Consider the following 55,937-nt stretch of genomic DNA (forward strand, 5'->3'; position numbering starts at 1 on the left):
CGTCGGGAGCAAACCATGCATAAACCTTTGACCGCCGCCGAATACAAGGCGATTGCCGCGAACCTTCAATTTCCGACCAATGCCTTCATTGACGGTGCCTTCCGCCCGGCGAACTCAGGCAAGACCTTCGAGACCACGAATCCGGCGACGGGCGAAACGCTTGCCGAGATCGCGGCCTGCGACGCCAGCGACGTCGATTTCGCCGTGGCCAAGGCCAGACAGGCCTTCGACGACGGCCGCTGGCATCTGCGGTCGCCCGGTGAGCGCAAGGCCGTCCTGCTCAAATTCGCCAAGCTGATGGAGCGCAACCGCCACGAACTCGCGGTCATGGAGAGCCTCGACAGCGGCAAGCCGGTTCGCGAATGCCAGACCGTCGATGTCCCGGATACGATCCATACGATCCGTTGGCATGCCGAACTTATCGACAAGCTCTATGACAACACCGCTCCCGTGGGCTCGAACGCGTTGACCATGGTCGTGCGCGAACCGGTCGGCGTTGTCGGCTGTGTCCTGCCATGGAACTTTCCGCTGCTGATGCTAGCCTGGAAAATCGGCCCGGCGCTTGCGGCCGGATGCTCGGTTATCGTGAAGCCCGCCCAGGAGACGACGCTGACCACGCTTCGTGTCGCCGAGTTGGCACATGAGGCGGGCATCCCGGCGGGCGTCTTCAATGTCGTCCCGGGCGGTGGCAAGGAAGTCGGCGAACCGATCGGCATGCATATGGACGTCGACATGGTGGCCTTCACCGGATCGACGCCGACTGGCCGCTGTTTCCTGCGCTACGCGGCCGACTCCAACCTCAAGCGCGTCGTGCTGGAATGCGGTGGCAAGAACCCGGCGGTGGTTCTCGAGGATGCCGAAGACCTCGACCTCGTCGCCGAACAGGTGGTCAACGGCGCCTTCTGGAACATGGGCGAGAACTGCTCGGCCACGTCGCGGCTCATCGTCGACGCCAAGATCAAGGACGAGTTGCTCAAGCGGATCGGCGCCTATATGCGCGAGTGGAAGACGGGCGACCCGCTCGACCCGGAAAACCGCATCGGCGCGCTGGTCAGCAAAAACCATTTCGAGAAGGTGAAATCCTTCCTCGGCGATGTGAAGACCGAAAAGCTGGCGGTCGCCCATGGCGGCGCCACGCACAGGGGCATCTACATCGAGCCGACCGTCGTCGACGGCGTCACACCTGCGAGCCGCCTCTTCCAGGAGGAGATCTTCGGGCCGATCCTTTCGGTCACAACGTTCAATTCACTGGCCGAAGCGGTCGCTCTCGCCAACGACACGAATTACGGCCTGACCGCCTCCGTCTACACCGGCAGCCTGCGCAAGGCGATCAAGCTCTCGCGCGAAATCCGCGCCGGCGTCGTCACCGTCAACTGCTTCGGCGAAGGCGACGCGACGACGCCGTTTGGCGGCTACAAGGAGTCCGGCTTCGGCGGACGCGACAAGTCGATCTACGCGCATGACAATTACTGCGAGCTGAAGACGATCTGGATCGACGTTTCGGATCGTTCGGTCGACGAAACCGTCAGATGAGCGACCTCGTCGTCAAGCGCCTTCCGGCGGAATCCGGAACCTCGGGCTGGGAGGCGATCAGCAAGCGCTGCTTCCCCGTCCGGACGCTCGACGGCGACGTATCGGCCGACTGGCTCATCATCGGTGCCGGCTTCGCCGGCCTCTCCGCCGCGCGGCGGCTGGCTCAGCTACGGCCCAGCGACAGGATCGTCCTGCTGGAGGCCGGCGAAATCGCCAAGGGCACATCGGGCCGGAACTCCGGCTACATGATCGACGTCCCGCACAATCTGTCGTCGGGCGAATACTCCGTCGCCAGCGAGGTCGCGACAAGGACGGAGATCGCACAGAACCGTTTTGCGATTTCTTTCGCCGCCGATGCGGCCGCCGAATACGGCATGTCCGCGCGCACCTTCGACCCGTCGGGCAAGATCAACGCAGCGGCGACGGAGCGCGGACTGAAGCTCAATGCGAACTACGGCCGCTCGCTGGGAGATATCGGTGAGGAACACCGGTTCCTGGATGCGGATGCGATGCGGGAGATCACCGGATCGTCCTATTATCTGGGAGGTCTCTACACGCCGGGCGCCGTGATGATCCAACCCGCCGACTATATCCGCGGGCTCGCCGCGGGGCTGGCATCGAAGGCCGACATATTCGAACACTCGCCAGTGCTCAAACTTGAGCACCTGGATGGGATGTGGAAGGCATTATCGCGCCGCGGGTCCGTCACCGCGCCGAAAGTCATTCTTGGCGTCAATGGCCACATCGAGGATTTCGGTCATTTCCGCAGTCGCCTGATGCACATCTTCACCTATGCCTCGATGACCGCGCCTTTCACGGCAAAGTCCACGGGCAAGGACAGGTGGGCGTTGCTTCCGGCCGATCCGATGGGGGCGACAGTCCGCAAGATGACCACCGACGGCGCCTCGCGCATCGTGATCCGGACCCGCTTCACCTACGACTGGACCATCCAGGTCAGCAAGAAACGGCTGGCCGGGATCGCCGCCGAACAGCGGACGTCGCTGGACGCCAGGTTTCCGGATCTCAAGGACGTGCCGTTCGAGCATGTCTGGGCCGGGCGGCTTTGTCTCAGCCGCAACCATGTGCCCGCCTTCGGCGAGATCGAAAAGGGCCTCTATTCGGCGTGCTGCGAGAACGGCCTCGGCACCGTCAAGAGCACACTCGCGGGCGTCATGGCCGCCGACCTGGCGACCGGCACCCGCTCGGACATGCTCGACAGATTCTCGGATCAGCCGGAGCCCGCGAGGCTCCCGCCAGAGCCGCTGGCGTGGCTCGGCGTCAACAGCGTGATCCGATGGCAGCAATTGCGTGCAGGCCGCGAGGGATGAGCCCTCGCCGCGCAATGTGAAGACCCGACCGCAAAGGTCTTCAAATGAGAATGGGAACGAAAAAGAAGGAGTGAGAAAATGAAGACGTTGTGGAAAGCGCTCTGCGCTGCCGCGATGGTCGGTATGACCATGCTGTCCGCTCAGGCGGAAGAAAAGACCATTACCGTGGGCACGATGTCCTGGGAGGACCTCACCCCCATCACCGGCATCACAAAAAAGGTGCTCGAAGATTCCGGCTACACCGTGAAAGTGGTGCCGTTCTCCGAGTGGGGCATCGCCTACGCCGCATTGACCAAGGGCGACATCCAGATTCTCGCCTCGCAGACGGATTACGTCGCCCAGGACTATTGGGATAAGAACAAGAAGAAGCTTGAGAAGATCTCCCCGGTTTCGCACGGCCTGTTCCAGGGCGTGGCAGTGCCGAAATACGTGACGATCGATTCCATGGACCAACTGAATGACAACGCTGACAAGTTCGGCGGAAAGATCGTCGGCATCGAGCCGGGATCGGGCCTGATGCGAGACACCGCCAACTCCGTAAAGGCGTACGATCTCAAGCTCCAGCTCGTGGAAGGCAGCACGGCGGCGATGACCGCCGCGCTCAAGTCGGCCACCGACCGCAAGGACTGGATTGCCGTCACCATCTGGGAACCGTCGTGGATGATGCAGAAGTATGACGTCAAGTTCCTGAAGGACCCGAAGGGCGTCTTCCCGCCGCCGCAGAGCTACTACTGGATCGGCAAGAAGGGCTTCTCCGCCGACAACCCGCATGCCCGCGAAGTGATCGCCAGCGTCTATGTGCCGCTTGCCGACATCACCGCGATCAACTCTGCCGTCAACGAAGGCAAGACCATGGACCAGGCCATCAAGGACTGGACCGACAGCCATGCCGACCTCTTGAAGCGTTGGGAAAACATCAAGAGCGAGTGATCGTCGACACGGCGGGCCGTCTAAGGCGGCGACCCGCCTAAAACTTCGAAAACATGAAGGCCAGCGTCAGGCGGCCCACGGGGAACGCGATGAACAGTGCAATGAACGGTCCCAACGAGGTATTGATCGACTGCCAGTCCGTATGGAAGATCTTCGGCGGTCGCGTTCCGGCCGCCGTCAAGGCCATTTCGGAACGCGGGCTGTCCAAGAAGCAGGTGCTGCAGGAATTCGATTGCGTGGTGGGTGTCTCCGACGCCAGCATGCAGGTCCGGCGCGGCGAAATCTTCTGCGTCATGGGGCTCTCGGGAAGCGGCAAGTCGACGCTGATCCGCCTGCTCAACCGCCTGATCGAACCGAGTCTCGGCAAGATCACGGTCAAGGGCAAGGAGATCTCCAAGCTGAACGCCGCCGAACTGCGCGACATGCGCGCCCGCAATATCGGCATGGTATTCCAGAGCGTAGCACTTCTCCCCAACCGCACGGTCCTGGAGAATGCCGCCTTCGGTCTCGAAGTTCGGGGCGTTGCGAAGGACCAGCGCAACGCCACCGCCCGTGCGGCACTTGAAAAGGTCGGGCTTGCCGACTGGACTGCCCGCTATCCCGCCCAATTGTCCGGCGGCATGCAGCAGCGCGTCGGGCTCGCCCGGGCGCTGGCCGCGGATCCCGAAATCATCCTCATGGATGAACCGTTCAGCGCACTGGATCCCCTGATCCGCCGCCAGCTGCAGGACGAATTCCGGCAGTTGACGAAGTCGCTCGGCAAGTCCGCCGTCTTCATCACCCACGATCTCGAAGAAGCCATCCGCATCGGCGACCGCATCGCCATCATGAAGGACGGAGTCATCGTCCAGGTCGGAACGGCGGAAGAGATCGTGACAAAACCCGCCGACGACTACGTCTCCGATTTCGTCGCCGGCATATCCAGGATCCACCTGGTCAAGGCGCACTCGGTGATGCGGCCGGTTGCCGAATTCAAAACCGCGCAGCCGCAATGCGACGTGAACGCGCTGCTTCGCACGTCACCCGAGGCCGACATCGGCCAACTCATCGACCTCACCATGCAGTCCGACCGCGATGCGGTCGCCGTCGTCGAGGACGGCACCGTCGTTGGCGTCGTCACCATCCGTGGCCTGCTGCGCGGTGTTGCCGGCAAGCCTGCAAAAGAGTTCGTCGCGGCATAGCTCGGGAGGAGCGAAATGGACATTTCGGTCATTGCGGACGCTTTCGACAGCTGGACGGACAATGCGCTGAGCTGGATCAGCGACAATGGCGAGTGGTTGTTCGACTCCATCAGGACCGTGCTTGAAGGGACCTTTAACGGTGTCCTCTGGCTCCTGCAGCTCGCACCGTTTTACGTGGTCGCAATCATCGCGGCACTGCTCGGATGGCGACTGATCAACGCTCTATCCGGCGTGCTTGTGGGGCTTGCCCTGATCTTTTGCGCCATTATGGGGCTTTGGACCGAAACCATGAGCACGCTGGCCCTGGTAATAACAGCCACGTTCCTCGCCCTGCTCGTCGGCATTCCCGTCGGGATCGTGGCGGGTTTCGTCAAGTCGTTCGATCGTTTCCTCGAACCGGTGCTCGACCTGATCCAGACCTTGCCGCCCTATATCTACCTTCTTCCCGCGATCGCGCTCTTGGGCTACGGACCCGCGACCGCGCTCGTTGCCACTTTCATCGTCGCCATGCCGCCCGCCATCCGGCTGACGTCGCTGGGCATCCGGATGACGCCGCATGAATTCATCGAGCTTGGGCAAGCAAGCGGCCTGACGCCGTGGCAGATGTTCACCAAGATCAGGCTTCCATTCGCCATCCCCAGTGTGATGGCCGGCATCAACCAGAGCCTGATGATGGCGTTCGGCATGGTCGTCATCGCCGGCATCGTCGGCTCGGGCGGTCTCGGCGAGACGATCTATTCGGCCGTGCGCACCCTCGACATCGCGACGTCGATCAACGCCGCCATCGCGATCGTCATCCTGACTATGGTGCTCGACAGGCTCACGCAGAGCGCGGCCCGCCGCGTCAAGGGAGACGCAAGATGAACCTTGATCCCATAAAGTTCTCGCCGGGGGCTTACCTCGCCCCCGCCGTCGATTGGCTGAATGTGAATTTCCATCCGTTCTTCAACGCCGTGACCAAGCTGATCGAGGCGGTGCTGAGCGGCATCGAAACCGCCCTGCTCTACCCGCCGCCCTATGTGACGATTGTCGCTGCGGTTCTTCTGGCCGCGTTCTTCGTCAGCGTCCGGGTCTCGATCGTGACGGGAGTAGCGCTCGCCTTCTGCCTGCTGGCAGGCTTCTGGACAGCCTCGATGCAGACGCTGGCCCTGGTGACAGTGGCGGTGATCATCTCGGTGTCGATTGCCTTCCCGCTCGGCATCCTGGCCTCGCGCTACCGAAAGTTCGAGGCCGCGATCCGCCCCGTGCTGGATATCATGCAAACCGTGCCGCCATGGGTCTATCTCATCCCCGCCGTCATGATCTTCAGCCTTGGCCGTGTGCCGGCGATCATCGCGACGATCGTCTACGGCATACCGCCGATGTTGCGCCTGACGACGCTCGCCTTCAACCAGGTGCCCAAAGATCTGCTGGAACTCGGCCAGGCCACCGGCGCCTCGCCGCGGTCCATACTGTTCAAAATCGAAATCCCCTCGGCCACCCCGACACTGCTGGTCGGTCTCAACCAGTGCATTCTGCTCTCGCTGGCGATGGTCGTCCTGGCCGGCCTCGTCGGCGCGGGAGGTCTCGGCGCCGAGGTGACGCGAGGATTGACGCGGATGGAAATGGGCCTGGGCCTGCGCGCCGGACTGTCGATCGTCGCCGTCGCCATCCTGCTCGACAGGCTCTCCAGGGGCGCCCTGCAGCGCAGCCAGGCGCCCAGACGCGCGGCCGCCTGAACCACAAAAGGAAACTTCATGCGCCGCAGCTTCTTCTGCATCGACTCCCACACATGCGGGAATCCGGTCCGCCTGGTCGCGGGCGGTGGTCCGCTACTGCCACACCTCCCGATCGCCGAGCGGCGTGACCTGTTTGTGCGCGATCATGACTGGATCCGGCAGGCGTTAATGTTCGAACCGCGCGGCCACGACATCATGTCGGGCGCGATCATCTACCCCGCCTACCGCCCGGACTGTGATTTCGCGGTGATCTTCATCGAGGTCAGCGGGTGCCTGCCGATGTGCGGCGCCGGCACGATCGGCCTGGTGACTGCGGCAATCGAGGAAGGCCTCGTGACGCCCCGGGTGCCGGGCCAGCTCTCAATCGAGACACCAGCCGGGAGGGTCGATATCCAGTACGAGAAGCCTGGGGAGTTCGTGGACTCGGTTCGCATGTTCAATGTCGCCAGCTACCTACATGCCGCGGACGTCGCCGTCGATGTCCCACCTCTTGGCCGGCTCGTCGTCGACATCGCCTATGGCGGCAATTACTACGCTGTCGTTGAGCCGCAGGGTTCGTGGCAAGGCCTCGACGGCATGTCGGCCAGTGACATCGTGGACCTCAGCCGTGGTCTGCGAGACGCGCTCGAACTCGTCTGCGATCCGGTTCATCCCGAAGACGAAAGGATACGCGGCGTGCACCACGCCATTTGGTGCGACCGGCCATCAAGCAGCAATGCCGACGGTCGCGGCGCGGTGTTCTACGGCGACAAGGCGATCGACCGTTCGCCTGGCGGCACGGGAACTTCGGCTCGCATGGCGCAGCTCCATGGGAAAGGCCGACTTAAGGTCGGCAACAATTTCCGCCAGGAAAGCCTGATCGGTACGGTGTTCGAGGGCCGCATCGAGGCGGAGACCGACATAGGTCCCTTCAAGGGCATCAGACCCAGTGTCGGTGGCTGGGCACGCGTCATCGGCCACAACACGATCTTCGTGGACGACCGCGATCCGCTGGCGCATGGGTTTCAGATCAGGTAGACGGCCGCACGCGCGAGACTCTGGCCCAGCGGATTTCACAACCCGCGCGGAATGTCCGCTTAGGGTCACGGGGCCGACTGATGCAAATGTCCGCAATTACTCCTCAAACGCCAGCAGCCGCTATTCTGCTTTCGGCCCAATACAAAACGCTGGAAATGGGCATGATAGTTGTTCGCTCTCGGCACTTTCCCGACTCGCAGTCAGCTGACCTACTGATTTTGGTCTTGTTAAAACCGAACGGACTATGCGTCTACAGATCATTGTTTTGGCTATTCTGCTAAGGTTGCGCCTAGTCGCTTGGAAATTGAAACGATCCAGGCTCGCAGCTCAGGACCAAACGGCTTCTCCAAAATGGCTCGATCCCAAGCCAAAAAATAAGGCTTCGGCAGCCTCAGCCGGTTGTCGAACGGGGCGACAAGTCTACCTGAAGCGATATCGTCGGCGGCCATCGAGAGTTGCGCCAACACAAAGCCCTTCCCGTTGGCAGCAGCATCAATCGCTGCGCTCGACAGGGAGAAGGCGACCTCGCCTGATGTCCGTCGGTGCAATGCGCCGATGCTTGCCGCCCATTCCGCCCATGTCGGCGGCGAGCGATGATCGCGGGACCATTCGATGCTGAGAAGGGGAAGATCGAGAATGTCGGTGGGCTCTTGGATCGGATGTTTCGCCAGCAGCGCGGGCGAGCACGCCGGCACTACCCAGTCGGTGAACAACTCTGTGTAGTGGTCGAAGTCGCGATACTTGTCACCGTAGGAAATTCGGAAGTCGACGTCTTCCGTATCCAGCCGAGGTTCTGTTTCAGCGCCAATCAGACGCACGGTAGCGCCTGTATGGGTAACCTGCCAATCCAGCAACTGAGGTCCGATCCATTTGCTGGCCAGCGACGGCAGGCAAGAGATAGTCAAAATGTCCGCAGATCTGGCCCGTTCGATGATATCCTGGGCGTCGCGAATCTGGTCGAATCCTGCGGAAACCGCTGCATGGTAAGCACGGCCAAGCGCTGTGAGGGCAACGCTTCTGCCGCGTCGTTCCAGCAACCTCGCCTCTAGGGTCTCTTCCGCTTTGCGTATCTGCTGGCTGACAGCGCCGACGGAGACGCCGAGTTCGTTTGCCGCGGCCGTGACGCTGCCGCGTCTGCCAAACGCTTCGAAGGCCTGTATCGCACGCAGCGGGGGCGTCTTGTTCACCTGGGCAACGATCTTAGGGTCATCTTGATTTAGTTTTTCTAAAATAGAACGCAGATGCAAGCCCTATGTCGTCCCCGGTCCGCAAGATATTCGTTTGGGCGTTCACAAGCTCGGGAGGACGCCATGTTTCTTCGAAACTGCTGGTACGTTGCCGCATGGGACCATGAGGTCGCCGACCGGCTCGTGCCAACGCGGGTCCTTGGCGAAGACATAGTCCTCTACCGCCGCACAGACGGCGTGGTGGCGGCGCTTGAAGACGCCTGTCCGCACCGCAAGCTGCCGCTGTCGATGGGCCGCATCAAGGGCGATACGGTCGAATGCGGCTACCACGGCCTGACCTTCGACAGCACCGGTACCTGCACACGGGTGCCGGGCGCTGAAAAGATACCGCATGTCGCCTGCGTCCGTTCCTATCCGATCGCCGAGCGCTACGGCTTGCTCTGGGTGTGGATGGGCGAAGCGGCAAAGGCCGACCCCGCGCTGATTTTCGCCGTCGACCACTGGGGCGATCCGGCATGGGGCGTCAATCGCGGCGAGTCCATGGCGCTCGATTGCAACTACCTCTACATGACCGACAACCTGCTTGACCCTTCGCATGTGTCGTGGGTCCACCAATCCTCGTTCGGTGGCGTTCAGGCGATGGAGGATGCGCCGCTCGAAACCACCGTGGGTACAGACGGCGTGACCGTGTGGCGCTGGGTGGTCGATGCCAAGCCTGCGCCCTTCTATGCGCCTTTCCTCAAATTCTCCGGCAATTGCGACCGCAAGCAGCACTACGAGGTGCGCTACCCCTCCAACGCCATCATCAAGGCGATCTTCGTGCCGGCCCGCACCGGCGGCGAGGGCAAGCCGCTGCACGAGGACGTGTTCCTCATGGACAGCTACAACTTCATGACGCCGGTCGATGAGAACCAGACGAAATACTACTGGTTCCAGATGCGCAATTTCGCCCCGGACGACCTGGAGGTTTCGCGCCAGTTCGCCAGCTCCGTGCGCGGCGCCTTCGATGAGGACCGCACCGTGCTCAATGCGGTGCACAAAGGCATGGCCAACAAACGCACACCCAATCTCGATCTCAAGATCGATGTCGGGCCACTGCGCTTCCGCCGCAACCTGGCCAAGCTGATCGCCAGCGAGAGCCAGCAATTGGCGGCCGCCGAATGAACGCATTCACCGCTCGCGACACCATCGCAAGAAGCGGATTTCGCGACCTGAAGGTGGTCGCGAAGGTGCGCGAAAGCGCCATCATTACGTCGTTCCATATCGAGCCGGTGAATCCAGAGGACTGGCGCGACTTCGAGCCAGGGCAGTTCCTGGTGTTCAAGATACCCATGCCGCAGAGAGCCGGCGAAAAGGTATATGTGCTGCGCAACTACAGCGTCTCCTGTTCCCCGGCCGCTAAGGGTCGTTACCGGATCAGCGTGAAGCGTGAAGCAGCACCCGCGCCGGGTTTGCCCGACGGAGCAAGCTCGTGCTTCCTGCATGACCGGATCGACGTTGGCGATATACTCAAGGCCGAAGGGCCACGCGGCGATTTCGTGCTCGACAAGGCCAGCCTCCGTCCGGTGGTGTTGCTCAGCGGCGGCGTTGGGCTGACGCCGATGGTATCGATGCTGCATGCGCTGGCTGCCATGCCGGATCGCCGTGCCGTCTTCGTTCACGCCTGCGAGAACGGCGACGTGCATGCCTTGCGCGATGAGGTCGCGGGCCTTCTCGCGGCACGGCCTGGCCTGAGCGCCCACTACTGTTACCGGTCCCCGTCGGAGCGCGACAGAGCCGACGGGCACTTCCACAGCGAAGGCATGATTTCAAAAGATGTGCTGCAGCGCCTGCTGCCGATCGACGACTATGATTTCTACCTTTGCGGCCCGCCGCCGTTCATGCAGGCGATCTACGCCATGCTGCGCGAGTTTGGCGTGCCGAAGCATCGCATCGCTTACGAATTTTTTGGCCCGGCAACTGTCCTTGAGCCTGATGGCGCGCGAGCCCCTGCTGCTCCGGCGCGGCCGACACGGATCGAGTCGGCGGGCGAGGCGACAACCGTGGAGTTCCGAAAGTCGGGCCTCACGGCTGTCTGGGATGGCAAGGCGGCATCGCTGCTCGACTTTGCCGAGGATCAGGGTCTGTTGCCAGAATTCAGCTGCCGGTCCGGCATCTGCGGCACATGCAAGTCGCGACTGGTTTCGGGTGAAGTCGCCTATTTCGAAGAACCGCTGGACGAGCTGGGAGCAGGCGAAGTGCTGCTGTGCTGCTCAAGGCCGAGCGGATCAGTCGTCCTGGATATTTGACAAGATCGCGATGCCGCGCGTGGGCGCGGGGAAACGGAAGTCGGGATTTGGAACAGTCGGTCAAACCAGTGTCGAGCCTGCCGCTCAATCCGCATATCGCCGCTTTGCCGCCTTACAATGCCGGTATGAACATCGCGATGGCGCGGACCCTCAGCGGACGCCACGACATTGCCCGGCTGGCCAGCAACGAGAACCCGGATGGGTGTTCTCCCGCTGTCATGGCCGCATTGGCCTCCTCATCCTTCGAACCATGGCGCTATGCCGATCCTGCCTGCGCAGCGTTGCGAGCGGCGCTTGGCGAAAAACTGGCGGTCGATCCCGACCTGATCGTTGCCGGCAATGGTTCCGAGGAGATGATCGCCGCCATCTCGCGCGCCGTCCTGGTGCCGGGCGTCTCGGTCGTCACCACCGTGCCGAGCTTCGGTTTGCATGAAATAGAGCCGCTGGCGGCTGGCGCCAATGTCGTCAAGATTCCCATGACCGCCGAGATGGGATTTGACCTTGCCGCCCTTGAGGAGGCGATTGCTGCTGGACCACGGCTCGTCTTCATATCTTCGCCCTGGAATCCTGTGGGGCCAGGGCTCGATGGCCCCAGCTTGCAACGCCTGATCGACGCCGTTCGTCCCGGAACGCTTTTTGCGCTGGACGAGGCCTATTTCGAATTCGCCGATCCGGGCGCGCCCGACGGTATCCAGGTCCTGCGCGGCTCCGGCATCGACCATGTTGTGTTGCGGACATTCTCGAAGGCCTATGGCCTGGCGGGACTGCGCGTCGGCTATGCCGTTTGTTCCGGCCTTGAACTGGCGAGGGTCATTGCTGCGGCGAAGACTCCATTCAACGTCAATGCGGCGGCACAGACCGCGGCAATCGCGGCACTCGCCGACGAAAGCTGGATGGAGGCGTCGGCGGCCCGCGTCAGGGCGGAGCGCCTACGCACCGGTGCAGCGCTTGCCGGCCTTGGCTTCCGGGTCGCCCAGTCGCAGACGAACTTCCTATTCTTCGATTGCAAGGGTGACAGTTCGAGCCTTGCCGCCGGTCTCCTGAAGCAGGGGATTATCGTCAAGGCGTGGCGCGAGACAGGCTATGAACACTATCTGCGTGTCACCATAGGGCTGCCGGCTGACAATGACCGGCTGATCGCGGCACTCCAGGAATTGGTGGCGCGATGAGCAGCCTCGCGTCTCCAAGGCAAACGACCTGGATCGAGCAAGCCGTGCCGGCGTTGGCTGCCGAAAAGATCCGCGATATTGTCGGCGCCGCGAATGTACGCACCGCAGAGGACGTGGGGGCGATTGATCCTGGCTCGAACGGCGCGGATCGCGGCGCCGGCATTGTTGTCGCGCCTGCATCGACCAACGAGGTCGCGGCGGTGGTGCGTATCTGCCGCGAGAACGAAATACCGATCGTGCCGCAAGGCGGGCGGACCGGCCTGGTCGGCGGCAGCATCTCGCGGCCGGGCGAGATCGTTCTTTCGACGTCTCGCATGAACCGCATCGAGCGGCTCGATCCGCTCGAACGCGTGGCCGTGGTTGGCGCCGGCGTCACTCTCGAAGCCCTGCAGACGGCCGCGCTCGAACACCGGCTGGAGCCGGGCATCGACCTTGCCGCGCGCGGCTCGGCGACGATCGGCGGCATGGTCTCAACCAATGCCGGTGGTGTGATGGCCTTTCGCAACGGCGTCATGCGCCATCGCGTGCTCGGCCTCGAAGCCGTGCTGGCCGACGGATCGGTCTATTCCGATCTGACCCGGGTGGTGAAGAATTCCGCTGGCTACGATCTGAAGCATCTCTTCATCGGCGCCGAGGGCACGCTTGGCATCGTGACCCGCGTGGTCGTCAAGCTCGACCCTACGCCGCGAGCCACGGCCACCGCGCTTTTCGGGCTGCCGTCTGTTGAAGCGGCCCTACAAACCATTCGCCTGGCACTTGAATCGGATGCTGGGCATCTGCGCGCGGCGGAGGCGATGTGGACCTCGTATTTCAGCCTGGCCGCCGCCGCGCATGAATGGTCCGAAACCGGCGTGCCGCTCGACCAGCCGCTTTTCCTGCTGCTGTCGCTTGGCGGCGCGCGCGAAGCGGCGCTGCGCGAGGATTTCGAGCGGATCTATTCGGAAGTGATGGAGCGCTATCTCGAAGCCACCGGCATCATCGCCGGCTCGCGGCGGCAAGAGGACGACCTGTGGCGGCTGCGCGAGGACACCAGCGTGCTTTATCGCGCCCATCCCAATGCGCCTTCCTTCGACGTGTCGGTCCCTCTGTCGGAAATTCCGACCTATCTCGACAGAATCCTGCCCGGGCTCGCCGCGATCGAACCGGGTCTGGCACCCTATGTCTTCGGGCACCTGGCCGACGGGAACCTGCATATCATTCTCAACCGCCGGGGTCCGCTGGCACCTGACATTGCGGAGGCTGTCGAGAGCGTCCTGTATCAACAACTGCGGCAGATCGGCGGTTCCTTTTCCGCCGAGCACGGTGTTGGCTCCAAGCGTATCCATTCGCTTCTGGCGACGGCCGACCCGACGAAGCTCGCCGTGATGGAGCGGGTGAAACATGCGCTGGACGATCAGTCGATCATGAACCCCGACAAGGTGCTTCCCTCTGACGTCTGGTTCGTCCGGTCCTCAAGGCCGCTCCTTTCCGGTAATGAGCGCCGACTGCCACCTCAGAACGCGAGCGATCACAACAATGAATAGCCCGACGGTGGAACGACAAGGAATGAACGGATTGACCGCAACCGCCAGCGGTCCAGTGGGATCGACCATGCGCCATGATGAGCCAGCAACAGCCTACGCCTGTGATTTCGCCACCCTGCGTCAGGGATTTCGCGAAACCGCTGAGCGGGCGGGCGCGGAACTGTCTGAATATGTTCATCCACTGAACGGCCCGGATGGCGAGACGCTGGCGACCGATGTGGCGCTGCTCGGCCGCCGCGACGCGCGCAAGCTGATCGTGCTCATCTCCGGCACGCATGGTGTCGAGGGTCCGTTCGGCTCGACCTGCCAGACTGCCTGGCTCGGCCAGAAGAACCTGCGGCGCCTGCCCGCCGACACGGCGATCCTTGCCATTCACCTTATCAATCCCTGGGGCACGGCATGGTCGCGGCGCGTCAACGAGGACAATGTCGACCTCAACCGCAACTTCATCGACTGGTCTTCGAGCACTCCGGTCAACAATGGCTATGCCGGCCTGCACGACGCCGTGGCCTATAGAGAATGGGAAGGGCCGGACCGCATAGCGGCCGACGACAAGCTCGCGGCTGCGCGCAAGAGGCTTGGGCATGCCGGGCTGGCGGCGATCGTCGAGGCCGGCCAGTATGAGTTCGCCGACGGCATGTTCTACGGCGGTGGTGGCCCGGTCTGGTCGAACCGCACATTGAACGAAATCCTGAAGACTTTTGCCGGCACGGCGCGCCAGGTCATCTTCTTTGATCTGCATACGGGGGCGGGTCCCTACGGTTATCCTGCGCTGCTATCTGTGGCGAGTGCCGAGCATGCCGGGCTTGCCTGGGGCAAATCCATTTTCGGGCCAGCTCTGACGACCGTTCTGACAGGCCCGGGCGCCAAGACAGGCACCGGCATCGCCGCGACGGCAACCGGCTACGTCTCCGATGCCGTCCGCAAGGCAATGCCGAACGCGCGCGTGCTGCCGCTTGTCGTCGAGTGCGGGACACTGGATGGGCCGGCCGTCATGGAAGCGGTGCAGGCCGACAACTGGCTGCATCTGTTCGGCAAGCTGGATTCGCCGCTGGGCAAGCGGATCCGGGAGACGCTGCGCTCAGCCTTCATTCCGGATGATCCGGATTGGCAGCGCACCTGCCTGTCCAGCAGCCTGCGCTATTTCGACCGCGCGCTGGCGGACCTGCGGACTGTCGAGGTGACCCAGGACGAGGCCACCAGGAGCGAACCGACGCCGCCAGCGGTCCACGTTCAGGTTGCCGATCCGGCGCCCGCTGACGAGGCGAAGATCACGACGCCGGCCGTGCAGATCGACGAGCTTCACAAGAGCTTCGGTTCGCTCCTGGTGTTGAAGGGCGTCAATCTCAGCGCCCACGCCGGCGAAGTCATCTCCATGATCGGCTCGTCGGGCTCAGGCAAGAGCACGTTCCTGCGCTGCATCAATCTTCTGGAACAGCCGGACGGCGGCAAGGTCGCGATCGACGGTGAGCTGATCAAGATGAAGCCGCTGTCGAACGGCCGTCTTGGGCCTGCCGACATGGCGCAGGTCGAGCGTATCCGAGCCCGCGTCGGCATGGTGTTTCAGAACTTCAATCTATGGCCGCACATGACGGTGGTGGAGAACATCATCGAGGCACCCCGGCACGTGCTGAAGGAGCCGCGCGAGAAGGCCATCGAGCACGCGCACGTGCTGCTGAAAAAGGTCGGGCTTGCCGACAAGCATGCCCACTATCCCGGCCAGTTGTCCGGCGGCCAGCAGCAGCGCGCGGCGATCGCCCGCACGCTGGCGATGCGGCCCAAGGTCATCCTTTTCGACGAGCCGACCTCGGCGCTCGATCCCGAGCTGGTCGGCGAGGTGCTGCGGGTGATCCGCCAGTTGGCGGAGGAAGGCAACACCATGATCCTCGTGACGCATGAGATGCAATTCGCGCGCGAGGTCTCCCACAAGGTTCTGTTTCTCCACCAGGGAAAGGTGGAGGAAGAGGGTGCGCCAGCGGAACTGTTCGGCAGCCCGCGCTCGGAGCGTCTGCGCCAATTCCTGGCACGGACACTGTGAGGAAGCCGCATCCTCGAAGCGTCCGGTTCGGACCGGACAACGGCAATGAAGACCAACAACAAGGGGAACTGACATGAAACTGAAAGTCTTGACGCTACTCGCCTTTCTCGCGGGAAGCATTGGCAGCGCATTGGCGGCGGAAGGCGAGCTGTCTATCGGCACCGAAGGCGCCTACCCGCCATGGAGCATGTCCGACGCCAACGGCAATGTCACCGGCTTCGACGCCGATGTCGGCGCGTTGCTGTGCACCAAGCTTGGCGTGACGTGCCATTTCGTCGTGCAGGCGTTCGACGGCTTGATCCCGGCGCTGAAAGCCAAGCGCTTCGACGTCATCATCTCAGGCATGTCGATCACCGCCGATCGCAAGAAGGAGATCAACTTCAGCGTCGGCTATGCAGAACTGGCCAACATGTTCGTCGCGGCCAAGGGCTCCGACCTGGCCGCTATCACCGATGTCGACACGCTGCTCAAGTCGCTCGACGGCAAGAAGGTCGGCGTGCAGGCCGGTACGACGCACGCTCATTTCCTCGAGAAGCGTGCACCGAATGCCGACCTGAAAACCTACGACACGCTTGACCAGATGCAGATCGACCTGGCGAGCGGCCGCATCGACACGGCTTTCGCCGATCAATCCGCCTTGCAGGATTTCCTGGACAAGCCTGACGGCAAGAACTTCCAGCTGATCGGCGTCGAGATCAAGAGCACGTTCGATCCGACGCTTGGCGAGGGCATCGGCGTCGGCATCGCGCAGGACAACACCGAACTCAAGGGCAAGATCGACAAAGCGCTTTGCGAATTGATCGCCGACGGCTCGGTCGGCAAGGCCAGCCAGAAATGGTTCAAGACGGACATTTCCCGGCCCTGCAAATAGGTCTCTCGCCTGCGCCCGGGCAACCGGGCGCAGTCATCTCGTCCGCACGGCACACGAGGGGCAACTTCAATGGAATTCGGTCTCTGGCAGGTCTGGGAAGCGGGTTGGGTCACCGCCATCCTGCGTGGCGCGTCGATTACCATCCTTGTCGGTCTCGTCAGCATGGCGGCCGGGCTGGCGATCGGCATTGTCTGCGGGCTGATCAAATGGGCACGGATATTTCCGCTTTCGCTGCTGGTCGATGCCTATACGTCACTGGTGCGCGGCGTGCCAGAATTGCTCATCATCTACCTGTTGTTTTTCAGTTCGGTTGAATTCGTCACCAAGGTCGTGACCGCGTTCGGCTACGCCGGCGTCGCGGAGAGCGGTTATGCGTTCGTCATCGCGGTCATCGCCATCGGCGCGATCTCGGGCGCCTATTCGACCGAGGTCGTGCGCGGGGCGCTCGGTGCGATCCCCGAGGGACATATCGAGGCTGCTCGCGCGCTTGGCCTTTCTGGCGGCCGCATCTTTCTCCGCATCATCGCGCCGCAGATGCTGCGCATCGCGGTTCCGGGCATCAATAATGTCTGGCAGACGACGATCAAGGACACGGCCCTGGTCTCGGTGGTCGGCCTTCAGGAGTTGATGCGCATTTCCTTCATCGGCGCCAACTCCACCCGTCACCCGTTCATCTTCTACCTGATCGCTGCGGTGGTCTATCTGGTCATCACGCTTGTCAGCCAGGCCGGGTTCGACGGCGTCGAACGCCTGCTCAGGCCGAGGACGAGGAAATAGCATGATCGATCTCATCCAGCTTGCGGTTCCCGTCCTGCTTAAGGGCCTGTGGGTCACGGCGGCGCTGACATTCGTTTCGGTACTGATCGGCTTCAATCTGGGCCTTGGGCTGGCGTTGATGCGGCTGTCCTCGAACCGCTTCCTGTCAGGCTTCGCCAAATATTATTCCAATGTCTTTCGCGGGACGCCGCTGCTGGTGCAGATTTTCCTGTTCTATTACGGGCTCGGCCAGCTTTCGCTGATCAAGGACAACGCTGCCTTGTGGTGGGTGATCAGTGACGGTGCGCGCTGCGCTGTCCTGGCGCTGGCGCTGAACACGGCTGCCTACACATCCGAAATCCTGCGCGGCGGATTGATGTCGGTTCCGGTTGGCCTCGTCGAAGCGGCCCAGGCGTGCGGCATGTCGCGCATGCTGCGGTTCCGCCGCATCGAGTTTCCGCTCGCCATCCGCCAGGCGCTGCCGGCCTATGGCAATGAGCTTATCCTTGTCGTCAAGGGGACAAGCCTTGCCTCGACGATCACGGTGCTCGAAATCACCGGCTACGCCAAGCGGCTGATGAGCCAGACCTTCGCGATCTTCGAGATTTTCGCCATTGCGGGCGTGCTCTATCTCGTGATCAATCTTCTGTTGATCGCGGTAATCCGAGCCATAGAGCGGTTTCTCATGCGCCATGAGGCCTCTTCCGGCCGGAAATTGGTCGCGCCGCACCCAAATCGATCAACCGTGGTTTCGTGACACCTTGCCAAGATTGGCGGTTTGGTCTGCTTGACCTTTGAGCGGCCCGTCATCATCGATAGGGTCGGCTTAGGACAAGCTTATTGTTCGGGCAGTTTTCGCGGCCTAATCGCTTCGCCCCTATCTCGATCGTCCACCAGGGCTCGAGTGCCGCTGCGAAAGCAATCGGGACTGCGAGGGACTCGAAGCCGTATGGCATTTCCTCTGCGGGCTGCCCTAAAGCTGACGGTCCGTTTCCGTGCCCCAAGCTGACCCGCCTGCGACCTCGCGCCTTAACGTAGCGATGGCAAGGGACCTTGGTCGCTCTGCACTATTTCGTCCTGGAGTTGGGCTTACTGGAAATAGTCCTCGATGAGCGGATGTCGCATGAGACAGCTGGTTGGCGGCGGTTCAATTCCGGTTGCCGGATTCTAACTGGGTGCAACCAAACTGGTGAAAGCGGCACTAAGCCAGGATTTTTGGTCCTTCATCCTGCCAATCGCCAAAATACATCAGGTGGTTGGATACCATCAAAAATACCAACACCGAGACGGGGGAAACCCACTTAATAATGGTGCCGGCCTTCATCGCGCCGCCGACCTAGCGGCCCCTCGAAACCTCTAGTGCAGGCGCAGGGCTTTCGTCCGCGTATTCGGGTATCGCCGCCTTGGCGTAGCCCTGCCGAATGCGTTCGGCGTCGGCCGGATTGCTGAAGGGTAGCCGCCCCAGGTGCTCTGAAAAGCGATAGCTCGGGTTTATCTCTTTTAGCTCGGCGCTCACGCGCCGTGCTTCATCGACGTCGCCGAGGTGGCCAAGCGCGGCAATAAGGAGCCCCCGCGACAGGTCGGTCTTGGGCGACACGCGGATACGCTCGCGAAATGCCTCGACCGCTTTCTGGTACTGCCCGGCCAGGAGGTAAGCCGAGCCGATGAAGTGCCAGGTCAAATGGCCCTGCAGCGGATCGAGGCGCAGCGCGTGCTCCAGATCCGGAATCGCCTCCAGCGGCGCGCCGTTGTAGATGTTGCCCACCCCGCGCAGGCCGAAGGCCAGTGCGAAGTTGGGGTTGAGAGCAAGCGCCTTCTCCACCTCTTCGCGATGTCCGGCCGGATCCTTCTCCCAAAACTTCACCAGCGCGGCCATGTAATGCCCATAGGGCAGGTTGGGGTCCTTCTCGAGCGCCAGCCGACTATAATGGGCAGAGAGTTCCTTGCTGTCGGTGCGCCCGCTCCAGTGGTTCTGAAAGTCCTGGTTGTAAGCGTGAGCCAGGCCGGCATACGGTTCGGCATAGTCGGGGTCGAGCTCAATTGCCTGGGTGAACAAGGCGACCGCGCGCTCGAATGTCTCGTTTGTCTTATCAGGACCGGACAAGACCTCGCGCCCGCGCAGGAAAAGATCATGCGCCTGGATGTTTCTCGTTGGTGTATGGGCGATGCGCGCCGACTCGGCCGGGGTCAGGGCAACCCTGAGGGCTTCGACGATGCGGTGCGTCACGTCGTCCTGCAGCGCGAAGATATCGGTCATGTCGCGGTCGTAGCGGTCCGCCCAGACATGGGTCCCGGTCCGCGCATCGATCAACTGGGCATTGATCCTGACGCGGTTGCCGGCGCGGCGGATCGAGCCCTCGAGCACCGCAGTCACGCCGAGCTCGCGCCCGACCGTCCGGACATCGATGTTCTTGCCTTTGTAGGTGAAGCTGGAGTTGCGGGCGATGACCGAGAGGCCGGCGACCTTCGACAGGTCGGTTATGATGTCTTCGCTGATGCCGTCGGCGAAGTAGTCCTGCTCGGTGTCGCCGCTCATATTGGCGAACGGCAGGACGGCGATCGACAGCTTTGCCGACTTTGATCCTGCCGGCCGGCTCGTCGAGGGCTCCGACGTCGCGATCGCCTTCGCGCCGGCGGCACCGACCGCCAGCGAATAAACTCGGATCGGCTCGGCGATGTTCTTGAGCTGCGTGCTGCCGAGATCGGCGACCGAGAGGTTGAGCCTGGCTTTGACCTGGCGATAGGCATCTTCGGACAGGCAGATGGCCCCGGGCGCCGCAACGCCCTCCAGACGCGAAGCGATGTTGACACCATCGCCCATCAGGTCGCCGTCGCTTTCCTCGACAACGTCTCCCAGATGAATGCCGATCCGGAATTCGATGCGACGGTCCTGCGGTACACCGGCGTTGCGCTCCACCATTCCGTTCTGCACCTCGATAGCGCAGCGCACGGCATCCACCACGCTGCGGAACTCGACCAGCGCTCCATCCCCGGTGCGCTTGATCACGCGCCCGTTGTGCACGGCGATGGTCGGATCCATCAGGTCGCTGCGTAGTGCCCGCAACCTCGCCAAGGTGCGATCTTCGTCTTCGCTGGCGAGCCGACTATATCCGACCACGTCTGCGGCTAGAATTGCGGCTAGCTTGCGATTCTCACCCATAGCGCCCTCCGCGGCTACCGAGGTTAGCACAACGAACCGTTGAGCGCCTCCCCATTCGATGGGTGCGATCCTGGCGAAAGTCGTCGTTGAAATTAGCGCGCGCCTAACGGCAGCTATTCAAGCCTCGACGCCTGGAAGCCGACAGTCAGAACTCGGCCCCGTTCCCGTCAGAAGCAGCCCAGCGGAATTGCGCCTTAAGTCTGCCGTCGAGCGGGCGGCCGTCCTTTCCCACTAGCGGTCACGCGCCTTCGCTTGAAGACGACCGTTCGCACGATACGCATTAGCGTTGCATTCGGACTGCGTGTTTGGCTTTCAAACCGTCCCGAGCCGTGGAACTACATTGGAACCATGGCGGCTTGGCGGCTTTAAGCGAGCTCTCCCAAGTACGTAGCCAACGCCTCAGCTCCGTCGAAAGCACCTGCCATGTAGCCATCAGGACGCACGAGCGACATCAACCCACTGGCTACCGGCGGTCGAACTGCCGGCTCGATGATATGGCCGTAGCGCTGCGACAACGCATTGGTCGAGGCGGTCGACTCGATCCGGATACGGCGCATGAAAATCAAGTCGGGCGGGTTTATCACCTGGGAGGAGGAGGACATTGTCGCGTTCTACGCAGCGCACGCAGAGGGCACCCGTGCCCGCCTCGCCCTCGACCTTCTGCTGTTCACCGGTCAGCGACGCTCGGACGTTATTGGTATGGGCCGGCAGCACGTCAAGAACGACGTCCTCTCCATTCGCCAGCAAAAGACGGGCACAGCCGTCTCGATCCCACTTCATGCATACCTCAAACGCACGCTCGATGCCCGACCCCAGGGCAACCTCACATTTCTCCTGACGCAATACGAAAAGCCGTTCCAGCCCGAGTCCTTCACGAACTGGTTCCGGGTCTGTGTCCGCGAAGCTGGTTTGCGCGAGGATTTGGCAAGCGGCGCCATGGGGCTTTCACCGCACGGTCTGCGTAAGGCGTGTAGCCGACGGCTTGCTCAAGCGGGCTGCACGCCCCACCAGATCAAGGCAATCACGGGCCACAAAAAGCTCGATGAGATCGTTCGCTACACCGAGGCCGTGGATCAGATGCGCTTGGCGCATGAAGCGATGAATGCCATCGCCGAGCACGGAGCAGGAACAAAAGCTGTCAAACCGAATGGCTTGGTTTGACAATTTTGCTAGTAAGCTATTGAAAACGCATAGATGGGAAACGGCTATTCCACACTGAGCCGATACCCAATACCGCGCACCGTCTGCAACCAGACCGGATTGGACGGATCGCGCTCGATCTTGCGGCGCAGCCGGTTGATCTGGACGTCGATGGTACGCTCGCCGACCTCCGAATCGTCACCAACCAGCTCGTGGCGCGGAATGGTTTCGCCGGCGCGCGCGGCGAAGATCGCCAGGATCTCCTGCTCGCGGTCGGTCAGCTTCAGCGCCTCGCCGCCACGCTTCAATTCGCGCCTGGCGATCTGGAAGGTGTAGGGGCCGAAGACCAGTTGCTCGACCTTGGGCGTCGTCGCCGGGCCGCCGCGGCGCAGGATGTTGTTGATGCGCAGGATCAGCTCGCGCGGATCGAAGGGTTTCGGCAGATAGTCGTCGGCACCGGCCTCCAGCCCTGAGATGCGGCTGTCGGTTTCCGACAGCGCCGTCAGCATCAGTATCGGCACGTTCTTTTCGGCCCGCAATGACTTGGTGAGGTCGACGCCGGTCTCGCCCGGCATCATGACATCGAGCACCAGCAGGTCGAAATCGAGGCCGGCCAGTTTGCGCCTGGCTTCGCCGGCATTGCCGGCGACAGTGACGCGAAAGCCGTTTTCGGTCAGATACTGCTTGAGAAGATTGCGGATGCGGGTGTCGTCGTCGACCACGAGCAGATGCGGCGCATCGTCATCCGGTGCGGCCTGCTCGACCCTCTCAGTGCTCTCCATGGCTTTTCCCTGACATTTTTGCGGACCCAACGTCAATCTGCGCTCTCAGTTCCGGATTGACCATCGCTTCGAGGAAGCGTTCCACCAAGGTCCGTTCGGTGGCGCCGGAATCTTCCAATGCAGCATGGATGCGGCGCGACTGTGGCCGTGCCAGGGCCAGGGCCAGCGCACGGCCCTTGGCCGTCGGATAGAGTTCGCGCTGGCGGCGGTCGCGTGGACCTTGCAATTGCACGACATGGTCGGTGTCGATCAGCTGCTTGAGCACGCGCGCCAGGCTCTGCTTGGTGATCTTCAGCACATCGAGCAGTTCGGCGACCGTCAGGCCCGGCCTGCGGTTGACGAAATGCAGCACCCGGTGATGGGCGCGGCCGAAGCCGTAGTCGGCCAGGATCTGGTCGGGATCGGAGGTGAAGTCGCGATAGGCGAAGAAGAACAGTTCGATGATGGCGAAGTCGATGCCGTCCTCGACTGACATCGCGCTCCTGATCGGTTTTCCGGCAGATGGGCTTCGATCCGTCATCATTTCTCCATGGGAACGGGAGATTATGTCAGTACTATTGACGTAATTTCCCTGCAATGGTAATTTTTGACAAGCTTTTGGGCGGATTGCGAACGAAAAGGCAAGGCAGGCCGGTTTTTCCGGAACTTCCTGAGTTTGCCAGGGCGCGATTATCCGCCTACGCTTCGAGACACCGGCCGGCGTCTCAAATTGCATGGCGCGGCCAAAAAGAACACGCAACGACACCAAGGATATGCGGGCCGTGGCCCGCGGGAGGTTACCATGGCATCCGTTCCCTTCGATCAACTGGACGGTTTCATCTGGATGAATGGGGAGTTCATTCCGTGGGGCGACGCCAAGATTCATGTGCTGACGCACGGTCTGCACTATGCAAGCGCGGTCTTCGAGGGCGAGCGCGCCTATGGCGGCGAGATCTTCAAGCTCAACGAGCACACCGAGCGCCTGCATGAATCGGCGCGGCTGCTCGGCTTCAAGATTCCCTATTCGGTGGCCGAGCTCAACGACGCCTCAACCACGCTTCTGAAGAAGCAGGGTTTCCAGGACGCCTATGTCAGGCCGATCGCCTGGCGCGGCAGCGAGCAGATGGGCGTTTCGGCACAGAACAACCGTATCAACGTCGCTATCGCCATCTGGCAGTGGCCTAGCTATTTCGACCCGGCGCAGAAGCTGAAGGGCATCCGCCTCGATATGGCCGAATGGCGCCGGCCCGACCCGCGCACGGCGCCTTCAAAGTCGAAGGCCGCCGGCCTCTACATGATCTGCACCATGTCCAAACATGCCGCCGAAGCCAAGGGCTATGCCGACGCCATGATGCTCGACTGGCGCGGGCAAGTTGCGGAAGCAACGGGCGCCAACATCTTCTTCGTCAAGGACGGCAAGATCCACACGCCGAAGCCCGACTGTTTCCTCGACGGCATCACCCGCCGCACGGTCATCGGGCTGGCCAGGGATCGCGGTCTGGAAGTCATCGAACGCGCCATCATGCCGGAAGAACTTGAGGGCTTCGAGCAATGCTTCCTGACCGGGACGGCAGCGGAAGTAACGCCGGTGTCGGAGATCGGCCCTTACCGATTCGAGGTCGGCGAGATCGCTAAGAACCTTATGAATGACTATTCTGCCGCGGTTCAGCCGAAGCACGCGATCGCCGCAGAATAACGATAGTCACAGCTTTTCGTGCAAGCAGGGGCGGTTTTCGAGCCGCCCCTTTTATTTCAGCGTTTCTGCATTTGACTTTCATCCAATTCGGCGTCTCATGATGGTGTCGGCCCGGGAGGCTGGCAGCTATGGAGGGACTCATCATATGGACATGAACACGCTTCTTCCGATCATCATTCAGATCATTACAGGCATCATCGGTGGTCAGGCGGTGGGTGCTGCGATCAAGACGGCGGCACTGGGACAGCTGCCCAAGATCCTGGGCGGCGCCATTGGCGGTGTCGGCGGCGCTGCGATCCTGGGCAGCCTGCTCGGCCACGGGGTCGATCCGGCCGCGGCAGCGGCTGCGACGAGCGGCCTGGGCAGCTCGCTCAACCTGCAGAACATCGTCGGCGGCGCCGGCGGCGGCGCGATCCTGACCGGCATCATCGGTGCGGTCATGGGCGCCATGAAGAAGTAAGGTCCAACGGCTTCGGCCTGGTCAAATGGGCGGCTTCGGCCGCCCATTTCTGTTTTTGAAGCAACCGACTGTTCGTCTTTCCATGGGTGGACGCCCTTCGCCAGCGCCTTTACATGACGGTGGATACAGCGAAAGGACGATCATGGGTCAGCTCAATGCCGGCATCGTGCCGGTCACACCCTTCCAGCAGAACTGCACCATTCTGTTCGACATGGATGACAAGCACGGCGTCGTCGTCGATCCGGGCGGCGACATCGACAAGGTGCTGGCGGTGCTGAAGGACAATGCGATCATCGCCGAGGCAATCTGGATTACGCATGGCCATATCGACCATGCCGGCGGCGCGATGGAGTTGAAGGAGGCACTCGGCGTCGACATCATCGGGCCGCATGTGGCCGACAAATTCCTGCTCGACAATCTGGAGAACCAGGGCAAGCGCTATGGCATTGCCGGCTCGCGCAATTGCGTGCCCGACCGGTTCCTCACCGAGGGCGAAACGGTGTCGTTCGGTTCGCATGTCTTCGAGGTGCTGCATTGCCCAGGCCATGCGCCGGGTCATGTCGTCTACTACAACCGCGCGGCCAAGTTCGCCCATGTCGGCGACGTGCTGTTCCGTGGCTCGGTCGGCCGCACCGACCTGCCGGGCGGCGACCACGCGACGCTGATCGCTTCGATCAAGGACAAGCTGTTGCCGCTCGGCGATGACATCGGCTTCATCTGCGGCCACGGCCCCGGCGGCCGTTTCGGCGAGGAGCGGCGGACCAATCCGTTCCTTGTCTAGGCTGTGCTGATATTCAGGTGAGGCCGGTCTGCAAATGGCGGCTTCCTCCGCTTCCGGTGCTCACGTACCAAAAGTACGCTCCGCTCCGGTTCTCGGAACCCGTCATTTTCGACTCGGCCTGACCTGAATCTCAGCACACCCTGGCGGGCCACTGATCGGAGAATCCAAAAAAAGCGCTGGCCTCGCGGTCAGCGCTTTTTCGTATGGGGCAGGGAAGCCTCAGTTCGCGGTGCAGAAATGCTGCTCGCCGTCATTGCCGGTGAACGTGCCGGTGCGGCTGTTGAAGGTGCGGTAGCGGTCCGAGCAGTAGTTGTACCAGTCACGGGTCCACGGCTCGGCATAGCGATCGGCATAGACCACCTGCGGCTCGGCGTAATAGCGACGGACCGGGGCCGGGCGCACCACGACGTCACGGTCGTAGCCGTCATTGTAGTAGCGGTCTGCGTAGGGCGGGGGCTGGTCATTGGCCAGCGCGCCACCGATCAGCGCGCCTGCTGCGAGGCCGAGGACGCCGGCGGCAATGGCATCGCCATTGTGGTGGCGGCGGTGATGACCCCAGTCATCGGCGTTGGCTGCGGGCAAGGCCGCAAGCATGGTGCCGGCCACGGCGGCGGACAGCACGGCAGTCTTGAAAATTCTGTTCATCTTGGTCTCCTTCGTACCGGGCCGTGCGGTTTTGCAGGGGATGCGGTCCGGCTTTACCCAGAACTAATATGCGACCGTGGCTGAACGGGGGCTGAACGAATTTCGACGTTTCGATTTTTTAGAGGCGCCGAGAAGCTCACGCTCGCAATGAGCGGAACTGCCCGTCGGCGCCGACTGGTCTAACCGGCTCAGCCGACCGACAGGTTGACGGCCTTCGGACCCTTGCCGCGCTTGTCCGGCTCGGTGTCGAATGTCACTTTCTGCCCATCTTCGAGACCGGGAAGACCCGACGCCTGTACGGCCGAAATATGGACGAAGACATCCTTCGCGCCATCGTCCGGCGTGATGAAGCCGAAGCCCTTGGCATGGTTGAAGAATTTGACGGTGCCGGTCTGCGGCATGGGAAGCTCCTTTGATCCCATAAACTCCAGTCTCGGGCCGGCAAATGCCCGAGAGGAAATTTGTCCTTTATTTTAGCGTCATCGGCAAGAGAAAGTTTTGCATGCACTTTTGCTGTGCCTTTGACTTGAAGAAGGTGGGGACATGAAAAAGGCGCGGCGAAAATCGCCGCGCCTTCAAAATTCGTTTGTGTCTCCAGCCGCCGTCTATGGCCTGGAGTCTCCTTCGCACGCCACCGAGGACTGCGGGGCGCTGATGGTTCAGGCAGCGCGGAGGTTGACGGCCTTGGGGCCCTTGCCCATGCGGTCCGGCTCGACGTCGAAGGTGACCTTCTGGCCGTCGACGAGCGTGCGCAGGCCCGAAGCCTCGATCGCCGAGATATGGACGAACACGTCCTTGGCGCCACCATCGGGCGTAATGAAACCGAAGCCTTTGGTAGCGTTGAAGAATTTAACGGTGCCGGTCTGGGCCATTGGGGAAACTCCTTCACCCGTTCAGTCTTTGGTGGTCCCGCCCGCCGCCTGGCGCAATGGGCAGTTCCCGGTGGTTGCTTCGGCAGTCATGCATTGGCGCATGGTCAAACCCCCCGCCGAAAACGGGGCCGTCAGAGATTCACAGTATCGGGGAAAGGTCGTCCAAAACGTTCCGCTCTCCGGGTCGCAAATGCCCGAACACGGAATTTATCGCACGGAAACGTGAGGGTTGCAAGATAGGGCCGCAGGCCGCCACACTGGGCGCATCCCGACGCAAGAATCGACTGATCTGAGCGTCGATGCGCCGCAGATAGGCCTCGTTGCCGGACGGGTCATCGGCCCACAGCCACGGTCACGCATGGGCCAGAGGCTGCCAACGACAGCCATTGCCGGTCGCCCTGGTTCGCCACGTCGCCCCGGTTCGGGGCTGCAAACGGGGGTTGCATTTGACAAGGGAATGGCGAGGATCGGAACGGATCGCGATCGGGATGGGATCGAGGGAGAGAGCAGCATGAGATTCCTGGCGTCAATTTTTTCGCGACAGGGTTTTGGCTTCTTGCGGCAAGGATTTGCCTTGCTGTTCATGTCGGCACTTCTGGCCGCCTGCACCGTCGTCGTCGATGACGGGCCGGGACCCCGTCTGCGTCCGCCGCGCCCCGAACCGCAATATTGCAGCAGGCAGTACGAACCGGTCTGCGCCCGCCGCAGCGGCGATCGCCAGACTTTCGCCAATGGCTGCCTTGCCGACCGCGCCGGTTACCGCATCGTGCGCGACGGTCCCTGCCGTGGTGACGGCGCTGGCGGTGGCGGTGGCGGTGGCGGTGGCGGTGGCGGTGGGGAAGAGCAGACGTTCTGCACCCGCGAATATGCGCCCGTCTGCGCCCGCCGGCACGGTGAGGAGCGCACTTTCTCCAACGCCTGCGAAGCCCGCGCCGCAGATTATCGCATCGTTGGCGATGGGCCATGCTGAGAAGGCGCTACTTGGCCACGCCAGTATAGGCCTTGGCCTTCAGCAGGGCGGCCAGATGGGCGGCGTTTGACGCGGCCATCTCGATCATGCCGGCGACCTTTTCGGGGGTCCTCGGCAGGTCGACATAGTTGATGTCGCCCATGGGTTCGCCAACCCAATAGACGCCGCCATTGGCCGAGAATGGCTGTGCAGGCTCAACGTCGTCAGGCGCCTGCGGTTGCGCGGCGATGATCTAGATGTGGCTTGCCTAGGCCCGATACTCCCCATCGGCCGGTCCAGCATAAAGCTCGGTGCCATGCTCGTCGGAGATGCGCAGGCGGTCGGGGATCTGCGGCATGGCCAGGCTGTGGAACAGGGCGGTCGCGCCTTGCAGGGCGGCGCGTAGCGTGGGCGCTTCCAGCGACACCTTGTCGAGCGTCGCTTCCTCGGCGTCGCGCGACCTGTAGAACTCGATGACGAAGTTCAAGCAAGCCTCCGTGGCAGAGCATTTGGCTTGTTGCGTCAGTTCATCGCCTGCTCACAGCGGGCGATTGGGCGCATGTGAAGCGCCCCAGGGGATATCAGTTCTTGGATGTCAGCTCTTGGACTTCGGCTTCAGGCTGCTCTCCGCCTGCTTGACCGACGAGCCGAAGGGAGCGGCCGCCTTGGCCACGACTTTGTCTTTCTTCGGCTTGCGCGTTTCGCGATTGCTTCGCTGTTGACCCTTGGACATGAACTGCTCCTAGCGTGTTGGCTGGCTTTTCGGGGATCTCAGACGACCGGATTGTTGGCAACAATCGGCGTGTCGGCCGGTTCGAGATTGTCTTCGGTGGTGACCCGCTCGTGGGTCTCCTGCTCGCTGCGGATGCGGTATTGCGGCGAACCGTCCTTGACCGGCAGCCTGCTCTTGATCTCGAACAGTTCCGCCGTCTTCTGGACGAGGCCGGTGCGGCTCTTCATGCGCACCGTCTGGCCGATGGCGAAAAGGTGAGAGGGGGTGTCGGTGCGCGGGCGCGTATTCTGCTGGAAACGGATCATGCTGCATTCTCCCGGTCGCGCTTCAGCGCGGTTTCGAGTTCGAGGTGGTCGATGGCGACAAGCTGGCTGGTGGTCGGGTTCTCCACCGCCCTTGCCGGCAGGTGAATGAACGTGGCAACGCGGCGCCAGGCAGCGCGCGACATGCCCTCGATCAGCTCTTCATCATGATCGATGTCGTAGTCGCCGGCCGGCAACTGGCCCTCCAGACCACCGAGCGCGAAAGCCGCGGTGAAGTGGGCGATGGAGTGGGTGGTGCGGTCCGGCATTGTCCTGGCCTTGACTGGTTCAAATCTTGATCGGTTCGCGCTTTGGTCTTCACGTAAAACAGCGACCTGAAAGCAAAAAAGCGGGGACGAGGCCCCGCTTTCCTATTTCCGGCAATCGCTGGAAATAAGCCGCTTTCGAGAGCTGCCAGTACATCCGTGGTCAGCGTTCATCGAATTCGGCCGGATCAGATCAGTTGCAGACTGGCGGCCGACTCGCGGCCCTTGCCGTCACGCTCCAACTCGAATTGCAGTTTCTGGCCTTCGGCAAGGCCGGGGAAGCCGGCGCGTTCCAATGCGCTGACATGGACGAATACGTCCTTGCCGCCATCGGTCGGCTGAATGAAGCCAAAACCCTTCTGGCCATTGTAGAACTTCACGGTTCCGGTGGTCATATGTGTCTTTCGAGGACTGAGAAATCGTCGCACGGCCAATCTGCCGCGCGCCCGGTGCCGATGATTTGGAATGAGATTGGCGGGTCGAGAACCTCTGACGCCGCGAGATGCCAATTCTGGCCCAAACGATCTTTGTTATATAGCTCGATTGGGCAACCTTTTCAAGAAGGTTTGTAAATCTGCCGGCTTTGGCTGAAAAATAGATCGCTATAAATGTTCAGATAATTCTGCTATGGGTTCAAGATATTTCTAAAAAATTCTTGTGAACGTGCTGGGGGTTTTCCCTGGCATCTGTATTTTATTCGCTCCGGAAAAGGATAAAACATGGTTTCCGTCAGAACCTCGAAAGGGAAGACCGCAGCGGTCAATCCGATCATCAAGCCAACCGCCATGCACGCCATTGCCATTGGCGCCAATGGCCAGCCGATGATCGTCAAGTCGGCACGGCTGACCATCAGAAGCGATGAGGCGGCGAGGCGCATGATCTCCGACACCGATGGCACCGTGAGGCGGGCTAGGCAGGTTGCCGAGACCAACCGCCTGATCTGATCGCTTTCGCGGCGACGGAAGAGCACAGAACCACGCTAAGACTTGAACCTGCCGCGCCAATGGCTTAGATCGCGGCAGGCGGATAAACACGGCAGGTTTCCCATTAACAGAGATCAGAGACGAGCGGCGGGTGCGGAAGCAAGGTCTGGCGCGGGCGGACAGCCGCCGTTGGGCCTTGACCAGTACGTGCAGCAGGCTCTGCAATTGCATCAGGCCGGGCGCCGGCAAGAGGCTGAGACAATCTACCGGCAGGTGCTGGAGCGTCAGCCCAAGCACGCGGCCGCCGCACATTTCCTGGGGCTGCTGCTGCACCAGACCGGGCGCAGCGAAGAAGGGCTGGATCTCATCGAACAATCGGTGAGCCTGCAGCCGACGAATGCCGATTTCCTCAACAATTTCGGCACGGTGATGCGCGACCTCGGCCGCGTCGCCGCGGCAATCGACTTCTTCCGTGGCGCGGTGGATCTGCGGCCGGAGCAACTCGCGGCACGCGACAATCTCGGCTCGTCGCTGACGCAGCTTGGCCAGTTCGAGGAGGCCGAGGAGATCTATCGCGGCACCGTCGCACGCAACCCATTTCATGTGCGCGCCCGGATCGGGCTTGCCGAAACGCTGCAGGAATCCGGACGCCTGGATGAGGCGCTGGCTGTCTTCCGCGAAGCGCTGACCATCCGCCCCAAAGATGCAGACCTGCTGCGCGGGCTGGGCGTCGGGCTGATGGAAAAGGGCAAGCTCGACGAGGCGGCCGACCTGCTCCGGCAGGCGCTGGCGGTGAACCCCGGCATGGCCACGGCCTGGCTGATGCTGACGCAGGTCAAGCGCCAGAAGGAGCGCGATGCCGAACTGGCCGGCATGGAAGCACAGCATGCCAAGGCGCCGCAGGACAGCCTGGCACGCATGCAGCTGTCCTTCGGCCTCGGCAAGGCCAATGACGATTTGAAGGATTACAACAGGGCCTTCGACTATTTCGCCGAAGGCAATGCCATTCGCCGCAAGGGCATCAACTATGATCCCGTCAGGACGCGCGCCGAATTCGAGGCGATGAAGACGGTGTTCGATGCCGGCTTCTTTGAAAGGCACAGACCGAGCCCGATCACCGATGATGCGCCCATCTTCATCGTCGGTATGCCGCGCTCCGGCACGACGCTGGTCGAACAGATCATCGCCAGCCATCCCAAGGTCTATGGCGCGGGCGAGCTCAGCATCTTGAAGAAGGTGGTCGGAAATCAGTTCCCGGCAAACATGCCAGGCGGCTTTCCCTGGGGCGTGTCGGAGACAGATGATGCGGATTTTGCCGAGGCAGGCCAAGCCTATCTCGACATGCTGCATGCCCGCTATCCCCATATCAGCCATGTCACCGACAAGATGCCGGGCAACTTCCTGCTAATCGGCTTCATCCACATGATGATGCCGAAGGCCAGGATCATCCACGTCGCCCGCGATGCGGTGGCGACATGCCTTTCAATCTTCAAGGTGCATTTCCGGGGTGACAGCCATCGCTATGGCTATGAGCTGAGCGAACTCGCCGACTTCCACAATCTCTACACAGACATCATGGCGCATTGGCACAGCGTGCTGCCCGGCGTCGTGCATGATGTGCGCTATGAGGATTTCGTCGCCGATCAGGAAGGGCAGAGCCGGGCGCTCATCGACTATCTCGGCCTGCCATGGGACGATGCCGTGCTGTCGTTCCACGAGACCGACCGGCCGGTGCGCACGGCTTCCGCCGCGCAGGTGCGCCAGCCGATGTATCAAGGCTCGGTCGATCTGTGGAAGCGTTATGGGGATCGGCTGAAGCCGCTGCTCGACAAGCTAGGCTGATATTGAGGTGAGGCCGGCCTGCGAACGGCGGTTCCCTTCGCTTCCGGTACTCACGTACTTAAAGTACGTTCCGTTCCGGTTCTCGGAAACCACCGTTCTCGGTTCGGCCTGACCTCAATCTCAACCTACCTTGGGGCAGAGCAATTCAAAGCTCCATGAACGGCTGGAAGCCGCCGAAGATCATGCGCTTGGCGTCGAAGGGCATGGTCCCCCAATCGGGTTTCAAACGCGGGTCGGCCATCACCTTTGCCATCACTGCATCGCGGCTCTGCCGTGATTCATAGACTGCCCAGGCAAAGACGACGATCTCGTCGTCCTTTGCCTGAACGGCGCGCGGAAACGAGGTCAGCTCGCCATAGGGCACGTCGTCGCCGATACATTCGACATAGGCGAGCGCGCCGTGTTCCATCCATATCGGGCCGGTGAGGCTGGCCAGCTTCTTGTAGTCGTCGAGTTTGGTCTTTGGCACGGCAAGTACGAAACCATCGACATAGGACATGGCGAACTCCTTTGCTGAAAAACGAGCGCCGGGTCGGCGGGGATACGACCTGGCGCGGTGAGCGCGTCAGCCCTGCCATTGGCGGGCGACCGCTCGCCAGGAAACCTATTTCACCGGCGCGTTCATCGCCCAGGCGACGCCAAAGGGATCCTTCACCTGGCCCCAGCGGTCGCCCCAGAACATCACCTGCAACGGCACCACTTCCTCGCAACCGGCCTCGATGGCGCGCTGCCACCAGGTTTCAATCGTGTCGTCCTGGAGATGCAGCTGCAGCGTATAGCCCTGCGCATCCTTGTGCGGGTGACCGTGTTCGGGGAAGGCATCGCCCAGCATCAGCGTCGAGCCGTTGATGTGGAGATGGACATGCATGGTGCGGCCTTTTTCGTCAGGCGGATAGGCAAAGACCTGCTCCGCGCCAAAGGCCTTCGTGTAGAATTCGGCAGCCTCGAAGGCGCCGTCAACCTGCAGATAAGGGGTCAATCCGCCGAGCACTTCTGCCCTGGGCTGAACGGGGGTCTGGTCAGTCATGTCTTGCTCCTCTTTGCGTCTGGCTTGGGCGTTTGGCTTGGCCTTACGAACCTTAGGACGCATGAGATGACGGCGATCCTACACGACCGCGAGATTTTTTGCGGACCGGTCCCGCGAAGACCAGGCAGCCGGCGAGATGAGCGACAGCATCAACAGGCTGGTTGCGGTCATATTATCTTGGCCGAGAAGGTGTTCGCACGACGGCTGTCTTGCGCGTCGAACATTTCCGGGAAGCCGATATCCTTGCGCACCGCGGCCGGCAGTGAAAGCAGGATGCGTTCGCAGCGGTGGCGGGCGCGTGCCGCCGCATACCGGGTTGCGATGCGACTGATGGATGAAAGGACCGACATGGTGGTTCTCCCTGGGTTGATGCCGGCATCATCGTGTCGGCATCCCAAGGACGAGGCAGGTTCAGGCGATCCGACAGGTCGTCGAAACTATTTCAGATGACCGATGCGGCGAGCGCGGTATCGTAATATTCCACCATCTCGATGATCTCGCCGTCGCGCAGCGTCCAGAAATCGGCGATGCGCATGACAAGCTCCTGGCCGGTGGTTTTGCGCGTCAAATGGATTTCGACCTGCGCCGCGATCTTGTCGCCGCCGTCGATGATGTCCATCGGGACGAAGCTGCGGTATTCGAAATCCTTGTCCAGCGCCATGAGGCGGGCAAGGAACTCCTGCTTGCCGTTGCCTGCCCCGATGTAGGGTGCGTGCGGTTCGGCGACCCAGCGGAAGACGACATCGTCTGAACAGTGGGCCAGCGCGCTCACGATGTCGCGTTTCGCATAGGCATCATAAAGGTTCTTGACGACGTCCACCCCGCGCATGACTGGTTTCCTCCCTCGGTTTGCGAAACCTTCACGATGCGCCTTTTCCGGCTGCCGGGAAAGTGCGGGCCGGCAACCCTCGAATGCCGGCCCGGCCGAATGGCTTTCCTCAGCCACCCGCTTCGGCCACCTCGCGGAAAAAGCCCTCGGGGTCCTCGATCTCGGTCAGCTTTCGCTTCTCGATCAGCCAGAAGCGGTTGCCGACATTGCGGATGAAGGATCGGTCGTGTGAAGCCAGCACGCAGCTTGCCTGGTGCTTGAGCAATTCCTCTTCCAGCGCTTCCTGGCCGTCGATGTCGAGATGGTTGGTCGGCTCGTCGAGCAGGTAGAAGTTGGGGTTGGCGAGCCTCAGCGCCAGCATTATCAGCCGTGCCTTCTGGCCGCCGGACAGCACGCCGATCTTTTTCTCCTGCATCTCGATGATCACGCCGGCGCCTGCAAGCAGCGAGCGGGCGCGCTGTTCGCCGACATCATAGCGGCGCGAGACCATCGCCAGCGGTGTGTCGTCGCCGCTGATGCCGGATAGCGCCTGGTCGCTGTAGCCGAGCACTGTCGACGGCGTCACCTTCACGTTCGGCACCGTGTCGGGCTCGACGATTGCGTTGCGGATCAGGGTGACGAAACGCGACTTGCCGACGCCGTTGCGGCCAAGCAGCACGATGCGGTCGCCCTGGCAGATGTGGCGCTTGCCGGTCCTGAACAGCAGCGTGCCGTCAGGCGTTTCGACCGCCGCGTCTTCAAGCGTGATCAGCACCTTGGCGTGGGTGCCGCGATTGGCAAGCCGGATCGCACCGGCCGACTTCTCGCGATGTGCTGATACCGCCGCCTCTTCCAGCTTCTCCGCACGCTCCTTGAGTTGCTTGGTCTTCACCGTCAGCAGGTCGCTGCCCGAATTGATACCGATGTTGTTGAGCTTGGCGGCTTGCTTGCGCAGCTGCTGGGCGACCTTCATGTCGCGCTCGAACTTGCGCGCCGTCGAGGCATCGGCCTCGTCGAGCGCCCGCCTCGCGCGGGAATAGGGTAGCGCGAACACTGGCGATTGCTCCGGGCGCAGGAAAAGCGTCCGATTGGTGGCGGCGTCGAGGAAGGCGCGGTCATGGCTGGCGATGATAACAGGCACTTCGCGCGGCAGTGCGCTCAGCCAGCTTTCCAGCTGGGAGATGCGGGCAAGGTCAAGATGGTTGGTCGGCTCGTCGAGCAGCAGCACGTCGGGATCGGTGACCCAGACGCGGGCGATCAGCGCCAGTCTTTGCCAGCCGCCGCTCAGCGCCTGCATTGGCCGTTCGCGCATCGCCTCGGGCACATCAAGCGAGTCGAGGACGACGTCGACACGCCACAGCTCGCTGTCGGCCTGCTCGGCGGGCAAGGCATCGGCCACCACCTGATAAAAGGTGCTGCCGAGCATAGCAGGGGGAACCGACTGCTCGACATGGCCGACGCGCAGGCCACGCGTGCGGGTGATGTCGCCCGATGTCTGCTCCATCTCGCCGGTCAGGCATTTGAGCAAGGTCGACTTGCCGCGGCCGTTGGCGGCAACGATGCCAAGCCGATCGCCGGCGCCGATGGTGAGGTCGAGGTTTGCAAACAGCGGCGCACTCATGGTGACGCCGACGGATTTGAGGCTGATCAGGGCCATTGTGATTTCTCTGGTCTAGCCGGAGACAACTCCGGGTGCACTTTGACGGTGCGCATTCCGGCCATCAGGCTCAGTTGCGCACCACGAAGGGCAGACCAAAAAATCGAAGCGGGAAAAAACCCGGACCGTCCCTGGTCAGCCCTGCAAGCGAACTCGCAGGGCAGAAATCGGGCCACGCTGACGATGGTGACGATGAAACGTGAACACGTGAGCCCTCCTTTCAAGACGTTCGAGTGTTGGGGAGCGATTACACCAAAGGCGGGGCGGAAGGCAAGGGGACGGCGTTCCCGCGACGCGGGAACGGATCTAGCACCAGGACGCAGCCGCCGATGATCGCTACCGCGCCGAAGCCCTGGATAACGGTCAGCGACTCCCCAAGCAGAATCGTGCCAACCAGCACCGCGATCGTGGTCACGGCGAATTCGACGCTGATCGTCCTGGTCGCGCCGATGCTGGCCACCAGCCGGAAATAGACGACATAGGTCAGCGCGCTCATCACGCAGGCGAGAAGGACGAGATAGAGGAAGTCGACAGGGGTGGGCATGGCAGGCACCGGCACGACCAACAGCAATGGCAGCGTCATCAGGCCGCCGAACATGAAGGCGGCGCCGGTGAGTTCGAACGAACCAGCCGCGCGCAAATGGCGGTTGGCGTAGTTGCTGCCGAAGGCGGCGGAGAAGGAACTGCACAATGAGGCCGCACAGCCGAAGGCGAAAGATGTCGTGATCGGCACGGCGGGAAAGCCGACCAGAACGATGATCCCTGTGGCGCCGACCAGCAACCCTGCCAGTCCACGAAGTGTGATGCGCTCCAGCCCCCACAACTGGCCGAGGATCATCGAGAACAGCGGGATCGCGGCAACGAGGATGGCGGCTATCGCCGTGCCGATGCGCGGCGTTGCATAGGACAGGCCGATCAGCTGCGCGGCGACTGTCGTCGCGCCAACCACGGCGAAGTGCCGCCAGCCGACGCTGAAATCCAGCCGCCGCCGTGTCGCGGCGGCCAACAGGAAGAGCGTGATGCCGGCGATCAGCGACCGCAAGGTGACCGCGCCGACCCAGCCAAAGGCATGCACGACCTTGAGCAGGACAAGGAACGACAGGCCCCAAGTGATGGCCAGAAAGATGTAGGCGGCGATGTCCCTGGGTTTCATGGAAAGGGCCGGTGCGAGCTTTGTGTGCGGAGCCAGAATTGCAGCCGTGCGTATCGTTTCCGCCGACTGGCGGCAACCGCTGGCGCATAGTCCAGAGACTGTTCCGACTTAAGGTGCGCGATGGAGCGCCTCTCCTTCTCCCCTTGCGGGAGAAGGAGAGGCGCTCTACTTCCCCGGCCGGCCCGTCTTGCCCGGCCGGCGCTTCTCGCGGCGGGCATCGCCCGGATCTTCATATGAACCAATGCCGGCTCGCTGGCGGATGATTGGTGTGGCGTCGCGATCCGTCGCGCCCCCCTCTGTCCTGCCGGACATCTCCCCGACTAGGGGGGAGATTGGCTGGGGCTTGGCCGGCACTTTTCCGTCGATCGGCTTTTCCGTGCGTCGCACGGTCATCTCGTCCAGCGAGTTCTTCTTGAACAATGGCTTTGCCGGCTCGCCGGGAATGCCGAGGTCGGAGCCGTGCGCTTCCTCGGCCGACTGCTTCTTGAACAGCGAGCGCGACACGGCACCCGCTGGCGTCGTCATGTCGGTGCCGGGACCCATATCGTCGATCGAGGGTTTGGAAAACAGCGGCTTCTTCACCGGCACAACGCCGTCGGCGCCCATCTCGTCAAGCGCCGGCTTGCGGAAGAGGTTGGTCCGGGCAGCCTTGGCCGCCTCTTCGGCGGCGCGGGCTTCGTCGAGCTTGCGGAAACGTTCCTGTTCCTCGGATGTACGATGTTTGGCCACACCCTTGTTGTGCTTGCCCTTTTCTCGACCCGAGACCGGGCTTTCCATGTCGGCGTATTTGGCCAGCGGGTCTTCGGAGATCGACAGTTCCATCTCACGCAGGCGCTTGATTTCGTCACGGATACGGGCTGCCTTCTCGAAGTCGAGATTGGTGGCGGCGTCGCGCATCTGCTTCTCCATGGCGTCGAGATGCGCCTTGAGATTGTTGCCCATCATGGCGCCGGCGCTGTCGGTGAACTGCGAGATGTCGGCGCGGACATGGTCCTTCTCGTAGACCGAGTCCAGAATGTCTGAGATGCGCGACTTGACCGATTCCGGCGTAATGCCGTTGGCCTCGTTCCACTCCATCTGCTTCTCGCGGCGACGGCTGGTTTCGGCCATCGCCCGTTCCATCGAGCCGGTGACCTGGTCGGCATAGAGGATGACCTTGCCGTCGACGTTGCGGGCGGCGCGGCCGATGGTCTGGATCAGTGACGTTTCCGAGCGCAAAAAGCCTTCCTTGTCGGCGTCGAGAATGGCGACGAAGCCGCATTCGGGAATGTCGAGGCCCTCGCGCAGAAGGTTGATGCCGACCAGCACGTCGAAAGCGCCGAGGCGCAAATCCCTAAGGATCTCGATGCGCTCCAGCGTGTCGATGTCGGAGTGCATGTAGCGCACGCGCACGCCCTGTTCGTGCAGGTATTCGGTCAGGTCCTCGGCCATGCGCTTGGTCAGCACGGTGACCAGCGTGCGGTAGCCGGCCTTGGTGGTGTCGCGGATTTCGCCGACGACATCGTCGACCTGGCTTTTCGCCGGGCGGACCTCGACCGGCGGATCGATCAGGCCGGTCGGGCGGATGACCTGCTCGGCAAAGACGCCGCCGGCCTGTTCCATTTCCCAGCCGCCGGGCGTTGCCGAAACCGCGACCGAGAGCGGGCGCATGGCGTCCCATTCCTCGAAGCGTAGTGGCCGGTTGTCCATGCAGGACGGCAAGCGGAAGCCATATTCGGCCAGCGTCGCCTTACGGCGAAAGTCGCCGCGATACATGCCGCCGATCTGCGGCACGGTGACGTGGCTTTCGTCGATGAAGACCAGCGCATTGTCAGGGATATATTCGAACAAGGTCGGCGGCGGATCGCCCGGCTGGCGGCCGGTGAGATAGCGCGAATAGTTCTCGATGCCGGCGCAGGAGCCGGTGGCTTCCAGCATCTCGAGGTCGAAACGGCAGCGCTGTTCCAGCCGCTGCGCTTCGAGCAGGCGGCCGGCGCGTTCCAGCTCGACCAAGCGGTGCTTGAGCTCTTCCTTGATCGACTTGATCGCCTGATTGAGCGTCGGACGCGGCGTCACATAGTGCGAATTGGCGTAGATCTTGACGCTTTTCAGCTCGCCGGTCTTCTGGCCGGTCAGTGGGTCGAATTCGGTGATCTGCTCGATCTCGTCGCCAAACATCGAGATGCGCCAGGCGCGGTCTTCCAGGTGGGCGGGGAAGATCTCGATCGTGTCGCCGCGCACGCGGAACGAGCCGCGCACGAAATTGATGTCCTGGCGCTTGTATTGCTGAGCGACGAGGTCGGCGAGCAGGGCGCGCTGGTCGAGCCGGTCGCCGATCTGCATCTGGAAGGTCATCGCGGTATAGGTCTCGACCGAGCCGATACCATAAATGCAGGACACCGAGGCGACGATGATGACGTCGTCGCGCTCGAGCAGCGAGCGCGTCGCCGAATGGCGCATGCGGTCGATCTGTTCGTTGATCGAGGATTCCTTCTCGATGAAGGTGTCGGTGCGCGGAACGTAGGCTTCCGGCTGGTAATAGTCGTAATAGGAGACGAAATACTCGACGGCGTTTTCCGGGAAGAATTTCTTGAACTCGGAATAAAGCTGCGCCGCCAGCGTCTTGTTCGGCGCCAGGATCAGGGCAGGGCGCTGCGTCTGCTCGATCACCTTGGCCATGGTGAAGGTTTTGCCGGAGCCGGTGACGCCGAGCAGCACCTGGGTGCGGTCGTTGTTGTCGACACCTTCGACAAGGTCCTTGATCGCGGTCGGCTGGTCACCCGCGGGCTCGAAGTCCGACACCATCTTGATGGCGATGCCGCCTTCGGATTTCTCCGGGCGGGCCGGGCGATGCGGCGTCCACAGCACGCCGTCCTTGTGCAGCGGATTGCCGGATTCGATCAGCGCCGACAGCGCTGCCACAGTGGCTGTGACGCTGCTCGAGGCCATGGTCTCGGCGTCTTCCAGCGAGATATCGAGGCCTGCGACCGGATTGAGGCCGGCCGCGGTCCGCTCCCTGGCCGTTGCCGCGCCGCCCATCGAAGTGCCGCGCGAGCTCCGACCCGGAGCGGCGGAGCGCTCGGGAATCTTCTTGCCGGCCTTGGGCGATTTGCCGCCGTCGCCCTTGCCGATCTGGCGTCCTTCCTTCTCGGCCTCCTGCTCGATCTGCTCCGCCCAATCGGCGATCGAGCCGGTGAGCGGCGTGCCCGACAGTTCGGGCTGCGGCATCTCGGCGAAGCCGCCTCTGTGCAGCGGCTCCGAGGCGTCGAGGAAATCGGTCAGCGGACTGCGCCGCTTGGGCGCGGCGCGGTCGTCATTCGCCGTCGGGGGCGTTCTCTTGTCGGGGGATTTGGCCATGTCCCGAATATGGGAGGTCTTGGCCAAAATGGAAAGAGCGGGATGGAGCGAGGTGCCTGCCCGGATATGGCTCCTGACAGAAGGCTGTCAGGAGGAGTCAGGCCCGCAGTGGTACTGCCGTCGCGCTCAGGCGCCGCGTGCGTTGTCGGTCGCCACCTGGGTCGGCGAACCGTTCAGGCGCGGCACCACGACGAGGCGCGTGACCTTGCCTTTCTTGAAAGCGGCGAGGAAGCGGGGATAGTCCCGGAAGACGACGCAGCCATTGGATTCGGCGCGGCCGCCGCGCAGCATGTATGTGTGGGCGAGCAGGCCATTGCGGTTGTACTTGTTACCGCCACCGACCGGGGTGAGGCGCAGGGCCTCGACACCATGGAAGCGGGATTCACGCAGCGACAGATTGTAGGTGTTGGGTGGCGTCGGGCCACGATCCTTGACATGGACATAGCGCGGCTGGTCGACCATGGCGCCGAGACCCGAATGCGCCTCGAGCCGCTGGCCGTCCGGCATGTAGACGATCTTGGCGCTGATGTCATAGACGGCGACGCCGTGACCGGCTCCGCTTCCGGGGTTCGGCCCGTTGAACAGGTTCCTGAACGCCTGACCGAGGCCGCCCGAGGGCGTGTCCGGCTTGGCATAGGCCAGGACATCGCCGCCATCGCGGCCTTGGCGGGCCGGTTGCCTGGACTGCTGAACCGGCTTTGCCTGCGGCGCCGGTTTCTGCTGGGCGAGCTTGGGCTGAGTAATCTTGGGCTGCGGCTCCGGCTTGTCCTGCTCTACGGCCTTGGGCTGCGGCGCGTCGAACTGCGGACGGCGGGTCGGCAGCGGCACTTCGTCGGTCAGCGCATCCGGCAGCGCGGCCGCGTCGCCAGGCTGTTCCTGCTGGGTCTCCACAGGCGAAACCGCGACATCCGCCGAGGAGTCGGTCATCGGCAGCGGTGAAGCGAAGGCCTCATCCTCGACGGGCAGCGACCGGATAAGGGCCAGCGCCAGCTGTGCGTTATCGGGCGTCTCCGATTGGGCAAAGCCCGTCGGTGCCGGTGCGGTCTGGACGACGGTATCGGCACGGGCGAAGCGTTCCGCCGCGGGAGCCGGCATGTCATCAGACAGGCTGGCCATGACCTGGGCGGACGGCACCAGCGACGCCTCCGCGATCTGCGGCGCGGTGCTGGAAATCACCGGACGGGCGTTGGCCGTCGCGACAGGCATGCCGGCGGTGGCAAAGACAACAGGCTTGCCGGCGTCGGCAAAAGCGGCGGCGAGCTTGGTCGGCGACAGCGACGCCTCCATGCGTTCGAAACGCTCCTGCGCTTTCGACTTCAAGATAGGCTGTTCCGGCTTTGCATCGGCCACGAGGCGCGCGGATTTCTCCATCTGCGGGCTGACGCCGGCCAGCTTGAAGCAGCTGGCGCCGCACTGCACGGCATGGTCGTGCAGGGCCTGCGCGCCGCCATGGGCGTTGGCCAGCACGAACGGCGCCGAGGATCTCAGGAAATGCTGCTTCAGCGGATCGGCCATCGCCAGGGAACCCGGCATGGACAATGTCTGCGGCAGGCCGCCCGACGCCGACAGCGCGGCGCCGACGGAGCTGAGGCCGGCCATGGTGCCGATCAGCCACAAGCCGACGGCAGCGCTGACACCGGGCACCGCGACCCAGCGGACGATCCGTTGCGGGTTGAAGGAAGGGGAACGCAATGCGTCGAGTTGCTCGCCGCCTTCACGCTGTTCCCAGATTATATTGTGTTTACGCGACAACGCCATGCAACCAATCTTGCTCCAATCGGTTTTCCCCGTACGTGGCCTTGTGAGCCGCGACGACCATTCTGCGAGTGATCCCAGGTGGTCCCCGACGCGTTTGCCGCGCCTGTCGTTGGTTGCCGATTGCTTCAAAATATGGACAAAGTTGGTTAATCAATCCCTCTCAAAACCAACGACGAGATGTGGATTTCGCCAAATGAGGTTCTATCCACGCGTAGGAAAGTGGTGTTGTTGCCCTTCCGAGGCAGTTTTGCTGCCTGCTTTTGGCGGCCAAGTCAAGCAAAACAGCCCCTGCTAATTTGCGAAAGAACCGGTCCGGCGAACCATGCGGCAATCGGTCATGCCATTCCCAGGCGCGAAAAAAGTGACTTGCAGGGGCAAAACTGTTGCCCGCTTGCCACAAATTCTCCGCCCGGACGGCCGCTCCCTGACGGCCATTGACTCGTTTTAGGAGGCGGTGCATCGGATCAAGTGCTTGGTTTTGGGGTGGCAAAGGCCACTTTCGGAGGCTTTTTCCATGAAGCGTCGGGATTTCTTGACGCTGTCGGCGGGTGCGGCGGCGTTCTCCATTCTTCCGGCTACTGTCAGGGCTGCCCTGCCGGTGCCTTATGATCGCAACGCCGAAATCCCATTCAAGGATAAAAAGTCGTTCATCGACTGGATGGTGGCCAATCGCGGCGAGGATCCGAAGTTTTTGGCCGAGCGATTCGATCGCTTCCAGATCATGGTCTACAACAAGGATGTGCTGGACGACCGCAACAAGCGCGCCTTCCTTGCCACGCCGCGAGAAGAATTCGTGCTGCAGCAGAATCTGGGGCGCGCCTATGATCACGCCTTCCTCGACATCGGCTATGGCGTGACCATCTCGGGTCCGCATCTGGTCGGGCGCATGACGACGGCCATCGACGTGCAGTTCGGCGAGGCCGTGCTCGAGGTCGGCACAGGCTCCGGCTATCAGTCGGCGTATCTCGCCAACCTCACCGACAAGGTGCACACGATCGAGATCATCAATCCGCTGGCGCAGCGCACCCGCCGCACCTACGACGCGCTGATCGATCGCGGCTACAGCGTGTTCGGCTCGGTCACCAGCCGCAACGCCGACGGCTATTATGGCTGGGAAAGCGTCGGCCCGTTCGACAAGATCATCGTCACTTGCGGCATCGACCACATTCCGCCGTCGCTGCTGCAGCAGTTGAAGCCAAATGGCGTGATGGTCATCCCGGTCGGCCCGCCTGGCGCCCAGCATGTGCTCAAGGTGATCAAGCAGCAGCTTGCCGACAGCACGTTCAACATCGTCCGCTCGGATATCTACAATGGCAAGGTGGTGCCGTTCGTGCCGTTCACCAAGCTGGAAGGCGACCAGATCGTCGGCACGCATAACGGCTGAGCATTGCCCCGCCGGTCCAGGCCTGCCGAGCTAAGCCGCCGCATCAAGGGGCCTGAATGACGGCTGTCGTATCGACCTCTCGACCAAGCATCGCCTCGCTGGAGGCGCCTCGGCTCGCGCATTATCTCGCGGTCGGGCTGATCGCCGGCGCCATCATCGCGCTGCAGATAGCTGTCATGCGGGTGTTCGCGGTTGGCAGCTGGTCGCATTTCGGTTCGCTGGTGGTCAGCCTCGCCATGCTCGGCTTCTCGCTGTCGAGCGTCGTCATCTTCGCCGGCAAGGACTGGTTCGACCGCCACTGGCAAGGCGCGGCCACAGGAGCCCTGCTGCTGATCGGCCCGCTCGCCGTCGGCACCAATCTGATTGCCCAGACGGTGCCGTTCAACGCCATCTTCCTGGTGTCCGATCCCGCGCAGAAATGGCGGCTGCTTGCCAATTTCCTGCTCTATCTCCTGCCGTTCCTGGCTGGCGCGTTCTTCCTCGGCATCGTCTTCCTGAAAAGCCGCACCGCCTTCGGCCGCGTCTATTTCGCCGACCTCACCGGGTCGGGGCTGGCCGGCCTCGTCGTGCTGGGGTCGCTCTATTTGTTTGCACCGGAAACCATCATCGTCGTGCCGCTGCTGCTCTGGGCCGCCGGCTCGATCCTGTGGTTTATCGCCTTCGGCGCCTGGAAGAGCGTTGTCGCCGGCGTTGTCGTGGCAGCGCTGTCGATTGCTGGCTATCTCATGCTGCCAGGCTGGCTCGGCATCTCCGACATCGCCGTGTCGCAGTACAAGGGCGTCGCCTATGCCCGCAATTTCCCGGATGGCAAGCGCATCTACCGCAGCGTCTCGCCGTTCGGCGATTTGCAGGTCTATGCCAGCTCCTACATGCATTTCGCGCCGGGCCTGAGCGACAATGCCGCCTTCGGCATGCCCGAGGTTCCGGCCAACACCTATGTCGGCATGTATCGCGACGGCGATGGGCCGGAAGGCATCATGCGCAATCTGGCGCCGGCCGAGCAGGTCTATTTCCGCTTTTTGCCGATGCACTACCCCTATGTCATCAAGGACAAGCCCAAGACCTTCGTCGTGCAGTTCGGCGGCGGCATTTCCACCCAGGCCGCGCTCAATGCCGGCTCGACCTCGGTGACCGTCGCCGAGAGCAATCCGATGACATTGCGGGCGTTCCGCGATCCGATCCTCAGGGATGTCACCGGCGATATCCTGGCCGAGCCGCGGCTCAAAGTGATCGACTATGACGGGCGCCTGTTCCTCGCCAACACGGCGGAGCGCTACGACGTCATCGATCTGAGCCTTGCAGACAGTGTCGGCCTGTCCAATCCGGGTGGCTTCGCCATCTCGGAGAAGTATGCCTACACGCATGAGGCGATGCTGAGCTACATGCACGCGCTGGCCGATGGCGGCGTGCTGTCGATCACCTTGTGGAACAAGGAAGAGCCGCCGAAATCGGTGCTGAAGCTCTATTCGACCATCGCCGAGGCAGCGAAAACTTTTGATCCGAAAGGTGCTGCCAACGACATCTTCGCCGTGTCGAGTTACCTCTCGACCACGACGGTGCTGTTCAAGCGCGGCGGCTTCACCGAGGCCGAAATCAAGACCTTGCGCGAATACACCAAGTCGATGTCGTGGGAGGAAGTCTATTATCCCGGCATGGCCTATGATGGCGCGGGCGCGCAAAAGGTGCTCGATGATTACCGCGCCTCGATCTTTGGCAGCGGACAAGATGCGACGTTGACCCAGCCCGCCGCCGATACGACCGCGCCGGCTGACCCGACCGCGCCGAACGGCGCCTGCGACCCCACAGCACCAGCAGATCCGACGCTGGACGCGTGTGCGGGCGCTGGTGGCGATGCTGGCCCGCAGGTGCTTCCGGCGACGGAAATGCAGCGCATGACATGGCACGCACTTTTGACCGGCGGTTGGCAAAAACTCGCCAGCGATTATGTCTTCGACACGCGTGCGCTGAGCAACGACCAGCCCTATTTCGCTGCCTATGTGAAGGTCGCCGACCTGCCGCGCACGCTCGACCGGCTCGACCTGTTCCAGGACGATTGGGGTTATCTGTTGATCTGGGCAACGCTCGGCATTGCCTGCATCACGGCGGCGTCGCTGGTGCTGCTGCCGGTGCTCTTCGGCTGGCGCATCGTGTTCTCGCGCTCGCGCGGCAAGCTCGGCACTATTCTTTACTTCGCTTGTCTCGGCCTCGGCTACATCATGGTTGAGGTCGGGCTGATCAGCCGCTTCACCGTGGCGCTCGCCAACCCGACGGTGTCGGCCTCGGTGCTGATCTCCTCGATGCTGGTGTTCTCCGGCCTCGGCAGCCTGTTTGCCGAGCGTATCTTCGACCGCGCGAGAACGCTGCTGCCGGTGGTGCTGCTGGCGGTCTGCGTGCTTCTGCTCGCCTATGGCTTCTACCTGTCGCCGGTGCTCGACTGGATCGGCGCCTATCCCTATGCCATCAGGCTGCTGCTCTGCTTCCTGCTGGTGTCGCCGCCGGCCTTCCTGATGGGCATGCCGATGGCCACCGCCATGACCTGGCTGGCGCGGCTCGGCAAGGAGCATCTGTTCGTCTGGGCCTGGGGCATCAATGGCTGCTTCTCCGTGATCGGCTCGGCCGCGGTGCCGATCGTCGCCACCAGCTTTGGGCTGAGCGCCGTGCTGCAATGGTCGGCAATCGCCTATCTCATCGCCATCCCGGCGTTCTTTGCCGTGCTGTTGCCGTCGAAGGCCCCTTCCATACGCCTGGTGCCAGCCTGATGCCGGACCGGCGCGCCTTCGTCGCCGGATTGCTGGCCACGGTGGCATATCCGGTGGCGAGTGAGGGGGCGCGCTTGCACAAGGCCGTATCGACCATCGTGCCGTTCAAGGCGTCGCCCTTTCCCTACCGGGGCAAGCTGCCCGACGGCTCCGCGCCGTTCCTCGACGTCACGGCGGCTGGTGGAAGGCGCGGCCACACCTCGCCGCGCGGCGGCATCTATTGGGAAGACGAGACCTATTCCGACCGCGGCACTTTGCTGGCGGTGCCGAAGAGTTTCGATCCGGCCAGGCCGGCGGTCATCGTCGTGTTCTTCCACGGCAATGGCGCGACCTTGCAGCGCGATGTGGTCGGCCGCCAGCGCGTCGTCGCGCAGGTCGAGGCGTCGGGCCTCAACGCCGTGCTGGCGGCGCCGCAATTCGCCAGCAATGCGCAGGATTCCAGCGCTGGCAATTTCTGGACGCCAGGCTATTTTGCGAAGTTCATGGCCGAGGCGGCGCAAGGCCTGGCCAAGCTGACCGACGCCAAGGCGGCAAAATTCGACGCCATGCCGGTGGTGCTGGTCGCCTATAGCGGCGGCTACAACCCGGCCGCCTTCGTGCTCAGGAACGGTGATATCGCCAGCCGCCTGCTCGGCGTCATCCTGCTCGACGCGGCGTTCGACGAGGCCGACATTTTTGCCAGCTGGATCGCGCACCACCGCAAGAGTTTCTTCGTCAGCGCCTACAGCAAATCCTCGGCTTCCGGCAATGCCGAGATCAGGCAGTTGCTGGCGGGCGAAGGGATCAACGCGAGCGCCGATCCGCCACGCCGCCTCGAAGCCGGGACGGTTGCCTTCCTTGCCTCGGATGCAGGCCACGATACGTTCGTCACACGGGCCTTCGTCGGCAATCCATTGCAGTGGCTGCTCGCCCGGCTGCACGGGTTCCCGCGCTAAGGTTCCCCGGCCATGCTTTTGACCACCATCGTCATCTCCCAGCTATTGGACCCGCTCAGGATCGTGCTGGTCGGGATCGCCTATTTCCTGTCCATGCGGGTCAAGCGGCCGGGCATGGGCTGGCTTGGATTGCTCGCGGCGATTGTCGTCATATAAGCCGGATTTCCGTTCGTGATATCAGGCCGATCCGGTGGCATCGCCTGGACGACCGCCGCGATCGGCGTGATATCGAACGCGCTGATAGCCGCCGTCGTGGCCGGGCTGCTGCGCGTCCAACGGCTGCTTTTCTAACCCATCGAGGCGCGCCTCATCACGGCAAGGCGCTATCGATGCCGGTACCCGCGGCCGCCACGAGTGCGGCTGCCACCGCCGCGGCGCGGCGCGCCTTCAGGCCGTCCTCGGGCCAGACGATGCGGCGCTTGATGGTCAGTGCCGGTACCTCGCCTCCGATCTCGACGAGATGGCCTGCGTCAAGATGGCGGCGCAACACGAGTTCGCTGGCCAGCAACGCGCCCATTCCGGCGATCGCCGCTTGCGCCGCGACGATGGTCAATCCGAAGCGCGGACCCTGGTCGATGTCCTTCCTCTGCCGCGCTGCCGCGATGAACCAGTCCCGCCAGGCGGGGTAGACATCGTCGCCCATCGTCGGGTCGATGTGCAGCAGCGGCATCCTGTCCATCACTTCGGCTCCGTCCGGCTCGGTGTGACCCTTGACCAGCGCCGGCGCGCAAGCTGGAATCACCCGCTCGGTGAAGAGGTCGAGCGCGGCGATGTGCGATGCCGCACCTTTGCGGTAGCTGATCGCAAGATCGACGCCTTCCTCCGCCATCGCCTCGAGCGCGACGGATGCGACAATACGGACCTCAAGCCGTCCGAGCGCTGGTCGTACCATCGCAAGGCGCGGTGCCAGCCAGAGCGAAGCGAAGGACGGATCGGCCGAGATGGTAAAAGTCTCCGCCCGCCGTTCGAAGCGCAGCCGCCGCATGCCGGAGGCAAGCGCGTCGAAGCCGCGGTCGATGTCGGGCAAGGCCGCCTCGGCGGCCCGGGTCAAGACAATGCCGTTGCCTTCGCGCCGCACCAGCTTGACGCCGAGCCGTTCCTCCAGCTGCCGGATCTGGTGGCCGATGGCGCCGGGCGTCACGCCGAGTTCCTCGGCGGCGTGCGTCAGGCTGCCGGCCCTGGCGGCAGCCACCAGCGCTCGCAAGCCGGAAAGCGGCAAATCCCTTAGCACCATGTTTTGAATTTATCTCAAAACTCTGGGAAGGGAACTCGTTTGAGTTGGGATTCTTCTCTGCCTAGGTTGGTCGAAGAAATTCAACCGCCGGGGGACATCAGATGCTCGACACGCCAAGGCACCAGCAAAGACATGCCGTCGCACCGATCCGTGCCATGCAGGGAGAAGGCGCACGAATTGCCGTCGAGTTGGCGGACGGTCGCTCGGCAAAACTCTCGACGCGCTGGCTACGGCTCGCCTGCGAGTGCCAGGAATGCGGCGACACCGCCTCGGGCAAGAGGTGGCTGACGCCGGCCGATGTCGGCAAGGAAGTCCACGCCGAGAGCTTCGATGTCTCCGTGCCCGGGCAGGTCACTGTCATTTGGCAGGATGGGCATGTGTCGCGCTACGACGCGGCCTTCCTGGCGAGCCATGCCGGCGGTTCCGGCCCAGACCGGTTCCAGCCGCAATTGTGGCACAGCGACCTCTCCGCGAGGCTTGGCCGTTTTGCTTTCGATGCGGTGGTCGCGGATGACGAAGCGCTTTTCCAATCACTGCGGGCGTTGAGGGACCATGGCATCGCCATGTTGACCGGCATCCCAGCCGAGACGGAAGCAACGGCGCGGGTTGCCGGCCGCTACGGGCCGATCCGCGAGACCAGCTACGGCAAGGTCTTCGATCTCATCTCGCGGCCGGATGCGCGGGTGGCGGGCGAGACGGCGCGGGCGCAGATACCGCACACGGACGAGCCGTTCCGTTATGCGCCGCCGGGCTTCATCTTCTTCCACGCTATCCGCACGGGCGCGGGCACCGGCGGCACCTCGCTGATGGTCGACGGCTTTCATGTCGCCGAGCTGATGCGGAGGCGCACGCCCGATCTGTTCGAGCTTTTGACGCGGCACGGCGTCACCTTCCACCGCGAGCATTCGGGCGAGGTGTTCTTCAGCGCCGAGGCGCATGTCATCAGCCTCGATGCCGCGGGTGCGGTTACCGGCATCCGCTACAATGACCGTTGCCTGGCGCCGCAATGGGCTCCCCTGGATCGGATCGACGGCCTGATCGAGGCGCTGGCTGAACTGACACGGCTGATCCGCGATCCGCAAAACCAGTTCCGGCATCAGTTGCAGCCCGGCGAAGTGCTGGTCTTCGACAATCAGCGCGTCCTGCACGGCCGCAGCGCCTTCGACCCGACGCTTGCCGTGCGGCATCTCAGAAGCTGCAACATTGACCGCGACGGCGTGCACAGCGCCTTTCGGTCACTGGCGCGCCGGTTCGTGCCGGAAGAGGCGGAGGCGGTGTTGTATCAGGGGGCGATTTTCTGAGGGCACACAGGACTGGAGTTCCTCTGCGCTGGTCGACCCCACTCCGTCTCGGCTTCGCCGAGCCACCTCTCCCCCGATCGACGGGGTAGAGGAAAGGCGCCGAGCTTTTTGCCGTCAACGCTTTTCCAATGAGGCTCCCTTCCTTTCCCTCCGGAGGGGGGAAAGGTGGCGCTGCGAAGCAGCGACGGATTGGGGGAACCACGTGGCAATCAAGCCTCGGGCCGCTCAGTCACGCCAGTCACAGAAGATGTGTGCGTGGCGCAGCCACTTTGCGGGGGCGAGGAACCCAAGTTCCGTTAAGCCGTCAGTTAAACCACAGCGCAAACGTCAAAAACCCGCCGCCGCCGAACTCGCGCTGGATCTGGTCGAAATCGTCGCTGGTCAGGATCTTGCCCGTTTCGAGATAGGGTGCGATCCCCGGGCCGGTGATCGACAGCACCAGGTCAAACGGCTTCGGCTCGTCGAAGAAGCGCTTCATGTTGATGCCTTTGCCGGTGATGCGGAAGTGCGGGAGCAGCACGCGGCCTTCGAGGAGATCCTCGGCCATGGTCAAGGTGGCGAGCCAGGCCTGCACCTGTTCCTCGCCGACTTCGAGGCCGGTGAGCGGGTTCTCGCCCTTCTGTTGCGGGCCGGGCAGCCATTCGCGGTCATTGTCGGTCTCGGCGCGGATCGCCTTCCAGTCCTCGCGCGACAGCCGGATCATGTCGAGCAATTCCAGGCGCGCCGCCTTACGGCGCTCCGGCTCGACCACCGGCCAGTTGATCAGATGCACCATCGAGATGAAATCGGCGATGCGCCATTCCGAGGAGAAGATGTTCGAGCCCATCTCGCTCGGCGGCGGCACGAGAATGTCCTGCAACGGCAGTTTGGCGCGGGGAAACAGCATGTGGAAGGAGCCGTCGAAGGTGCTCCTGAAATCATGCGCCAGCCAGAAATCGGCCTGCGCCATCAGGAACTCGGCGTAGCCCTGCAGCCAGTAGCCGTCGGCGCGGTCGAAGCGGAAGGTCAGCGCGGGTGAGGCGTCGCCCTGCGAGAGGCCGCCGCGCGACAGTGCGGCCATGATCGCCGCCATGCTTTCATCCGGCGCGATGATGCCGTCCTCGTTGAGGTCGATGCCGACATGGGTGAGGTCGATGACCATACCGATATCGGCATCGGCCGGCACCGAGCCCAGCGTGGTGGCGGATTTTTCCAGCCGGTCGCGGAAGGCGACCAGGATGGCGCGGAACTCTTCGTAAGTCAGCGGCTCGGGGTTGGGATTGGGCGGCACCGGCAACTGCATCAGCGGCAACATGAAGGATTGCGGGCTCTCGAAACCATGCCGGTGCAGGCCGCTGGCCAGCAACTCCAGTGCGGTGAAAAATTCACCGGCGCCAGCGGCATAGGCCGATGCCGGGTCTTTTGGCGCGGCTGCCTCCAGCGTCGAGAGAGCGCTGTTGCGCGCGGCCACGGTCTTGGCCTCGAAGAGAGCGGTTGCCCCTTCGGGCGTGGCGGCGCTGGCGGAAGAGGCGCTGGCGGAAGAGGCACTGGCGGGAGATAGGGGCAGAAGCACAATGAAGGCGGATGCCAGCAGGCTTGCTATTCGGGTCATCATCTTCCTCCCATGCATTTGTCGTTGGCGACCATATACGAATGTCGGTCTATGCGCTTCAACCCGCCCAGCGGACAGTCTAAACAAGGCAAACGATTGGGCATTGCGTGTCGAACTATCCGCTTTCCTACAAACTGTCCTGGCTGCCACGTTTCCTGAAGCCGTCGCTCGGCGGCGATAGCAGCGGTTTCGCCCCGATGGCAGAGACGTTGATGGATCCGCCGCCAAAGCGGACGGTGCGGCTGGCCTTCGTCGGCGACATCTCGGCGGTGGCCAATCGCCGTGCGCCGGACTGCGACCCGGCGATCAAGGCGCTGCTTGGCAGCGCCGATCTGGTGATCGGCAATTGCGAAAGCCCTGTGGTGGACAGGCCAAGTGCCGTGCTCGGTACGAAGCTCGGCACGCATCATGCGATGAGCGAGCGGTTTCTGGTCGAGGCGCTGGCGGCGGTCGGTATCGTGCATGAAAGATTGGTGCTGTCGCTGGCCAACAATCATGTCCTCGACCAGGGCGTTGCCGGTTTCGACGAGACGGTGGCGGCACTGAAGCGGCTCGGCATCCGTACCATTGGCCTGGTTGCGGGTGGTCCGGTGCAGCCGGCCAAGGTCGGGCCGCTGCGTGTCGGCTTGGCCGCCTTCACGCTTTGGCGCAATGCCGATGCGGATCTGTTCGCGGGCCGTGTGTCGACGGATAGCGATGCAGAGCGCTGGCCGCGCGGTCTCGATCTTCTCTGCGCGGTGCCGCATTGGGACTGGGAATTCCGGCACTTTCCGCGCGCCGGGACGCGGGCGCTGGCGAGGCGGCTGGCCGGGCAGGGTGTCGGGCTGATCGCCGGCCATCATGCCCATGTCGTGCAGCCGGTGGAGCGGATCGGCGGGACGGTCGTTGCCTATGGGCTCGGCGATTTCCTCGGCACGGCGCTTGCCCGCCAGCCATGGCCCGGGCGCATTGGCGGGATTTTCGTTGCTGATGTGAGTGCTGATGCCGAGACGCGTGGGGTTGTTGCGTCTTACCGGCTGTATGCGTTCGTGCGGCTGCGGGACGGGGATCATGAACGGTTGGCGCCGGTGGAGGGGTTGGAGGGCCGAATGCACGAGAAGGTGGTGGGGCGGCTAGGCGCGTTTTTCCCTTCTCCCCTTGTGGGAGAAGGTGGATCGGCGCGATAGCGCCGAGACGGTTGAGGGGTGTTCCAGCGGAGTGAGGCGTTGGTGTTCCCTGGAGCACCCGTCATCCGTCGCCTTCGGCGACACCTTCTCCCACAAGGGGAGAAGGGTAGGTCGCACTTGTTGCTCTGGCTGGCGACTTTCCCATAGATGCAGCTATCATGAGCCGGTCGAGGCAGCAGGGGGGTAGCGGTGGAAACAGCGGATTTCATGCCAAGCGAGACGATCATCGCCGGCATCCGGAAAGCCATCGAGGCCTATGAGGCGGCGAGGGCTTCGACATTGCGGCAGGTGCGCTGGCGGGTGCCGCTGTTCGTCGGGCTGGTGCTGGTGGTCGTGGCGCTGATCGCCTGGCTGTTCAACAAGGTCGCCGATCCCCACGAGCAATGGTTCTCGACGCCACATGTGTTCCTCTACATCATCGGTTTCGTGACGGCGATCCTGCTTTATTTCCGGGCGATCCGGCCGGCGACGCGGCTGCAGCAATCGTTTCGCGACACGCTGATGCCGATCATCTTCAGCTTCATCGGGGACATGCGCTACCAGCACGATGTGACGCCGCATTCCTTCGACCGGTTGCCGCGCGAGACGGTCGGTGGCGCCAGCATGAGCCGCTTCGACGATATCATATCGGGACGCTATGACGGGTTTGCGTTCGAACTCTACGAAGCTGACCTTTGGGATGGGGCGTCGACCAAAACCAAGGCGACAACCTTCAAGGGCGTCATCGTCGCTTTCGAGGCTGTCGAGCCGTTCCCGGGAATATTGGTGGCGACGCGGCGTACCAATGCGGTCATGGGTTTCTTCCGCGGGATGTTCGCCAGCAAAATGCAGGAACTGTCATCCGGCGTGCCCGAACTTGATGCAGCCTATGAATTCCGCACCGACAATGTCGAGGCGGCGCGGCCGCTGGTGACGGGCCGCCTGGCGCAGGCCTTGAAATGGCTCGGCGAAACATGGCCGGACGATCCCGCCCGCGTCGCGCTCAATGGCGGCGACGGTTTCCTGCTGTTGCCGCAGGCCAGGAATTTCTTCGAGCTGCCGGATATTTCGGTGCCGCTCGACTACACCAGGCATATTGCACCGATGATCTCGGACATGGGGGCGATGCTGGCGACGGCCGCGCTGGTGCGCAAGATCGGGGCCAAGGACGGATAGTCGATGCTCTCCCGCGCCGATCCATGAAACAAAACTTGTTCCGCTGGAAAATCAGCAGGCTGTTTCGTGATGCCGGCTGATGCGGATTGCGGCAGCGGCGTGGTGGTTGGTGTCGCCCGCCGCAATCCAGTTAAGCGACTCATTTCATGGAATGAAGTGCGCACATCACGGAAGCTGAAACGCCTGGATGTCATAGCGGTCGCAAGCAATGTGTCAGAATTAAGCCTATGATTTCCTTTGCAAAAATTCACTCAACGTGATTTGCGGCCAGCGGGCTTTCCCGCCCAGTGTCGGCTCGTCCGGTGCTGTTGTTGCCCAAGGCGACGGCCCGGAAAACCGAAACAGCACGGAGTGCATCCGATGAAAAGAACCCTCGTAACCACCGTCGCTCTGCTCGCCTTCCTCGGCACGGCCTATGCCGCTTCCGTTCAGGGCACCATCCAGGCGGTCGATCCGACGACCAAGTCGATTACGCTCGACGACGGCAAGATCTACCAGCTGTCGCCGGAAGCGAATGTCGGCAAACTGAAGGTCGGCGCCAAGGTGGCGGTGACCGTCGATGACAAGACCGGCATGGTGACGTCGATCAAGAAGGCTTCGTAGAGGCCGCCAGCGTTCAAGCGCCTCCCTTCTCCCCGTCACTATATTCGGGGAGAAGGTGCCGGAACGCCGTTCCGACAGCGCCCCTCTGGTTTTTGCCAATGCGCCACGCTATCCCTTGGCCAACGGGGGATATCCATGGCCGAGGACCAAAAAGGCTTTCGCCTGTCGCGGCGGCTGGTGCTCGGCGCGGCGGTGGTCGGCGGCGCGGTGCTGTGGGGCGGTACCACAGTAGCGCGGCTGGCGCGCGGCCCGTCGGGGCCAAAGAACGCCGGGCGCATCGCCGACATAGACGGCATCGCCCTGCCGCTGAAGCCCCTCGCCAGCCCGCCGGCCTTTGACCCCTCGCTGCCCTGGCTGGCCAAGGGCGGCGACATCAACGATGCCAGCGGCCTGTCGCGGACGCCTGTCTACGGTGTCGTCGAGGTCAGCGAGGAGGACCACATCGCCAGGGCGCTGGTTTTTGCCCGCGCCAACGGCTTGAAAGTGTCGCTGGCCGCCATCCGCCATTCGATGGGTGGGCATGCCTTCGACGACAATGCGCTGGTGCTCGATCTCAGGAAATTCAACAGGGTCAGCGTCGACGCGGCGACCAGGACCATGACGCTGCAGCCGGGCGCGCGCTGGCACGACATCCAGAACGTGCTGCATCCGCGCTTCGCCGTGAAGGCGATGCAGTCGACCGACATTTTTTCGGTCGGCGGCTCGCTGTCGGTCAACGCGCATGGCATGGACCATCAGGCGGGCTCGGTGGCGGGCTCGATCCGCTCGATGCGGGTGATGCTGGCCGATGGCTCGGTGACGATCTGCTCGCCAGCCGAAAACACCGACCTGTTTCGCCATGTCGTCGGCGGCTACGGCCTGTTCGGCGTGGTGCTGGAAGCGACGCTCGATATCGTCGACAACGCCGTCTACCGCACCTCGCGCGAAATCATCAAATCCGACGATTTCCCGAAATTCTTTGCCGAGGTGCTGGAGCCGAACAAGGATATCGGCCTGTTCTACGGCCATCTGTCGACAGCGCCGGGCAATTTCCTCGAGGACATGATCGTCTACCGCTACGACAAGGTGGCCGACCAGCCGCCGGCCGATCAGCCAGAAATCGGCGAACCGGAGGGCGTCGGGCTGAAGCGGGTGATCATCAATCTGGCGAAATGGGGCAGCTTTTTCCAGGAGCTGAAATGGTTCACCGAAAAGACGCTGGAGCCGAAATTCGAAAGCTGCACGGTGCCGCGCACCGCAGCCATGGCGCAAGGCGAGGCGTGCCTCGTCACCCGCAACAATCCGATGCACGATTCTGTGCCGTATCTGTTCAACGACCTGACTGACGAGACCGACATCCTGCACGAATATTTTATTCCGCGCGCAGCGTATAATCCCTTCATCACGCAAGCTCGCGAGATCCTGCGCAACCAGACGCTGCCGGTGCTCAACGCCTCGGTGCGCATCGTCCACAAGGAGGATGTGGCGCTCACCTACGCGCCGGAGCCGGCCTATTCGCTGGTGCTCTACATCAACCAGCCGACCGATGCCGACGGCGATGCGAGGATGCGGGCGCTGACAAGGGCGCTGATCGACGTCACGATCAAGCATGGCGGGCGCTTCTTCCTGCCCTACCAGCTGCATTACACGGGCAAGGAGCTGCTGGCCTCCTATCCCGAACTGCCGGCCTTCCTGGCGGCAAAACGGCACTATGACCCGACGGAACTGTTTTCCTCGACCTTCTACCGTGCCATCAAGGCGCTGAGCGAGGTGGCGTAGACGTCAGGAGAATAGTCAATGCGGATGGCATCAGCGACGGCACTTATCCTTCTTGCGCTGTGCGCTGGGCCGGCCGGAGCCGAGGATCTCAAGGCCTTCAGGCTGACCATCGACGGCGTTTCCGTCGAAATCGATCCCGGCGAGAGCGCTGATGTGACGCTGCCCGGCGGCAAGCAGAGCAAGGTGACGCTCGAGCGCAACGACTTCGCCACCTTTTCCGGCGGCAGCTTCTCCTTCGTCCAT

The 55,937-nt window shown here is 62.8% G+C and carries 56 protein-coding genes (2 of these 56 running past the window's edge); 33 read left to right on the forward strand and 23 right to left on the reverse strand.

Translation table 11 applies throughout. From position 1 onward, the window contains the following. The 8 genes from A3A9_RS0109205 to A3A9_RS0109240 form a co-directional block, all read left to right on the forward strand. Positions 1-23 carry the end of a dihydrodipicolinate synthase family protein gene (locus A3A9_RS0109205; protein ID WP_027058532.1) on the forward strand. 889 nt of this gene lie to the left of the window's left edge, so only the last 23 of its 912 coding nucleotides appear in the window; its start codon lies off the left edge, out of view; it ends in the stop codon at positions 21-23. Then, positions 16-1,533 carry an aldehyde dehydrogenase gene (locus tag A3A9_RS0109210; protein WP_027058533.1) on the forward strand — a complete coding sequence of 506 codons (1,518 nt, stop codon included), beginning with the start codon at positions 16-18 and terminating at the stop codon, positions 1,531-1,533. The genes A3A9_RS0109205 and A3A9_RS0109210 overlap by 8 nt, the downstream gene beginning before the upstream one ends. Next, positions 1,530-2,861 carry an NAD(P)/FAD-dependent oxidoreductase gene (locus tag A3A9_RS0109215; protein WP_027058534.1) on the forward strand — a complete coding sequence of 444 codons (1,332 nt, stop codon included), beginning with the start codon at positions 1,530-1,532 and terminating at the stop codon, positions 2,859-2,861. Before A3A9_RS0109210 ends, A3A9_RS0109215 begins: the two co-directional genes overlap by 4 nt. A gap of 78 nt (positions 2,862-2,939) precedes the next feature. Beyond that, positions 2,940-3,791 carry a glycine betaine ABC transporter substrate-binding protein gene (locus tag A3A9_RS0109220; RefSeq protein ID WP_027058535.1) on the forward strand — a complete coding sequence of 284 codons (852 nt, stop codon included), beginning with the start codon at positions 2,940-2,942 and terminating at the stop codon, positions 3,789-3,791. An 89-nt stretch (positions 3,792-3,880) separates the two neighbouring features. Next, on the forward strand, positions 3,881-4,972 hold the full coding sequence (locus A3A9_RS0109225; RefSeq protein ID WP_027058536.1) for a quaternary amine ABC transporter ATP-binding protein: 1,092 nt from the start codon (positions 3,881-3,883) through the stop codon (positions 4,970-4,972). Between the two features lie 15 nt (positions 4,973-4,987). After that, a complete protein-coding gene (locus A3A9_RS0109230) occupies positions 4,988-5,836 on the forward strand; it encodes an ABC transporter permease (protein ID WP_027058537.1) in 849 nt (282 codons plus the stop codon). Next, entirely contained in the window at positions 5,833-6,690 is an 858-nt protein-coding gene (locus A3A9_RS0109235) for an ABC transporter permease (RefSeq protein ID WP_027058538.1), read from the forward strand. The genes A3A9_RS0109230 and A3A9_RS0109235 overlap by 4 nt, the downstream gene beginning before the upstream one ends. An 18-nt stretch (positions 6,691-6,708) precedes the next feature. Beyond that, positions 6,709-7,707, forward strand: a complete 999-nt coding sequence (locus A3A9_RS0109240; RefSeq protein WP_027058539.1) for a 4-hydroxyproline epimerase — start codon at positions 6,709-6,711, stop codon at positions 7,705-7,707. A 269-nt stretch (positions 7,708-7,976) separates the two neighbouring features. On the opposite strand, the gene A3A9_RS0109245 is transcribed toward A3A9_RS0109240, so the two are convergent. Next, positions 7,977-8,894 (reverse strand): LysR substrate-binding domain-containing protein, encoded by a 918-nt coding sequence (locus A3A9_RS0109245; RefSeq protein WP_082221987.1) that lies wholly within the window; start codon positions 8,892-8,894, stop codon positions 7,977-7,979. 123 nt (positions 8,895-9,017) lie between these two features. On the opposite strand from A3A9_RS0109245, the gene A3A9_RS0109250 reads away from it, so the two are divergent. The 8 genes from A3A9_RS0109250 to A3A9_RS0109290 all read left to right on the forward strand — a co-directional run bounded on the left by A3A9_RS0109250 (position 9,018) and on the right by A3A9_RS0109290 (position 18,296). Then, complete coding sequence (locus A3A9_RS0109250) at positions 9,018-10,058, forward strand: aromatic ring-hydroxylating dioxygenase subunit alpha (RefSeq protein WP_027058541.1); 1,041 nt, start codon at positions 9,018-9,020, stop codon at positions 10,056-10,058. Next, the gene (locus A3A9_RS0109255; RefSeq protein WP_051370826.1) at positions 10,055-11,182 is read left to right on the forward strand and encodes a 2Fe-2S iron-sulfur cluster-binding protein; all 1,128 of its coding nucleotides are present in this window, start codon (positions 10,055-10,057) and stop codon (positions 11,180-11,182) included. Before A3A9_RS0109250 ends, A3A9_RS0109255 begins: the two co-directional genes overlap by 4 nt. 47 nt (positions 11,183-11,229) lie before the next feature. Beyond that, a complete protein-coding gene (hisC, locus tag A3A9_RS0109260) occupies positions 11,230-12,351 on the forward strand; it encodes a histidinol-phosphate transaminase (protein WP_027058543.1) in 1,122 nt (373 codons plus the stop codon). Then, positions 12,348-13,874 (forward strand): FAD-binding oxidoreductase, encoded by a 1,527-nt coding sequence (locus A3A9_RS38495; protein ID WP_051370828.1) that lies wholly within the window; start codon positions 12,348-12,350, stop codon positions 13,872-13,874. Before hisC ends, A3A9_RS38495 begins: the two co-directional genes overlap by 4 nt. A 67-nt stretch (positions 13,875-13,941) precedes the next feature. Next, positions 13,942-15,912, forward strand: a complete 1,971-nt coding sequence (locus A3A9_RS46280; RefSeq protein ID WP_202596363.1) for a DUF2817 domain-containing protein — start codon at positions 13,942-13,944, stop codon at positions 15,910-15,912. 73 nt (positions 15,913-15,985) lie between these two features. Further along, positions 15,986-16,783 (forward strand): transporter substrate-binding domain-containing protein, encoded by a 798-nt coding sequence (locus tag A3A9_RS0109280; RefSeq protein WP_027058544.1) that lies wholly within the window; start codon positions 15,986-15,988, stop codon positions 16,781-16,783. A 69-nt stretch (positions 16,784-16,852) separates the two neighbouring features. Then, positions 16,853-17,560: an ABC transporter permease gene (locus A3A9_RS0109285; RefSeq protein WP_027058545.1), complete on the forward strand. Its 708-nt coding sequence runs from the start codon at positions 16,853-16,855 to the stop codon at positions 17,558-17,560. A 1-nt stretch (position 17,561) separates the two neighbouring features. Continuing rightward, positions 17,562-18,296 (forward strand): ABC transporter permease, encoded by a 735-nt coding sequence (locus A3A9_RS0109290; protein WP_027058546.1) that lies wholly within the window; start codon positions 17,562-17,564, stop codon positions 18,294-18,296. A gap of 579 nt (positions 18,297-18,875) precedes the next feature. On the opposite strand, the gene A3A9_RS38505 is transcribed toward A3A9_RS0109290, so the two are convergent. Continuing rightward, the gene (locus A3A9_RS38505) at positions 18,876-20,699 is read right to left on the reverse strand and encodes an adenylate/guanylate cyclase domain-containing protein (RefSeq protein WP_051370830.1); all 1,824 of its coding nucleotides are present in this window, start codon (positions 20,697-20,699) and stop codon (positions 18,876-18,878) included. Between the two features lie 555 nt (positions 20,700-21,254). On the opposite strand from A3A9_RS38505, the gene A3A9_RS38510 reads away from it, so the two are divergent. Then, on the forward strand, positions 21,255-21,860 hold the full coding sequence (locus tag A3A9_RS38510; protein ID WP_051370834.1) for a tyrosine-type recombinase/integrase: 606 nt from the start codon (positions 21,255-21,257) through the stop codon (positions 21,858-21,860). 44 nt (positions 21,861-21,904) lie between these two features. Here the strand turns inward: A3A9_RS38510 and A3A9_RS0109310 are convergent, their stop codons facing one another. Both A3A9_RS0109310 and A3A9_RS0109315 read right to left on the reverse strand, forming a co-directional pair. Continuing rightward, positions 21,905-22,621 carry a response regulator gene (locus A3A9_RS0109310; protein ID WP_027030627.1) on the reverse strand — a complete coding sequence of 239 codons (717 nt, stop codon included), beginning with the start codon at positions 22,619-22,621 and terminating at the stop codon, positions 21,905-21,907. Further along, on the reverse strand, positions 22,608-23,141 hold the full coding sequence (locus A3A9_RS0109315) for a MarR family winged helix-turn-helix transcriptional regulator (RefSeq protein WP_027058547.1): 534 nt from the start codon (positions 23,139-23,141) through the stop codon (positions 22,608-22,610). Before A3A9_RS0109315 ends, A3A9_RS0109310 begins: the two co-directional genes overlap by 14 nt. Positions 23,142-23,402: 261 nt before the next feature. Here A3A9_RS0109315 and A3A9_RS0109320 point away from each other — a divergent pair, with 261 nt between their 5' ends. The 3 genes from A3A9_RS0109320 (at position 23,403) to A3A9_RS0109330 (ending at position 25,537) form a co-directional block, all read left to right on the forward strand. Continuing rightward, complete coding sequence (locus tag A3A9_RS0109320; protein WP_027030625.1) at positions 23,403-24,296, forward strand: branched-chain amino acid aminotransferase; 894 nt, start codon at positions 23,403-23,405, stop codon at positions 24,294-24,296. A 145-nt stretch (positions 24,297-24,441) separates the two neighbouring features. Next, positions 24,442-24,756 carry a hypothetical protein gene (locus A3A9_RS0109325; protein ID WP_027030624.1) on the forward strand — a complete coding sequence of 105 codons (315 nt, stop codon included), beginning with the start codon at positions 24,442-24,444 and terminating at the stop codon, positions 24,754-24,756. Positions 24,757-24,898: 142 nt separating this feature from the next. Then, complete coding sequence (locus A3A9_RS0109330; RefSeq protein WP_027058548.1) at positions 24,899-25,537, forward strand: MBL fold metallo-hydrolase; 639 nt, start codon at positions 24,899-24,901, stop codon at positions 25,535-25,537. Between the two features lie 219 nt (positions 25,538-25,756). On the opposite strand, the gene A3A9_RS0109335 is transcribed toward A3A9_RS0109330, so the two are convergent. The 3 genes from A3A9_RS0109335 to A3A9_RS0109345 form a co-directional block, all read right to left on the reverse strand. After that, entirely contained in the window at positions 25,757-26,182 is a 426-nt protein-coding gene (locus A3A9_RS0109335) for a BA14K family protein (RefSeq protein WP_027058549.1), read from the reverse strand. 188 nt (positions 26,183-26,370) lie between these two features. Further along, positions 26,371-26,583 (reverse strand): cold-shock protein, encoded by a 213-nt coding sequence (locus tag A3A9_RS0109340; RefSeq protein WP_008877668.1) that lies wholly within the window; start codon positions 26,581-26,583, stop codon positions 26,371-26,373. 258 nt (positions 26,584-26,841) lie between these two features. Beyond that, complete coding sequence (locus tag A3A9_RS0109345; protein ID WP_006202520.1) at positions 26,842-27,054, reverse strand: cold-shock protein; 213 nt, start codon at positions 27,052-27,054, stop codon at positions 26,842-26,844. A 511-nt stretch (positions 27,055-27,565) separates the two neighbouring features. Here A3A9_RS0109345 and A3A9_RS0109350 point away from each other — a divergent pair. Next, entirely contained in the window at positions 27,566-28,024 is a 459-nt protein-coding gene (locus tag A3A9_RS0109350; RefSeq protein WP_027058550.1) for a Kazal-type serine protease inhibitor domain-containing protein, read from the forward strand. A gap of 7 nt (positions 28,025-28,031) precedes the next feature. Here the strand turns inward: A3A9_RS0109350 and A3A9_RS46285 are convergent, their stop codons facing one another. The 6 genes from A3A9_RS46285 to A3A9_RS0109380 form a co-directional block, all read right to left on the reverse strand. Further along, entirely contained in the window at positions 28,032-28,166 is a 135-nt protein-coding gene (locus A3A9_RS46285) for a hypothetical protein (protein WP_275451164.1), read from the reverse strand. Between the two features lie 105 nt (positions 28,167-28,271). Beyond that, entirely contained in the window at positions 28,272-28,490 is a 219-nt protein-coding gene (locus A3A9_RS0109360; RefSeq protein ID WP_027058551.1) for a hypothetical protein, read from the reverse strand. Between the two features lie 108 nt (positions 28,491-28,598). Continuing rightward, positions 28,599-28,736 carry a hypothetical protein gene (locus tag A3A9_RS45135; RefSeq protein ID WP_167334868.1) on the reverse strand — a complete coding sequence of 46 codons (138 nt, stop codon included), beginning with the start codon at positions 28,734-28,736 and terminating at the stop codon, positions 28,599-28,601. Between the two features lie 38 nt (positions 28,737-28,774). Continuing rightward, positions 28,775-29,041 carry a hypothetical protein gene (locus A3A9_RS0109370; protein WP_027058552.1) on the reverse strand — a complete coding sequence of 89 codons (267 nt, stop codon included), beginning with the start codon at positions 29,039-29,041 and terminating at the stop codon, positions 28,775-28,777. After that, on the reverse strand, positions 29,038-29,307 hold the full coding sequence (locus A3A9_RS0109375) for a hypothetical protein (RefSeq protein ID WP_027058553.1): 270 nt from the start codon (positions 29,305-29,307) through the stop codon (positions 29,038-29,040). Before A3A9_RS0109375 ends, A3A9_RS0109370 begins: the two co-directional genes overlap by 4 nt. A gap of 185 nt (positions 29,308-29,492) precedes the next feature. Then, complete coding sequence (locus A3A9_RS0109380) at positions 29,493-29,699, reverse strand: cold-shock protein (RefSeq protein ID WP_027058554.1); 207 nt, start codon at positions 29,697-29,699, stop codon at positions 29,493-29,495. A 324-nt stretch (positions 29,700-30,023) separates the two neighbouring features. Here A3A9_RS0109380 and A3A9_RS0109385 point away from each other — a divergent pair, with 324 nt between their 5' ends. After that, positions 30,024-30,248 carry a hypothetical protein gene (locus A3A9_RS0109385; protein WP_027058555.1) on the forward strand — a complete coding sequence of 75 codons (225 nt, stop codon included), beginning with the start codon at positions 30,024-30,026 and terminating at the stop codon, positions 30,246-30,248. 186 nt (positions 30,249-30,434) lie between these two features. Then, a complete protein-coding gene (locus A3A9_RS0109390; protein ID WP_027058556.1) occupies positions 30,435-32,069 on the forward strand; it encodes a tetratricopeptide repeat-containing sulfotransferase family protein in 1,635 nt (544 codons plus the stop codon). 145 nt (positions 32,070-32,214) lie between these two features. Here A3A9_RS0109390 and A3A9_RS0109395 read toward each other — a convergent pair whose 3' ends face one another. The 8 genes from A3A9_RS0109395 to A3A9_RS0109435 form a co-directional block, all read right to left on the reverse strand. Beyond that, positions 32,215-32,568: a DUF1428 domain-containing protein gene (locus tag A3A9_RS0109395; protein WP_027058557.1), complete on the reverse strand. Its 354-nt coding sequence runs from the start codon at positions 32,566-32,568 to the stop codon at positions 32,215-32,217. A 105-nt stretch (positions 32,569-32,673) separates the two neighbouring features. Beyond that, positions 32,674-33,096, reverse strand: coding sequence for a VOC family protein (locus tag A3A9_RS0109400; RefSeq protein WP_027058558.1), 423 nt, complete (start codon positions 33,094-33,096; stop codon positions 32,674-32,676). 167 nt (positions 33,097-33,263) lie between these two features. Further along, complete coding sequence (locus A3A9_RS0109410; RefSeq protein ID WP_027058559.1) at positions 33,264-33,446, reverse strand: hypothetical protein; 183 nt, start codon at positions 33,444-33,446, stop codon at positions 33,264-33,266. A 92-nt stretch (positions 33,447-33,538) separates the two neighbouring features. Beyond that, on the reverse strand, positions 33,539-33,925 hold the full coding sequence (locus A3A9_RS0109415) for a nuclear transport factor 2 family protein (RefSeq protein WP_027058560.1): 387 nt from the start codon (positions 33,923-33,925) through the stop codon (positions 33,539-33,541). Between the two features lie 109 nt (positions 33,926-34,034). Continuing rightward, on the reverse strand, positions 34,035-35,561 hold the full coding sequence (locus A3A9_RS0109420) for an ABC-F family ATP-binding cassette domain-containing protein (protein WP_027058561.1): 1,527 nt from the start codon (positions 35,559-35,561) through the stop codon (positions 34,035-34,037). A gap of 247 nt (positions 35,562-35,808) precedes the next feature. Beyond that, the gene (locus A3A9_RS0109425; protein WP_027058562.1) at positions 35,809-36,714 is read right to left on the reverse strand and encodes a DMT family transporter; all 906 of its coding nucleotides are present in this window, start codon (positions 36,712-36,714) and stop codon (positions 35,809-35,811) included. Between the two features lie 165 nt (positions 36,715-36,879). Beyond that, a complete protein-coding gene (uvrB, locus tag A3A9_RS0109430; protein ID WP_027058563.1) occupies positions 36,880-40,050 on the reverse strand; it encodes an excinuclease ABC subunit UvrB in 3,171 nt (1,056 codons plus the stop codon). 126 nt (positions 40,051-40,176) lie between these two features. Next, positions 40,177-41,808 (reverse strand): DUF2778 domain-containing protein, encoded by a 1,632-nt coding sequence (locus A3A9_RS0109435; protein ID WP_027058564.1) that lies wholly within the window; start codon positions 41,806-41,808, stop codon positions 40,177-40,179. A gap of 514 nt (positions 41,809-42,322) precedes the next feature. On the opposite strand from A3A9_RS0109435, the gene A3A9_RS0109440 reads away from it, so the two are divergent. The 4 genes from A3A9_RS0109440 to A3A9_RS45690 are packed head-to-tail and all read left to right on the forward strand — an operon-like array spanning position 42,323 to position 47,042. Then, positions 42,323-43,192, forward strand: a complete 870-nt coding sequence (locus A3A9_RS0109440) for a protein-L-isoaspartate O-methyltransferase family protein (RefSeq protein ID WP_027058565.1) — start codon at positions 42,323-42,325, stop codon at positions 43,190-43,192. A gap of 56 nt (positions 43,193-43,248) precedes the next feature. Further along, positions 43,249-45,951 carry a hypothetical protein gene (locus A3A9_RS0109445; protein ID WP_027058566.1) on the forward strand — a complete coding sequence of 901 codons (2,703 nt, stop codon included), beginning with the start codon at positions 43,249-43,251 and terminating at the stop codon, positions 45,949-45,951. Continuing rightward, positions 45,951-46,886, forward strand: coding sequence for a hypothetical protein (locus A3A9_RS0109450; protein WP_027058567.1), 936 nt, complete (start codon positions 45,951-45,953; stop codon positions 46,884-46,886). Before A3A9_RS0109445 ends, A3A9_RS0109450 begins: the two co-directional genes overlap by 1 nt. Before the next feature lie 12 nt (positions 46,887-46,898). Beyond that, entirely contained in the window at positions 46,899-47,042 is a 144-nt protein-coding gene (locus tag A3A9_RS45690; protein WP_245279002.1) for a hypothetical protein, read from the forward strand. Between the two features lie 154 nt (positions 47,043-47,196). On the opposite strand, the gene A3A9_RS38525 is transcribed toward A3A9_RS45690, so the two are convergent. Beyond that, a complete protein-coding gene (locus A3A9_RS38525; protein WP_051370836.1) occupies positions 47,197-48,120 on the reverse strand; it encodes a LysR substrate-binding domain-containing protein in 924 nt (307 codons plus the stop codon). Positions 48,121-48,221: 101 nt separating this feature from the next. Here A3A9_RS38525 and A3A9_RS0109465 point away from each other — a divergent pair, with 101 nt between their 5' ends. Continuing rightward, positions 48,222-49,421 (forward strand): clavaminate synthase family protein, encoded by a 1,200-nt coding sequence (locus tag A3A9_RS0109465; protein ID WP_027058568.1) that lies wholly within the window; start codon positions 48,222-48,224, stop codon positions 49,419-49,421. 304 nt (positions 49,422-49,725) lie between these two features. Here the strand turns inward: A3A9_RS0109465 and A3A9_RS0109470 are convergent, their stop codons facing one another. Continuing rightward, a complete protein-coding gene (locus A3A9_RS0109470; protein WP_027058569.1) occupies positions 49,726-51,012 on the reverse strand; it encodes a hypothetical protein in 1,287 nt (428 codons plus the stop codon). A gap of 107 nt (positions 51,013-51,119) precedes the next feature. Between A3A9_RS0109470 and A3A9_RS0109475 the strand changes: the two genes are divergently transcribed. From A3A9_RS0109475 to A3A9_RS0109495, 5 genes are all read left to right on the forward strand, one after another. Beyond that, positions 51,120-52,178: a CapA family protein gene (locus A3A9_RS0109475; protein WP_027058570.1), complete on the forward strand. Its 1,059-nt coding sequence runs from the start codon at positions 51,120-51,122 to the stop codon at positions 52,176-52,178. 207 nt (positions 52,179-52,385) lie between these two features. Next, on the forward strand, positions 52,386-53,333 hold the full coding sequence (locus A3A9_RS0109480; protein ID WP_051370861.1) for a DUF3137 domain-containing protein: 948 nt from the start codon (positions 52,386-52,388) through the stop codon (positions 53,331-53,333). Between the two features lie 360 nt (positions 53,334-53,693). After that, complete coding sequence (locus A3A9_RS0109485; protein WP_027058572.1) at positions 53,694-53,936, forward strand: DUF1344 domain-containing protein; 243 nt, start codon at positions 53,694-53,696, stop codon at positions 53,934-53,936. Positions 53,937-54,071: 135 nt separating this feature from the next. Beyond that, entirely contained in the window at positions 54,072-55,694 is a 1,623-nt protein-coding gene (locus A3A9_RS0109490; RefSeq protein WP_027058573.1) for an FAD-binding oxidoreductase, read from the forward strand. An 18-nt stretch (positions 55,695-55,712) separates the two neighbouring features. Beyond that, on the forward strand, positions 55,713-55,937 hold the 5' portion of the coding sequence (locus A3A9_RS0109495; RefSeq protein ID WP_027058574.1) for a hypothetical protein. It continues 402 nt past the right edge of the window; the window shows 225 of its 627 coding nt (coding positions 1-225); its start codon is at positions 55,713-55,715; the stop codon falls past the right edge of the window.

The organism is Mesorhizobium loti CJ3sym (genome assembly GCF_000472785.1).
GTDB classification, from domain to species: domain Bacteria; phylum Pseudomonadota; class Alphaproteobacteria; order Rhizobiales; family Rhizobiaceae; genus Mesorhizobium; species Mesorhizobium loti_E.

Bases quoted from the DNA above. Each gene is read 5' to 3' on its own strand.
- A3A9_RS45690 (WP_245279002.1), top strand. From the start codon at position 46,899: ATGCTTTTGACCACCATCGTCATCTCCCAGCTATTGGACCCGCTCAGG.
- A3A9_RS0109235 (WP_027058538.1), top strand. From the start codon at position 5,833: ATGAACCTTGATCCCATAAAGTTCTCGCCGGGGGCTTACCTCGCCCCC.
- A3A9_RS0109470 (WP_027058569.1), bottom strand. From the start codon at position 51,012: ATGACCCGAATAGCAAGCCTGCTGGCATCCGCCTTCATTGTGCTTCTG.
- A3A9_RS0109375 (WP_027058553.1), bottom strand. From the start codon at position 29,307: ATGCCGGACCGCACCACCCACTCCATCGCCCACTTCACCGCGGCTTTC.
- A3A9_RS0109290 (WP_027058546.1), top strand. From the start codon at position 17,562: ATGATCGATCTCATCCAGCTTGCGGTTCCCGTCCTGCTTAAGGGCCTG.
- A3A9_RS0109465 (WP_027058568.1), top strand. From the start codon at position 48,222: ATGCTCGACACGCCAAGGCACCAGCAAAGACATGCCGTCGCACCGATC.
- uvrB (WP_027058563.1), bottom strand. From the start codon at position 40,050: ATGGCCAAATCCCCCGACAAGAGAACGCCCCCGACGGCGAATGACGAC.
- A3A9_RS0109445 (WP_027058566.1), top strand. From the start codon at position 43,249: ATGACGGCTGTCGTATCGACCTCTCGACCAAGCATCGCCTCGCTGGAG.
- A3A9_RS0109315 (WP_027058547.1), bottom strand. From the start codon at position 23,141: ATGACGGATCGAAGCCCATCTGCCGGAAAACCGATCAGGAGCGCGATG.
- A3A9_RS0109325 (WP_027030624.1), top strand. From the start codon at position 24,442: ATGGACATGAACACGCTTCTTCCGATCATCATTCAGATCATTACAGGC.
- A3A9_RS0109410 (WP_027058559.1), bottom strand. From the start codon at position 33,446: ATGTCGGTCCTTTCATCCATCAGTCGCATCGCAACCCGGTATGCGGCG.
- A3A9_RS38510 (WP_051370834.1), top strand. From the start codon at position 21,255: ATGAAAATCAAGTCGGGCGGGTTTATCACCTGGGAGGAGGAGGACATT.
- A3A9_RS0109215 (WP_027058534.1), top strand. From the start codon at position 1,530: ATGAGCGACCTCGTCGTCAAGCGCCTTCCGGCGGAATCCGGAACCTCG.
- A3A9_RS0109340 (WP_008877668.1), bottom strand. From the start codon at position 26,583: ATGCCGCAGACCGGCACCGTCAAATTCTTCAACCATGCCAAGGGCTTC.
- A3A9_RS0109370 (WP_027058552.1), bottom strand. From the start codon at position 29,041: ATGATCCGTTTCCAGCAGAATACGCGCCCGCGCACCGACACCCCCTCT.
- A3A9_RS0109285 (WP_027058545.1), top strand. From the start codon at position 16,853: ATGGAATTCGGTCTCTGGCAGGTCTGGGAAGCGGGTTGGGTCACCGCC.
- A3A9_RS0109255 (WP_051370826.1), top strand. From the start codon at position 10,055: ATGAACGCATTCACCGCTCGCGACACCATCGCAAGAAGCGGATTTCGC.
- A3A9_RS0109335 (WP_027058549.1), bottom strand. From the start codon at position 26,182: ATGAACAGAATTTTCAAGACTGCCGTGCTGTCCGCCGCCGTGGCCGGC.
- A3A9_RS38505 (WP_051370830.1), bottom strand. From the start codon at position 20,699: ATGGGTGAGAATCGCAAGCTAGCCGCAATTCTAGCCGCAGACGTGGTC.
- A3A9_RS0109345 (WP_006202520.1), bottom strand. From the start codon at position 27,054: ATGGCCCAGACCGGCACCGTTAAATTCTTCAACGCTACCAAAGGCTTC.
- A3A9_RS0109435 (WP_027058564.1), bottom strand. From the start codon at position 41,808: ATGGCGTTGTCGCGTAAACACAATATAATCTGGGAACAGCGTGAAGGC.
- A3A9_RS0109385 (WP_027058555.1), top strand. From the start codon at position 30,024: ATGGTTTCCGTCAGAACCTCGAAAGGGAAGACCGCAGCGGTCAATCCG.
- A3A9_RS0109320 (WP_027030625.1), top strand. From the start codon at position 23,403: ATGGCATCCGTTCCCTTCGATCAACTGGACGGTTTCATCTGGATGAAT.
- A3A9_RS38525 (WP_051370836.1), bottom strand. From the start codon at position 48,120: ATGGTGCTAAGGGATTTGCCGCTTTCCGGCTTGCGAGCGCTGGTGGCT.
- A3A9_RS0109330 (WP_027058548.1), top strand. From the start codon at position 24,899: ATGGGTCAGCTCAATGCCGGCATCGTGCCGGTCACACCCTTCCAGCAG.
- A3A9_RS0109310 (WP_027030627.1), bottom strand. From the start codon at position 22,621: ATGGAGAGCACTGAGAGGGTCGAGCAGGCCGCACCGGATGACGATGCG.
- A3A9_RS0109450 (WP_027058567.1), top strand. From the start codon at position 45,951: ATGCCGGACCGGCGCGCCTTCGTCGCCGGATTGCTGGCCACGGTGGCA.
- A3A9_RS0109400 (WP_027058558.1), bottom strand. From the start codon at position 33,096: ATGACTGACCAGACCCCCGTTCAGCCCAGGGCAGAAGTGCTCGGCGGA.
- A3A9_RS0109420 (WP_027058561.1), bottom strand. From the start codon at position 35,561: ATGGCCCTGATCAGCCTCAAATCCGTCGGCGTCACCATGAGTGCGCCG.
- A3A9_RS0109480 (WP_051370861.1), top strand. From the start codon at position 52,386: ATGCCAAGCGAGACGATCATCGCCGGCATCCGGAAAGCCATCGAGGCC.
- A3A9_RS0109425 (WP_027058562.1), bottom strand. From the start codon at position 36,714: ATGAAACCCAGGGACATCGCCGCCTACATCTTTCTGGCCATCACTTGG.
- A3A9_RS0109395 (WP_027058557.1), bottom strand. From the start codon at position 32,568: ATGTCCTATGTCGATGGTTTCGTACTTGCCGTGCCAAAGACCAAACTC.
- A3A9_RS0109350 (WP_027058550.1), top strand. From the start codon at position 27,566: ATGAGATTCCTGGCGTCAATTTTTTCGCGACAGGGTTTTGGCTTCTTG.
- A3A9_RS0109440 (WP_027058565.1), top strand. From the start codon at position 42,323: ATGAAGCGTCGGGATTTCTTGACGCTGTCGGCGGGTGCGGCGGCGTTC.
- A3A9_RS0109490 (WP_027058573.1), top strand. From the start codon at position 54,072: ATGGCCGAGGACCAAAAAGGCTTTCGCCTGTCGCGGCGGCTGGTGCTC.
- A3A9_RS0109280 (WP_027058544.1), top strand. From the start codon at position 15,986: ATGAAACTGAAAGTCTTGACGCTACTCGCCTTTCTCGCGGGAAGCATT.
- A3A9_RS0109225 (WP_027058536.1), top strand. From the start codon at position 3,881: ATGAACAGTGCAATGAACGGTCCCAACGAGGTATTGATCGACTGCCAG.
- A3A9_RS0109210 (WP_027058533.1), top strand. From the start codon at position 16: ATGCATAAACCTTTGACCGCCGCCGAATACAAGGCGATTGCCGCGAAC.
- A3A9_RS46285 (WP_275451164.1), bottom strand. From the start codon at position 28,166: ATGGGCGACATCAACTATGTCGACCTGCCGAGGACCCCCGAAAAGGTC.
- A3A9_RS0109230 (WP_027058537.1), top strand. From the start codon at position 4,988: ATGGACATTTCGGTCATTGCGGACGCTTTCGACAGCTGGACGGACAAT.
- A3A9_RS38495 (WP_051370828.1), top strand. From the start codon at position 12,348: ATGAGCAGCCTCGCGTCTCCAAGGCAAACGACCTGGATCGAGCAAGCC.
- A3A9_RS45135 (WP_167334868.1), bottom strand. From the start codon at position 28,736: ATGTCCAAGGGTCAACAGCGAAGCAATCGCGAAACGCGCAAGCCGAAG.
- A3A9_RS0109250 (WP_027058541.1), top strand. From the start codon at position 9,018: ATGTTTCTTCGAAACTGCTGGTACGTTGCCGCATGGGACCATGAGGTC.
- A3A9_RS0109415 (WP_027058560.1), bottom strand. From the start codon at position 33,925: ATGCGCGGGGTGGACGTCGTCAAGAACCTTTATGATGCCTATGCGAAA.
- A3A9_RS46280 (WP_202596363.1), top strand. From the start codon at position 13,942: ATGCGCCATGATGAGCCAGCAACAGCCTACGCCTGTGATTTCGCCACC.
- A3A9_RS0109220 (WP_027058535.1), top strand. From the start codon at position 2,940: ATGAAGACGTTGTGGAAAGCGCTCTGCGCTGCCGCGATGGTCGGTATG.
- A3A9_RS0109380 (WP_027058554.1), bottom strand. From the start codon at position 29,699: ATGACCACCGGAACCGTGAAGTTCTACAATGGCCAGAAGGGTTTTGGC.
- A3A9_RS0109240 (WP_027058539.1), top strand. From the start codon at position 6,709: ATGCGCCGCAGCTTCTTCTGCATCGACTCCCACACATGCGGGAATCCG.
- A3A9_RS0109485 (WP_027058572.1), top strand. From the start codon at position 53,694: ATGAAAAGAACCCTCGTAACCACCGTCGCTCTGCTCGCCTTCCTCGGC.